General features: G+C 36.0%; 52 protein-coding genes and 1 pseudogene (2 of these 53 cut by a window edge). 7 read left to right on the top strand and 46 right to left on the bottom strand.

Annotation, left to right across the window (positions count from 1 at the left end):
- The 6 genes from EUBHAL_RS02205 to EUBHAL_RS16105 form a co-directional block, all read right to left on the bottom strand.
- Window positions 1-1,590: the 5' portion of a hypothetical protein gene (locus tag EUBHAL_RS02205; RefSeq protein ID WP_005344351.1), read on the bottom strand. The gene continues 669 nt to the left of window position 1, outside the view; 1,590 of the gene's 2,259 nt are visible here — the first part of the coding sequence; the start codon lies at window positions 1,588-1,590; the stop codon falls past the left edge of the window.
- A gap of 241 nt (window positions 1,591-1,831) precedes the next feature.
- A complete protein-coding gene (locus EUBHAL_RS02200) occupies window positions 1,832-2,752 on the bottom strand; it encodes a BsuBI/PstI family type II restriction endonuclease (RefSeq protein WP_005344349.1) in 921 nt (306 codons plus the stop codon).
- On the bottom strand, window positions 2,745-4,232 hold the full coding sequence (locus tag EUBHAL_RS02195; protein WP_044921535.1) for an Eco57I restriction-modification methylase domain-containing protein: 1,488 nt from the start codon (window positions 4,230-4,232) through the stop codon (window positions 2,745-2,747). Before EUBHAL_RS02195 ends, EUBHAL_RS02200 begins: the two co-directional genes overlap by 8 nt.
- A gap of 931 nt (window positions 4,233-5,163) precedes the next feature.
- A complete protein-coding gene (locus tag EUBHAL_RS02190; RefSeq protein ID WP_005344344.1) occupies window positions 5,164-5,409 on the bottom strand; it encodes a PIN domain-containing protein in 246 nt (81 codons plus the stop codon).
- Window positions 5,406-5,540: a hypothetical protein gene (locus tag EUBHAL_RS02185; RefSeq protein ID WP_330360892.1), complete on the bottom strand. Its 135-nt coding sequence runs from the start codon at window positions 5,538-5,540 to the stop codon at window positions 5,406-5,408. The genes EUBHAL_RS02190 and EUBHAL_RS02185 overlap by 4 nt, the downstream gene beginning before the upstream one ends.
- A gap of 474 nt (window positions 5,541-6,014) precedes the next feature.
- The gene (locus EUBHAL_RS16105) at window positions 6,015-6,218 is read right to left on the bottom strand and encodes a hypothetical protein (protein ID WP_005344319.1); all 204 of its coding nucleotides are present in this window, start codon (window positions 6,216-6,218) and stop codon (window positions 6,015-6,017) included.
- A gap of 482 nt (window positions 6,219-6,700) precedes the next feature.
- Between EUBHAL_RS16105 and EUBHAL_RS15145 the strand changes: the two genes are divergently transcribed.
- From EUBHAL_RS15145 to EUBHAL_RS02175, 3 genes are all read left to right on the top strand, one after another.
- Window positions 6,701-6,820, top strand: coding sequence for a helix-turn-helix domain-containing protein (locus tag EUBHAL_RS15145; RefSeq protein ID WP_167534381.1), 120 nt, complete (start codon window positions 6,701-6,703; stop codon window positions 6,818-6,820).
- A 145-nt stretch (window positions 6,821-6,965) separates the two neighbouring features.
- A complete protein-coding gene (locus EUBHAL_RS15835) occupies window positions 6,966-7,121 on the top strand; it encodes a hypothetical protein (RefSeq protein WP_005344315.1) in 156 nt (51 codons plus the stop codon).
- A 144-nt stretch (window positions 7,122-7,265) separates the two neighbouring features.
- Window positions 7,266-8,843, top strand: a complete 1,578-nt coding sequence (locus tag EUBHAL_RS02175; RefSeq protein ID WP_005344314.1) for a P-loop ATPase, Sll1717 family — start codon at window positions 7,266-7,268, stop codon at window positions 8,841-8,843.
- 86 nt (window positions 8,844-8,929) lie between these two features.
- Here the strand turns inward: EUBHAL_RS02175 and EUBHAL_RS02170 are convergent, their stop codons facing one another.
- The 27 genes and pseudogenes from EUBHAL_RS02170 to dinB form a co-directional block, all read right to left on the bottom strand.
- A complete protein-coding gene (locus tag EUBHAL_RS02170) occupies window positions 8,930-10,594 on the bottom strand; it encodes an RNA-binding domain-containing protein (RefSeq protein ID WP_242648725.1) in 1,665 nt (554 codons plus the stop codon).
- 35 nt (window positions 10,595-10,629) lie between these two features.
- Window positions 10,630-12,153, bottom strand: a complete 1,524-nt coding sequence (locus EUBHAL_RS02165; RefSeq protein ID WP_005344312.1) for a caspase family protein — start codon at window positions 12,151-12,153, stop codon at window positions 10,630-10,632.
- A gap of 50 nt (window positions 12,154-12,203) precedes the next feature.
- The gene (locus tag EUBHAL_RS02160) at window positions 12,204-15,275 is read right to left on the bottom strand and encodes a type III restriction-modification system endonuclease (RefSeq protein ID WP_005344311.1); all 3,072 of its coding nucleotides are present in this window, start codon (window positions 15,273-15,275) and stop codon (window positions 12,204-12,206) included.
- A gap of 11 nt (window positions 15,276-15,286) precedes the next feature.
- Window positions 15,287-17,149 carry a site-specific DNA-methyltransferase gene (locus tag EUBHAL_RS02155; RefSeq protein WP_005344310.1) on the bottom strand — a complete coding sequence of 621 codons (1,863 nt, stop codon included), beginning with the start codon at window positions 17,147-17,149 and terminating at the stop codon, window positions 15,287-15,289.
- A 1-nt stretch (window position 17,150) separates the two neighbouring features.
- Window positions 17,151-18,008 carry a toll/interleukin-1 receptor domain-containing protein gene (locus tag EUBHAL_RS02150; RefSeq protein WP_005344309.1) on the bottom strand — a complete coding sequence of 286 codons (858 nt, stop codon included), beginning with the start codon at window positions 18,006-18,008 and terminating at the stop codon, window positions 17,151-17,153.
- A 2-nt stretch (window positions 18,009-18,010) separates the two neighbouring features.
- Window positions 18,011-18,667 carry a DUF4391 domain-containing protein gene (locus EUBHAL_RS02145; protein WP_044921531.1) on the bottom strand — a complete coding sequence of 219 codons (657 nt, stop codon included), beginning with the start codon at window positions 18,665-18,667 and terminating at the stop codon, window positions 18,011-18,013.
- A 17-nt stretch (window positions 18,668-18,684) separates the two neighbouring features.
- On the bottom strand, window positions 18,685-21,921 hold the full coding sequence (locus EUBHAL_RS02140; protein WP_044921528.1) for a helicase-related protein: 3,237 nt from the start codon (window positions 21,919-21,921) through the stop codon (window positions 18,685-18,687).
- Between the two features lie 683 nt (window positions 21,922-22,604).
- Entirely contained in the window at window positions 22,605-22,862 is a 258-nt protein-coding gene (locus EUBHAL_RS02135; RefSeq protein ID WP_167534380.1) for a hypothetical protein, read from the bottom strand.
- A 345-nt stretch (window positions 22,863-23,207) separates the two neighbouring features.
- The gene (locus EUBHAL_RS02130; protein WP_005344303.1) at window positions 23,208-23,585 is read right to left on the bottom strand and encodes a plasmid mobilization protein; all 378 of its coding nucleotides are present in this window, start codon (window positions 23,583-23,585) and stop codon (window positions 23,208-23,210) included.
- Window positions 23,578-23,826: a DUF5348 domain-containing protein gene (locus tag EUBHAL_RS02125; protein ID WP_005344301.1), complete on the bottom strand. Its 249-nt coding sequence runs from the start codon at window positions 23,824-23,826 to the stop codon at window positions 23,578-23,580. The genes EUBHAL_RS02130 and EUBHAL_RS02125 overlap by 8 nt, the downstream gene beginning before the upstream one ends.
- A pseudogene (locus tag EUBHAL_RS02120) lies at window positions 23,819-24,307 on the bottom strand (site-specific integrase); the annotation flags it as partial. The pseudogene EUBHAL_RS02120 and the gene EUBHAL_RS02125, both read right to left, overlap by 8 nt.
- Window positions 24,308-24,394: 87 nt before the next feature.
- Window positions 24,395-25,969 (bottom strand): recombinase family protein, encoded by a 1,575-nt coding sequence (locus EUBHAL_RS02115; RefSeq protein WP_005344297.1) that lies wholly within the window; start codon window positions 25,967-25,969, stop codon window positions 24,395-24,397.
- Window positions 25,960-27,660, bottom strand: a complete 1,701-nt coding sequence (locus tag EUBHAL_RS02110; protein WP_005344296.1) for a recombinase family protein — start codon at window positions 27,658-27,660, stop codon at window positions 25,960-25,962. Before EUBHAL_RS02110 ends, EUBHAL_RS02115 begins: the two co-directional genes overlap by 10 nt.
- Window positions 27,661-29,358 (bottom strand): recombinase family protein, encoded by a 1,698-nt coding sequence (locus EUBHAL_RS02105; protein ID WP_044921524.1) that lies wholly within the window; start codon window positions 29,356-29,358, stop codon window positions 27,661-27,663.
- Between the two features lie 139 nt (window positions 29,359-29,497).
- Window positions 29,498-29,746 carry a DUF6870 family protein gene (locus tag EUBHAL_RS02100; protein ID WP_005344286.1) on the bottom strand — a complete coding sequence of 83 codons (249 nt, stop codon included), beginning with the start codon at window positions 29,744-29,746 and terminating at the stop codon, window positions 29,498-29,500.
- A complete protein-coding gene (locus EUBHAL_RS02095; protein WP_005344285.1) occupies window positions 29,727-30,107 on the bottom strand; it encodes a type II toxin-antitoxin system PemK/MazF family toxin in 381 nt (126 codons plus the stop codon). Before EUBHAL_RS02095 ends, EUBHAL_RS02100 begins: the two co-directional genes overlap by 20 nt.
- 150 nt (window positions 30,108-30,257) lie before the next feature.
- Window positions 30,258-30,440 carry a hypothetical protein gene (locus EUBHAL_RS02090; protein ID WP_005344284.1) on the bottom strand — a complete coding sequence of 61 codons (183 nt, stop codon included), beginning with the start codon at window positions 30,438-30,440 and terminating at the stop codon, window positions 30,258-30,260.
- 244 nt (window positions 30,441-30,684) lie between these two features.
- Window positions 30,685-31,158 carry a sigma factor-like helix-turn-helix DNA-binding protein gene (locus EUBHAL_RS02085; RefSeq protein ID WP_172677211.1) on the bottom strand — a complete coding sequence of 158 codons (474 nt, stop codon included), beginning with the start codon at window positions 31,156-31,158 and terminating at the stop codon, window positions 30,685-30,687.
- 326 nt (window positions 31,159-31,484) lie between these two features.
- A complete protein-coding gene (locus EUBHAL_RS02080) occupies window positions 31,485-31,916 on the bottom strand; it encodes a hypothetical protein (RefSeq protein WP_005344282.1) in 432 nt (143 codons plus the stop codon).
- Window positions 31,913-32,134 (bottom strand): sporulation initiation factor Spo0A C-terminal domain-containing protein, encoded by a 222-nt coding sequence (locus tag EUBHAL_RS02075; RefSeq protein ID WP_005344281.1) that lies wholly within the window; start codon window positions 32,132-32,134, stop codon window positions 31,913-31,915. The genes EUBHAL_RS02080 and EUBHAL_RS02075 overlap by 4 nt, the downstream gene beginning before the upstream one ends.
- A gap of 155 nt (window positions 32,135-32,289) precedes the next feature.
- Window positions 32,290-32,607: a helix-turn-helix domain-containing protein gene (locus EUBHAL_RS02070; RefSeq protein WP_226896994.1), complete on the bottom strand. Its 318-nt coding sequence runs from the start codon at window positions 32,605-32,607 to the stop codon at window positions 32,290-32,292.
- Between the two features lie 186 nt (window positions 32,608-32,793).
- Window positions 32,794-33,633, bottom strand: coding sequence for a PD-(D/E)XK nuclease family transposase (locus tag EUBHAL_RS02065; RefSeq protein ID WP_044921519.1), 840 nt, complete (start codon window positions 33,631-33,633; stop codon window positions 32,794-32,796).
- 103 nt (window positions 33,634-33,736) lie between these two features.
- The gene (locus tag EUBHAL_RS02060) at window positions 33,737-34,108 is read right to left on the bottom strand and encodes a hypothetical protein (protein ID WP_044921552.1); all 372 of its coding nucleotides are present in this window, start codon (window positions 34,106-34,108) and stop codon (window positions 33,737-33,739) included.
- A gap of 9 nt (window positions 34,109-34,117) precedes the next feature.
- Window positions 34,118-34,690, bottom strand: a complete 573-nt coding sequence (locus tag EUBHAL_RS02055; RefSeq protein ID WP_005344273.1) for an ArpU family phage packaging/lysis transcriptional regulator — start codon at window positions 34,688-34,690, stop codon at window positions 34,118-34,120.
- A gap of 250 nt (window positions 34,691-34,940) precedes the next feature.
- Window positions 34,941-35,180 carry a hypothetical protein gene (locus EUBHAL_RS02050; RefSeq protein WP_005344271.1) on the bottom strand — a complete coding sequence of 80 codons (240 nt, stop codon included), beginning with the start codon at window positions 35,178-35,180 and terminating at the stop codon, window positions 34,941-34,943.
- A gap of 12 nt (window positions 35,181-35,192) precedes the next feature.
- The gene (locus EUBHAL_RS02045) at window positions 35,193-35,405 is read right to left on the bottom strand and encodes a LexA family protein (RefSeq protein WP_005344268.1); all 213 of its coding nucleotides are present in this window, start codon (window positions 35,403-35,405) and stop codon (window positions 35,193-35,195) included.
- 14 nt (window positions 35,406-35,419) lie between these two features.
- Complete coding sequence (gene dinB / locus EUBHAL_RS02040) at window positions 35,420-36,667, bottom strand: DNA polymerase IV (RefSeq protein WP_044921517.1); 1,248 nt, start codon at window positions 36,665-36,667, stop codon at window positions 35,420-35,422.
- A 194-nt stretch (window positions 36,668-36,861) separates the two neighbouring features.
- Between dinB and EUBHAL_RS02035 the strand changes: the two genes are divergently transcribed.
- Window positions 36,862-37,593 carry a helix-turn-helix domain-containing protein gene (locus tag EUBHAL_RS02035; protein WP_005344266.1) on the top strand — a complete coding sequence of 244 codons (732 nt, stop codon included), beginning with the start codon at window positions 36,862-36,864 and terminating at the stop codon, window positions 37,591-37,593.
- A 56-nt stretch (window positions 37,594-37,649) separates the two neighbouring features.
- Entirely contained in the window at window positions 37,650-37,850 is a 201-nt protein-coding gene (locus EUBHAL_RS02030) for a helix-turn-helix transcriptional regulator (protein ID WP_005344265.1), read from the top strand.
- Between the two features lie 102 nt (window positions 37,851-37,952).
- On the opposite strand, the gene EUBHAL_RS02025 is transcribed toward EUBHAL_RS02030, so the two are convergent.
- Entirely contained in the window at window positions 37,953-38,327 is a 375-nt protein-coding gene (locus EUBHAL_RS02025) for an MmcQ/YjbR family DNA-binding protein (RefSeq protein WP_005344263.1), read from the bottom strand.
- 249 nt (window positions 38,328-38,576) lie between these two features.
- On the opposite strand from EUBHAL_RS02025, the gene EUBHAL_RS02020 reads away from it, so the two are divergent.
- Both EUBHAL_RS02020 and EUBHAL_RS02015 read left to right on the top strand, forming a co-directional pair.
- Complete coding sequence (locus tag EUBHAL_RS02020) at window positions 38,577-38,900, top strand: MobC family plasmid mobilization relaxosome protein (protein WP_005344262.1); 324 nt, start codon at window positions 38,577-38,579, stop codon at window positions 38,898-38,900.
- A complete protein-coding gene (locus tag EUBHAL_RS02015) occupies window positions 38,867-40,246 on the top strand; it encodes a relaxase/mobilization nuclease domain-containing protein (RefSeq protein ID WP_005344261.1) in 1,380 nt (459 codons plus the stop codon). The genes EUBHAL_RS02020 and EUBHAL_RS02015 overlap by 34 nt, the downstream gene beginning before the upstream one ends.
- Window positions 40,247-40,421: 175 nt before the next feature.
- On the opposite strand, the gene EUBHAL_RS02010 is transcribed toward EUBHAL_RS02015, so the two are convergent.
- The 12 genes from EUBHAL_RS02010 to EUBHAL_RS01955 form a co-directional block, all read right to left on the bottom strand.
- The gene (locus tag EUBHAL_RS02010) at window positions 40,422-42,152 is read right to left on the bottom strand and encodes an ABC transporter ATP-binding protein (RefSeq protein ID WP_005344260.1); all 1,731 of its coding nucleotides are present in this window, start codon (window positions 42,150-42,152) and stop codon (window positions 40,422-40,424) included.
- Between the two features lie 11 nt (window positions 42,153-42,163).
- Window positions 42,164-43,903 carry an ABC transporter ATP-binding protein gene (locus EUBHAL_RS02005; protein WP_044921515.1) on the bottom strand — a complete coding sequence of 580 codons (1,740 nt, stop codon included), beginning with the start codon at window positions 43,901-43,903 and terminating at the stop codon, window positions 42,164-42,166.
- Window positions 43,904-44,034: 131 nt separating this feature from the next.
- Window positions 44,035-45,648, bottom strand: coding sequence for a nickel ABC transporter substrate-binding protein (locus EUBHAL_RS02000; protein WP_005344256.1), 1,614 nt, complete (start codon window positions 45,646-45,648; stop codon window positions 44,035-44,037).
- A gap of 1 nt (window position 45,649) precedes the next feature.
- Window positions 45,650-46,381, bottom strand: coding sequence for an ATP-binding cassette domain-containing protein (locus tag EUBHAL_RS01995; RefSeq protein ID WP_049940617.1), 732 nt, complete (start codon window positions 46,379-46,381; stop codon window positions 45,650-45,652).
- On the bottom strand, window positions 46,366-47,157 hold the full coding sequence (locus tag EUBHAL_RS01990; RefSeq protein ID WP_005344247.1) for an ATP-binding cassette domain-containing protein: 792 nt from the start codon (window positions 47,155-47,157) through the stop codon (window positions 46,366-46,368). Before EUBHAL_RS01990 ends, EUBHAL_RS01995 begins: the two co-directional genes overlap by 16 nt.
- Window positions 47,157-47,957, bottom strand: a complete 801-nt coding sequence (locus EUBHAL_RS01985) for an ABC transporter permease (protein WP_005344245.1) — start codon at window positions 47,955-47,957, stop codon at window positions 47,157-47,159. Before EUBHAL_RS01985 ends, EUBHAL_RS01990 begins: the two co-directional genes overlap by 1 nt.
- On the bottom strand, window positions 47,958-48,899 hold the full coding sequence (locus tag EUBHAL_RS01980; protein ID WP_005344243.1) for an ABC transporter permease: 942 nt from the start codon (window positions 48,897-48,899) through the stop codon (window positions 47,958-47,960).
- Window positions 48,900-49,046: 147 nt separating this feature from the next.
- On the bottom strand, window positions 49,047-50,018 hold the full coding sequence (locus EUBHAL_RS16305) for a helix-turn-helix domain-containing protein (RefSeq protein WP_044921512.1): 972 nt from the start codon (window positions 50,016-50,018) through the stop codon (window positions 49,047-49,049).
- Window positions 50,019-50,202: 184 nt separating this feature from the next.
- The gene (locus EUBHAL_RS16655) at window positions 50,203-50,421 is read right to left on the bottom strand and encodes an IS66 family transposase (RefSeq protein WP_227233629.1); all 219 of its coding nucleotides are present in this window, start codon (window positions 50,419-50,421) and stop codon (window positions 50,203-50,205) included.
- Between the two features lie 124 nt (window positions 50,422-50,545).
- The gene (locus EUBHAL_RS01965; RefSeq protein WP_005344235.1) at window positions 50,546-54,817 is read right to left on the bottom strand and encodes a non-ribosomal peptide synthetase; all 4,272 of its coding nucleotides are present in this window, start codon (window positions 54,815-54,817) and stop codon (window positions 50,546-50,548) included.
- Window positions 54,818-54,823: 6 nt separating this feature from the next.
- Entirely contained in the window at window positions 54,824-57,034 is a 2,211-nt protein-coding gene (locus EUBHAL_RS01960) for a bifunctional Gfo/Idh/MocA family oxidoreductase/class I SAM-dependent methyltransferase (RefSeq protein WP_005344234.1), read from the bottom strand.
- A 124-nt stretch (window positions 57,035-57,158) separates the two neighbouring features.
- A protein-coding gene (locus EUBHAL_RS01955; protein ID WP_005344233.1) for a non-ribosomal peptide synthetase crosses the window boundary here: on the bottom strand, window positions 57,159-57,671 show its final stretch. 4,029 nt of this gene lie beyond the right edge of the window; 513 of the gene's 4,542 nt are visible here — the last part of the coding sequence; the start codon falls outside the window, past its right edge; its stop codon occupies window positions 57,159-57,161.

The raw sequence follows: 57,671 nt of genomic DNA, 5'->3' as shown, positions 1-57,671 counted from the left end.
TATACAATTAGGATCTACATATATTTTTCTTTTCCTATCATTAAGAATAACTTCACAAAACATGATACCTTGAGAATCCTCAACAAGCCGTCTATCCTCCTTTTGTATGGCACGCATTATATAGTCCAACGAATCTCCCGGCGCAAAATATGTTGTAATCTCACTCGGTGCAAAGTCATCATTCATATAAAAGGAATAATTGTTATTACAATACATTTCTATTTGATTCAATTCACTAAGTATACCCGTTTCAAATGTTCGTAAACTATTTTTTGCTTTCAAATATCTTGGTATAAATATGCTTTCTGTTTTTTCATTGATACTAATACACATAAGTTCAAACGGATTAACTCTTAACGGAGGATAAAAATAATCATATTTCTTTATTCCATATGCAATTCCACGCCCAAGTGAATTAATTATAATTATTACAAAAATATCTTCTTTGTTTACACCATATTCAACTATTTTAGAATAATGATAAGCTAATCTTTCAGGCACCATGTCATTAAATTCTTTTTTGTTAACAGGAGAATGCAATGTATACGCATCATAGTTCTTACCATCATCATACAAATACTGGACGATTACTAACTGATTATTCTGTACAGATGCAATATATTCCTTATATCCACTACAGTTAAATAACTCTATTCCCATCTGTGATTCAAGCACTTTTTTGTGTCCAAGATAACGTAAATATTTTTTACACTCATGAAAAATATAACTATTATAATTTTCCATGACATTTTCAAATATTCCATATTTCTTAGCTAAACAAGTAATCCAAAATACAATAGCTGTTGGAAGCAAACCAGCATTTAAGAGGATATACTGATCTTGCTCTTCATTATACAGGAATGGACGAGTATAAAATGATTTATTATCAAAATCATCCTCAAATTCAACTCCAAATTCTATTGTAGTTAAATTAAGTAATTCTGATTTTTCCAAAAATAGTTTTCGAAAATTTGTTCCTTCTATGACGATTAATTCAGCATATTTATTTAAATCTATCGCTGGTGGTATTATTACACCTTTTTCTTCATCTGTGTTATGATCGTTGTTTATATCTGAAATTCCACTTACAATCTTTTCAGATATTGTTAGCATTCCATTAACTAAGATATATGCTTCATTCAAAAAGTCTTTTGGATATTCGATTCCGTTTGTAAACAAAATTGAAATCATGTTTTGAAGATTATATGCTGGTGTCTGATCAATACCATTTAAAACTCTATAATTTCCATAAAACATAATATTCTGCACGAACATATTTTCTGGTGGATCAACTGAATACTTCAAACTAGTATCTGATATCTGAGTAATTATTCTCCGAAATTTTCCCGGACTAATGTTATATTTAGATTGAAATTGATCTTTTTTTTGATGTAATAAACCTTCTATATATGTATCAAGAATGACCGATTTCGTTTGATTTTGATGAAATAAATTCAATGCAGATACTCTTGAAATCAAATTAAAAATCTCATATTTTTTTGCCTCTTCAACTGCAACAGAAACTTCACTTTTTGAATCACCGTTATAAAAAGAATCCCTAAACATCTCTATCTCCGATAAAAACTCCATTACACTTCCTCTTTCCGCACATTCTATCCACTATAACTCTGCTGTAAAATATAAATCAAACAATACTAGCCGAAATGATAAATCCAAATATAGATAGGATTCATACGGTAAACTATACTGGCAGAGAATCTCATTATGACAAAACAACATGACAAATAATTTAAACTTGATGCAGGCCAATGTTACGAAACCTACAAATATCTCCTCGAGCAAGTTGTTTGTAATTAACTTTTTTTTACTATCATCTCGGCCCCATAAACCTATCACCATTCAAATGTATCATATGCTCCGGCATTTCAGCAATCCAGACCTCTGTTTCCCATGCAAGTTCTTCCGCAAATCTCTTATACGTCTTGAAATCCAGAAATGCTGTTACAAATATTTTTCCTGCTGTTACATCTTTCGTCATCTCTGTAATTTCTAATATTCGTTTTGGATCCATCGGACCGACCGATGTTACAGATTCCACAAAATAAATCCAATTCTTATCTGCCCGATACAATACAACATCAGGCATTTTATCATGTAACGTAATTTCAAATCCCAGTTCTTTTAATTTTTCTACATTCTTTACCAAATCTTTTTCTATTGTATCGCCAACGTACAAACATTCAGAATTTGGTGCAAATCTCGGTGAAAATTCCTCGATAATGGCTTTTTGCAGTTCATTATGCTTACCTGTAGAGAATTTAAAACTTTCACCATTTATATTTACCGGCATCATTGTCATCTTCTTTTTAGAAGCATACAAATCAATTAACTTCTCATGGTAGCAAAGAAATCGTTTTATAGATTCCTTCCACTTTGGAGTTCCCATAGTTCTTAGTATTTGCACTGTTTCTTCTGTCAATCTGTACCGATAATTCGGACTGTTAGTTGCTTTTCCATTATCCTCTATCAAAGCAGCGGTACGAAATCTATGCAGAGCCTGTTTTCTAAACGTTTCTCTACTGTTTTCCGCATAACTCATACCATAAAATGTATTAACAAACTGAATAATATCATGAATACGAATCCATTCATTTGTTCCTTCACTCCATGACATATCCGGCTTTATCCCCGCCATAGCCAGTATCACATAGCAGCATATATCCGCTTGCTGTGCTTTTGGCATACCTATTGTTTGCAGAAATTCTCTTGCTTCTTCTATTTTCTTATCCACAGTATCCCTCCAATATCAAATTACAATTTTCCTCCGAATAATCCTTACTTTTAAGCACTTTTCTGCCCATTTCCTGAATGTCCTCTAAATCTGGTACCGGCATTGCATTAATCTCTGTTGAATTAACCTGTGTAGACCCATTTAAAATACGATAATATTCATCATAAAGTGTAGAATTAAATAATACATACAATCCATACACCAGGCATTCTGACATTTCCGTTAATACACCGTCCACAAAATTAATTTTATTCTGTGTACTTATCTTTTGATACTGCGGAAATCTTTTGGCCAAATATACTCCACACTGTAATCTTCGTGGTTCTTCCTTTGCTGTAAATCGCTTTACAAATAGATAGTTCTTGTTATCTTGCATTAATCCCTTTTGTTCTGTCACCACATATTCATGTTCTTTCTGGATTGGAAATTCTACCTTTCCTTGCTTTATATGCTGTGAATAAAATAAAGGTATTGCCCCCTCTTCCGCTTCATCCCTCAAAATATCACGATTACGGAAATCTACGGTCAATCCCGTTTTCATTTTTACTCCTATTGCCGGAAGTGTCTTATCAAATTTATGCAATTTCTTTAATACTTCCACTTCATTTTCATCTGTCACAAGATAAACATAATAATCTGATCCTGCTACAACCAGATCATACGGAACTGTTAATGATGTCAGCTCCCCAAAATCACTATTTGATTTCGATGATGTAATCGTAACGGTTTCTGGCTTTTCACTCGTCTTCCTTACTTTGATAATAATTGTTTCCTGTAACACACTTTCTTTGTCGAAAACCTTATTTCTGCTGACAAAAAGATGAATATGTTCCAATTTCCCCTCTGTCAGAAAATATTCCCGGAAACGTTTAAAATACGCCCCTGATGTCCATGATCTTGGAATGATGTAAACCATCTCTCCATTTTCACATAAATTAAATAATCCCATAGACGCAAAAATGAAATATAAATTCGGTGCACCATAACATACCTCTGGCATTGCTGTAGCTTCTGGCGCATCTTTCGGAATTTTCATATACGGCGGATTTCCAATCACAAAATCATATTTCTTAGGCTCCGCATTTCCTCCCAACATATGATTAAAATCCAAATACTGGCTCAAAATATAATTATCTTCAACGATATTAACTGTAAGTTTTTTTCTTGTCTCTTCTTTACAATATTCCAGATTACGTTTCAACAATGGCAATACATTTTCATCGTTCTCATAGCAGGTAAGCTCAATCTCCTGAATAGAATCTATTGTTTCCATTCGCTCAATAAAAGCACATGATAATATACCTGAACCAGCCCCTGCATCAAGCACACTTACTCTGCCTGTTTTCTCATCCAACTTATATAATCCCGCCATAAAACGGGCAGTTTCCATACTGGTAAAAAACTGTCCATATTTTTTACGTTCTTTTTTCGGCATACTCTCTATATATTCGTTTGTAAGCTCTATAATTTTTTCTAGCATATTCCACCTACCTACAAGCCTTCTATTTCTTGCTATTATACTATAGCACACTCCCTTTTTCAACACTCTTTCACAAACATACATTCTGTTTTTCTATCTTCGTCGTATTACAATCATTATCATCTATGTCTATAACATTGTTGGCATTCTCGCCTTTCACAGAAAAATCTCCTGCCATAAACCACTTGTAAGCACAATCTGATATACCGATACGCTTTCATCCTATTTTAGGGCAAAGTTTTTATCCTTCAGAGTAGTTAAATCATAAAACTCTTCTTCCCAAAATAACAGAAATTGCATCCAGACTTTCTTTTATATTCTTATTGCTTCCGTTTTTAGATGTCCTCATAAAATTAAAATTTTATGTCACTTTCCAGACCTCTAAAATCCCTTAAAATAAGGCTTTTCTCCACTTTTCAAATCCTAGAAAACTGCTGCCAGATAAGAAAAAAGACCCTGACAGTCTGGAAATTCCAGACCATCAAGGTCATTCTTTATTCTAAATTGCATTTCATGTTTTCACATGATTTTTGTCATTTCACTGGCTGAAAGTTTTGCCCTGAAACTGGATAAAACTGTTTGCCCTGAAATATGTTGCTACTCAAACTCTATGTAGTCATCTATATATTGTATTCTCTTGATTTCATTTTTCATATATTTAGTATGCAGATTCCATATATTCCATGATATCTACACTTCTATTGCTGTTTTTGTAGACATTTTATAGATAATTGGGAGCAGGGAATTTGACATTATCATTTTGATAAACGTGATGTTCTATCTACAATTTTTCTGTCTCGAGTGGCTCTCGAGTGAAAACTCGAGTTCCACTCGAAGACCACTCGATTATTTATTTTCATATACAATACGGTTATAGCAGGAACGGTTTCCTTTTCCAACTAAAATAATCAACTTTTCTTTTCTCTTTTTGTCAATTATTGTTCTTAAACGATACATTTAGTCTTTCAGTCTGCTTAACAGCATCTTTTACAGGCTTCACTACGATGAACTTCTTCTGTCTAATCTGGTCGGCTTCCAATTGGAAATGCTCATCAATTGTCAACTCTCCAAATACTGCCTGTGGAATCAGAACATCTCCAAACAATTTTTCCAGCAAATCTATTCGATTGATTTTAAGAAGTGATATCAGCGGTGTTGTATCAGAGATAACAATCATACCATAGTCTCCTTCTTTTTAAGTTCTCTGAATGTATTCAGTTCGTCATCCAAATCATCCATCGTCATATCAAAATAAGAATATCCCCGTTTATCATACAAATCAATTAACTCTGATTTTCTTATTTCCAAAATTTCAGCCGCGTGACCATGAGATAGCGTCTGATTCAATATATATGCTATAAGTGAGTAAATTCAAAAAATTGCACAAAACTATATCGCCAATTTCATAAATGCTTCAAAATCCCTGCTTGCTTTTGCACACTGAAAAATATATCGATATTTTTCCTCGTATATGATGTCACAAATTTGAGTATATCCATTCTCAAAAGAACAGGCTTCATTTGTTCCGATAACACATATATAATATTCTAGTGACATTAATAGCCAATATCTTTAGATGCTTTTGGGTTTCCAAATGCTTTTTCAGGATAGCTTAAAAGAACTATGGCATTTTCAGTTGATTTTTCCCTCATACCGATGCACATAGTATTTTTTGTTTTTCACTGTCACAAGTTGAAAATCAGAATGTGCAGCCAATAAAAGAGTAGCAAACTTATTTAGTTTCTTTTTGATTTCAAAAGGATAAAGCATCCGGTTTGTTTTTTACACACTGATTGTATGAAATCCTTTTACTGCAAAGGTATTGATTATTTTTTCAGAAACATACCAGCAGTCACAAAAAAAGTAGAACATAACTGGAGGAACTGGCAGTTCCTTTGCAATGTTTTGTACAATATCAATCTTGGAAATGGATTTATTGTACATTACAAAAGCATAATTCAGAACAATGCCATTACAGGAAAGCATACAGCAACTACCTGATGCCCGTAATCCTGTTTTCCCTTTAAATGGGATTGGCAAAAATATGCATCTTTAATCGGATACAGAGCCTGTGACAAAAGCTTTGTCTTTGAAGCTATCGTATCATCTACAATACAGAAAACAGGGGGGCCCGATGCGGACTGCTTCTGAATAAAGAATCTCAATGACATATTGTTTTAATACATTTAAAAGTAAGGATTCGTCCCATTTTCCAGAATTGAGGAAATGAGCAATTGTAGTTCTGTGACAGAAACTATTTTTAGAAAAGCCCTTGTATTTCCCATGATATCCTAAGATGAAAATACTAATCAGGATGCTCATGAGGTATTTTATCACTTGATTAGAATAAAATTTGCATAAACTCAAACACTTAAATTGGTTGTATATAAATGAAGAATGATGTATAGTATTTGCAGGAGACACCTTCTTTCATGAATGTTGCAAATGTTGGTTTGCTCACTTTCATTATGCAAATTCGACAAGAACGTAATCTTACCCAAAAACAATTAGGAGAAATGGTTGGTGCAAGTGAAGCCTACATTCGTGCCTACGAAAGTGGTACAAGAAATACCAAACCATCCCCTTAAAAAAATAGCAGACGCTTTATCTGTCAAGCCCGAAGTATTGACAAACTCTGATTTTGATAGTATAAAGGTGATTCACAGACTCTTTCAGATATTCCGGTAATATGACGGACACCTCTTTGAATACACGGATAAAGCTGGAAATGATATGGTTGGAATCAACTTTGGAACATTGTCTTTGATGCGATTATGGTTAGATTGTTATAATGAATATATGATAGAAGTTGAAAAATGCAATAAAATAAAAGATGTTAAGAAACGTGGGGAAGCTTTACTAAAAGTTGAAGCGGAATTTAACCTTTGAATGGATATTTATCCAGAGTCGGAACCTTTGACAGAAATACTTAAAATGCAAAAGAAACATGACAAGATAATGGACCAAATTAGTTTAAATTCTGGATTTTAATTATCATAAAATCAACATTAATATTTATAGAGGAGAATCTATATGCGAAAATTGCAAATTAAGGATATTTATTTTGGAAAAATTGACGGTTATAACGAATTTCTTGAATATGGACAAGACACTTGCAAAGGTCTTTTTTACGAGTTTCCCAATATTAATATCTCACGACTGCTTGATGGATCAACATATTATATATTTGGAAACAAAGGCACTGGTAAAACTATGCTTCTCAAATATCTTGAAAGTATAATTTCCGAAAATCCGTCCCAAAATTTTAGTGAATTTATTCGTTTTAAAAGAGATGTAGATGAAGAAGAACGTAATCAAATAAAACGCTCTGCTCTCCCCAACAATCCTTTCGAAGAGATTATAGACAGTGAAATCCCTAGTGATTTCACATTGAACTGTTCACTTGCATGGCAGGTTTACCTAATTAAAGTAATCGTATCCAGACTTTCAAGGACAGAATATGGTGTATTCAATCGCAACACTGAATCATGGACAAAGTTATGTGCATTACTTAATGCTACCTATGGTAAATTGGGAACAGATAATACTATTAAAAAAATACTTCCCAAAATGAAACGTGGAAACCTTGAAATTGATTTTAACAAAATAGCTAAAACCAATTTAGAATTTGAATGGGTTGATTCAGAAAAAAAGTCTGTATCATTTACATCTTTGGCCAAACAAATTATTAACCTATATTCAGTTTTAACTCCTGTAGAAGATAAAATCTATATTTTTATTGATGAACTTGAATTGGCTTTTAAACAAACAAAAAAATATCAACGTGATGTCACTTTAATTCGGGATTTAATTTTTGCGATAGAATACTTATCCGATATTAATAGAACACATAATTTCAACGTTTTCTTAGTTACCGCAATACGTAGTGAAGTATACAAAAATATAATTTCCAAAGGACTAGAAATAAATAAAACTATTCATGATTTTGGTGTTACTATTTCATGGGAACAAAAAGGAGGAAATATCAGAAATCACCCTTTATTAAAGATGTTGGAAAAAAGAATACATTTTAGCGAAACCAAATTAGGGCTTGAACCATCTCCCGATATTTGGGAAACATATTTTATACCATATGTTGGAAATAAAAAAAAAGAAGTACAAAATTATATACTTGATCAGACATGGTATAAACCAAGAGATATAATAAGACTTTTTACTACTATCCAACGCCTTCATGGAAATAAAAGTATTATTGATCAAGAATGTTTTGATACCTCGCGAAAACCTTATGCCGAAGAATCATGGACTGAATTTGAAGAGTTTTTAACTGTAAAATATAGTGATAAGGAAGTAGAGGGAATAAAAAAATCATTGACAGGAATACTTTTGCCTTTTTCAGTTTCGGATTTCCAGCATCATCTGAATAGCAAAAAAGATTTTTTTGAAGAAGTGAACGAGTTAGTTACTAAACGAAAAACACCAGAAATATTAAAAGATTTATACGATATAGGAATAATTGGTAACTATGGTTCAAATTCTAGATTTATGTTTAAAGGTGATACTGATATTGACCCAATAATGCCAATTACTATCCATTATCCGTTAATTAAATTTTTTCAAGCATCAATTAATTATCATCAAAAAGCATAGATTTTTGGTACTCATGATTTACCGGAGAGTGTGAAAGTTTTTTCTGTCTCAAGTGGTCCTCGAGTGAAAACTCGAGGGCCACTCGATTATTTATTTTCATATACAATACGTTGATAACAGGAACGGTTTCCTTTTCCAACTAAAATAATCAACTTTTCTTTTCTCATTTTGTCAATTGTTGTTCTTGCCTGCTGTTTACTAAAGCCACACAACTCTTGAATCGCTGCATTTGTAATAGATTCATTATGTTCAAGATATTCTAGAATCATTTCTTTTGCTTTAATATAACGAACTCCTTTGTCACGAGTATATTGTAAATCATTTTTAACGGCCTCATAAACTCTTGCTGTTAACATATATTCTTTTCCAACAGATTCGATAAGATGCAGGTTAACTAAGTTAGTTAATGCCTTACGTGTATTTTCTAAAGAAATTTGTGTCAAATCTTTTGCTTCCGATAACTTTATGCGTTTATTCTCTGATAAATAGCGCATAATCATTAGCTCTGCCAATGATAAAAATATTTGATTTTTTTCCTGCTCATTTACAATAAACTTAACAAACGATACGTCTTCCACTGCACTACGAAGTGTCAATGATACTGCATCACTAAACACTTGATATTCGGGATATGGCTTTCCCATAGATATCATTTCCCTGAAAATAATATCTACTCCCTGCCCAGTTCTTTGTACATATTTTAAATGTTGCAAAGTTTCTGCGATTAGTTTATTTCTTGGTGCTGAGGGGTGCGTAATGATATTCCTTTCTGTTATCCCATCTAAAAATCCACCAGGATTCTCTATAACTACTTTATCAGGATAATGCTTTACATATACTGCACCCATACTTTCATAATCCCTATGAGACAATGCATTCAATAAAGCTTCTTGAAATACTTTCTCAGAGAAATCTTCTACTTCTAATCTAAATAATCCCACCTGGATATTAAGAATTTTATTATCATTTTGTATTTTTTCCGTCAAGCGATCTAATACATTTACAATTGGCTGTTGTAAATCTAATCTTAAATCATATTCTTCAAGATTTTCAGCACTATAATGTAGATATATAACCTCTGCCTGCGGCAACAATCTTGAAATAGAATTTTGTTTACCAACAAATAACAAACCAGCTACAGTCAATCTTTCAACATTATCTATTTTTTTAATAAGTCCAAGATCTCTTAGAAAAGCCATATCCTCCAAAGCTGGAAGTGTTGATTTTGGATCTCTAATTTTTAGTTTTTCTTTTAAAGAATATACTTCTAAAAGATTTATATCCTCAAAAGTACTTTCCATCACTATCTTACTTGAAAAATCCGGTATCTGCTCTCTGTAAAAATGATGCGACATTTCATCTGGAAAAAAAGGTTTTGAATTCTTACCCAATCTTTTCAAAAAACGACCATCTGTTGTCCCATAAGTTTTACCATCTGCCTCTACTTTCAATGCCAAAACCATCATACCTTGATAAGGAATTTTTTCTATATCCACAAATAACGATGGTCTTGTTTTATCATATATTGCCTCAATAATACTTTGTGTATCGTATTTTTCACATCCAGTTACTGTACCATCATCCTCTACTCCAAAGTAAACGGTCCCACCCTTTGCATTTGCGAAAGCAACTAGTTCATCAACAGCAAGCTTAATACGTTCTTTCATGTTACCCGCTTTTTTCCATGATTTAAATTCTGTATGCAATGATTCTCCTGAAGAAAGTATTATACTAAATTCTTTTTCGTTCAAAAAAACACCTCTTTTCATGCTTTTTTATATAGATTTTATTCCTTAAGCTTTTTCTCTTCCTGCTTTATCAATTCTATTTCTTGCTGATAATGTTTTATCTTAATTTTCATGAGATCTTTTCTATTTTCTTGACTCCAAGTATTCATTGTCTTATTACTATAAAATAGTGTAAAATCATGAATCGTTGCAGCTATCTGTTGTATTGATTCTGCCCATGAATTGCATTCCAAAGGTACTTTAGGTAAATCTGAAATTTTAAAATATATAGATGCTATTTGTACATTTATATCTTTCACATTATTAACTAATTCACTTTCCGAAATATTACCATTAGAATATTCTCTATATTTACTTATGAATTGATCCGCATACGCTACCATCTCATTTAAATACTTTCTTGCCTCTTTAATAAATTCTTCCGTGGTCACAGTTTGTTGATTTAATATTCGCAATGCATTGTATGATTTCTGCTTATCCACAAGAATTCCATCAAGTATTTTTGAACCATTACTTTCTCTATACCAATTATTCTTGTCCATCGTATCATCAACCCATGTAGTAATCCATTCAAAATTACAATCTGTCATATCCTGCTCATCATTTCCCATATGGCAGCGTATCATATTGGCCGGTAATCCCCTGAATCTACGCTCTTCTATTTCATTTTTATAGACATTTGAATATTTTATTTCATCAATTATTTCTTTTGTAATCTTCACAATATCTATTTCATCAAAATAATATTTCAAAATAACTTTAGCAGTATACCTTTTCTGTCGAGAATGATGAAATGGCAAAACTTCATATATAATATATTCTTCTGTTTCTTTAAATATATTTTGTTTTTGATACGATGTATATTTTTGAACTGGAAAATAAATAGTTCCTGTTATATTAGCTCTAAAAATAGGATGCTGAATTCTGACACCTTTTCTGTTCCATACACTTATCATTCGAAAAATTAATTCATTAATCTCTTCGAGAGACTTTTTTCCCTTTTTTATTATACAGTCCATAGTTAATGCATCACACAAAAAATGTGTATACAAGCTTATTTTATTTCCCGGATAAAAAGTTGAATTCTCATTTGCTCCGCAGGAAGCCATTACAGCATACCCTGCACCTGCAAACTCTTCCACCATTCTATCTATATCCGGTGTTTTAATTTGAGGAATCAAAAAATCACCAGAACGACAACTATCTAATATAATAATTTTATTTCTTGCCTCTATGTTATCTACTAGTTCTATCACTTCCTGTACACCAATCACAGTTTCACTAAGAGCAAGAGTTCCATTATTTCCATGACCTGAAAAGTAAAAAATATATGTATCCTCTGGCTCAACAACTAATGATGCTATTTGTAATTCAGTTTCCAATTCCTTTATATTAACTCTTCCAGAACTTCCCAACAAACGAATATCCTGTGATGAAATACCTAAGCCTTTTATCAATGCTGCCTTTACTTCCACTATATCATTTCTACAAGCATCTATATCTGGAGTTCTAGGATTATCATAATTACTTACTCCAACCAACGTAGCTTTTACATTTCCCATCTTATTTCCTCACAATACCTGAAATTATAACCTACCTTTTTATAATGTCTTTATCTAGTTACAATATCCAATAAAGATTTATAGCTGTCTACCACATCATATACTACTTCACTATTACTAATTGCCTTAAAATGCTCTCTTGCACAATGAATTTTTGATTTTTCAATCAAACGCAGTTGCATAGAGTCCATAGAACCCTTAGTTTCTGCTACAAAATAAATATGTTTTACTGTTCCCTCATAAAATGCAATCGCCCAATCTGGATTGTATCGTCCTACTGGAGTCGAAATATAAAATCCATCTGGCAATTTCACATAAACAGCCACATCTTGGCTTATATCCAACTCTTCTGCAAATTTTTGTTCGTTAGTAGAATCATAGATGATGTGGTCATACAAATGTTTATTTGCTTTCATTGCATTCACACCAAGACGACCTTTAATCGTCGGATCTGCAAACACTTCCGTACCATACCTATCATCCGTCACATTATAAGTAATATGTTCAATAATTGCTGTGGCCTTTTCATCATTAATCAAGGCTGCAGCTTTAATAATAAATTCTTCTGGATTATCCTTAAATTGATTGAATACCGAAGGTTGAATTCCCTGCAGAATACGTACAATTGCTTTTCTAGTCAAATTGGTTTCATCTACTAACTTTCCAATCAAATCATATTTAACTCTAGAACTAACAGACACTGTACGCCCATAATTTTCTGTCTTTTCTTTTAGAAAACCACTTCCATCAGCAAGGATTTCTTTCGACTTAATCTCATTTAAAACACCAGTTTCCACTTTAAAATAAATCTTAGAAACTCTTAACTTTCTATCCAAAGAGTCAATCGCTTTGCATATAAGCTCTTCCGTATCAAAATCAACAACATATGCTGTCTTTGAATTTATTTTTGACCAAAGTGCTTTAAATTCTGGCATTGCAAGTTTATTTTCATCTAGATGTAGTTCTATATTATTACTACGAGCATTTTCAGGACACATAGAACGACTATTATAAACAGAATCTATAATTTGAATTACGGAGTTGACAGAATCAGCAACCTCTTCTGCCACCTTAATTTCTCCATTTGCTTTATCTTCATAATATTTGTCTGTCAAATTACCTTTTCTGTCAACATACCTACTCATTATCAAATCATAATAAATTGCATGTGCCATGTCAGAAGTAATTACCTGCTCATTTCCTTGCTCATCTTCAATCACTTTTCCAATAAATAATTCTGCTGTAACTGCATGTGGTCTATCAGCTACTGCCTCTGCAATTTCACTTTGTAGTCCTTTTGCAAAGCTATCATAACTCTCACTAGCAATAACCGTCAGTACATTAACACTATGTACATCATTTCCAAGTACATTGGTATCCATACGTTCTCCATCCTGGTTTACACAAAGACGAAGTCCACGACCTACTTCCTGGCGCTTTCTTACTTCACTATTACTCTGTTTTAGAGTACAAATTTGAAATACATTTGGATTGTCCCAGCCTTCACGGAGTGCCGAATGTGAAAAAATAAATCGTACAGGTGATTTTTCTGGACTCCTATCTAAAAGAAGTTCCTTATTTTTCATAATAAGGTCATATGCATCTACATCGTCTGTAGTTGTTTTCTTACGTAGAACCTTAGAGTTTATCATTTTGCCTTTTTTATCAATAGAAAAATAACCTGCATGAGTTTTATTAACCGGAATAGAGGATAAATATCTTAAATAATCATCCTCTCCAATCTTTATCTGAAGATTGTTAATAATATCATTATATTCTTCTTCGAATATGTCTGCGTATATTCCATTAATTGGCTGACCTGCATCATCATACTGTTTATACTTAGCTACCTCATCAATAAAAAAGAGGGACAATACTTTAATCCCTTTATAAAATAACTCACGTTCTCTCTGTATATGTGAAAGAATCGTCTCTCTAATCTGAATTCGACGCAGTTGGTCTTCACTTACCTTTCCAATTACGTCCCCAGCATAAATTTTAATACCGTTAATAAACTCCACTGAATCGTCACGTCCATCAATTCTAGAAATCACAAAACCTTCTTTATATTCTTCCATATTTCCGGAATTATCATATAAATTACATCCTTCTCCTACCGTTTTAGTAATCTTTCGAATACTATTGGCACCTTTATAATCAAATTGAATAGTGGCTGTTGGGGCAGCTTTTGAAAGATTGATACTTTCTAAATACACATAGCTTTCTGTAGCCGTTGTACCAGATTCTGAAATGCCTTTTACTACAATTTTTTTAACTAAACGCTTATTATATGCTTCCATGGCATCCAATTGATATACCATATTGTAAATACTATCTCTTTTATGCGTAGCAGAATAACGCAATGTCATAAGTGGATTAAATTGTTTCAAATTTTCTTTTGTTTTCTTACCTTCAACTGACTGTGGCTCATCAATAATCACAATCGGATTCGTCTTTGCAAGAATATCAATCGGTCTCCTAGAACGGAATTCATCCAGTTTCATATAAATACGTCTAGCATCTTTTCCCCTTGCATTGAAAGCCTGAGAATTAATAATCATAACATTAATTGAATTATCCGACGCAAAGCGATCTATTTCTGTCAGCCTTGCAGAATTATAAATAAAAAATCGAATTTTTTTCCCATATTCTTCTGCAAAATGTTCCTGCGTTACCTGAAAAGATTTATAGACCCCTTCGCGAATTGCAATACTTGGTACAACAACAATAAACTTACTCCAACCATATGCACGATTTAATTCGTACATAGTTTTGATATAAGTATATGTTTTTCCCACACCTGTTTCCATTTCAATTGTAAGATTATATCGCCCTTCCAATTTGCCAGATGGCTCTATTTGATTTTCACGCTGAATTTTCTGTATATGCTCCAAAATCAACCTATCATTTAACTCTGGAACAATTTTATGATTACTCCAACCCGTAAAATCCTCTTCATCCATCGTAGACATCTGAGAATATTTCTGTCCTTCCATTGTTTTTCCCTGATAACCTTTATCCATCATATAAGAAGGTGTAAGATATGGCTGACCCGCAAATACATCTACCACCGCCTTTGCCGCATCAGCCTGAAATTTCTGATGTTTAAATCGTAACTTCATTCTTTGCCTCCTTAAATAACTTTCACAGTTGTATCCGGTGCTATTAATTTAAAGATTTCACCAACATTAATTTTAGACGAACTGCTTGCAAAACTACTATCCCGGAACACTGCACGAAGAGGCTCTTTTTTTGCAATTTCTTTAATTACACTGTTAGGAATATTCTCATCAAAGCACGCAATTAAATCACCATCATTATAATTATGGACTGTACATCCCTCAATTTGTTCTGAATAATACGGTAATGAAAGAGGCAATCCCCAATCCAATAGACATCCAAATAACAAATCTAGGTCTGTACGGTCTTCTTTGATATTAGATTCCAATTGATTAAGAAATCCCTGAGAATAGTCATCTGGACTATAATATACTTCATTCATATTAGAATCATCCAATTTTAATACACGGAAACCAATATCTAAATTCTGTGTGACCAATGGAGCTTCTTCTTTTATCTTCTTTCCAGCACGTCGGATACGTTCTTTTCCGATTTCGCAAATATTTTTATAGCCTGTATCTTTCTTTTTATTAGTATTTTCAGCTAATTGTACCATAATATATTTACACTTTAAATTTTTTTCTTTATTAACTTCCATTAAAGCATGTGCTGTTGTTGCTGATCCAGAAAAGAAATCTAATACTATAGAATTTTCCTTTAGATTTGCTAATATCATTAATCTTTTTAATAATCGAGTAGGTTTTGGCCCATCAAAAACTCCCCCATCCATAATTTTTATAAGTTCTTGTGAACCTTCCTGACTATGACCTACTTCTTTGAAAAATAATAATGATGTAGGTGCCATACCTTCAAATTTTAATTCTGATAAAAATCTTTTAATCCTAGGAACTCCATTTCCATCTGCACCAAACCAAATTCTATTATCTTTAAGTCTCTCTAAAAATTTATTTTTAGAGAGACTCCAGCAGCGCCCTGCTGGAGGCTCTACTACCCGCCCAGAGGGCGTAGTAATAGAATAATCTCCAGACGGTGAATACGTTTTTACAGTTAAATTATCAGATTGCCATACACCTCTTGGATCGTTATCCGGATTTGAATATCTCGCATTTGCTTCACTTGTTCTAGGTAATCTTCCTATTACAAAATTGTTAATATTTTTTGCAAACATTAAAATATAATCATGACTATTGGAAATATATTTTGCATCATTTTTAGGTGCGAAAGCCCTTTCCCATATTAATTGTGCAACAAAATTCTTTTCACCAAATATTTCCTCACAACACTTTTTTAAATTGGACTGCTCATTATCATCAATTGAAATAAAAATCACACCATCATCAGACAATAAATTTCTAGCAAGCATAAGGCGAGAATAAATCATTGAACACCAATCTGAATGAAAGCGTCCGTTAGTATCAGTATTTTTAAACATACGATTTCCATCTTCATCTAATTCACTAATTTCTTCCGCATATTCTTCACTTGTCATTTTAAAATCATCATTATAAATAAAATCATTTCCCGTATTATATGGAGGATCAATATAAATCATTTTTACTTTATTTAAATAACTTTCCTGAAGCAATTTTAACACTTCAAGATTATCTCCTTCAATATAGAGATTCTCTGTATTATCCCAATCGACTGATTCCTCCTTACATGGGCGAAGCGTTTTTCGAATCGGTTTATTTGCTTCCACAATAGATGCTTTCTTCCCTACCCAAGTAAATTCGTATGCCTCATCCCCATCAATAACGTCCGATGAAAGCATCTGCTTTAAAAGTTCGAAATTAATCACTTTCTTCCCTTTTCCATTTTCATCAATAGTCTCAGTTATACAATTAGGAAATAGAGAACCAATTTTTTCAATATTCTGAGCAGTCATATCTACTGACTCCATCCGCATTTTATCCATCTTATTTATCCTCCTCAGATGAAAGCATATCTAATAATTCATCTGCTATTTCTTCTGCCGTCATTGTGGCTGTCGTCATTGCTAATTTACTAGCTAAAATAGGACTATAATCCATTACTTGTTTTTTTGTCAAATTATGCCATATAGGAAGTAACGTTTTGCCGTTGATACTCTCCATTTGAAATAAACCATCTAGCTCTGCTTTTGTCCAATATTTTCCCTCAGCTATATAATTAGGCGATAATATAGCAACCCCAAACTTAGATTTACGCAATCCATCATCAATTCTTGCTCTCATAGAATCACCCCATTTTATTTTTGATTTATCATACCAAACCTTAATTTCTCTGTCTTTCAAAGCTTGCACAAAGGCTTCTACAAAATCTGCTTTATCTTCCCAAGCGTGAGAAACAAACACGTCATATTCGGGTTCATCCCCCGAAACTGTTTCCAAAAATTCATTTTTAACTTTAGATAACCGTAATGATTCCAATTCCGAAATACGTTGTTCATATACTCGTTTCATATTTTCAATTGATTTTTCCTGTTTCTTCCGTTCGTTTTGCTCTTCTTTTTGAAGTTTAAGATAGGCATCATTTCTTTTCGTACGTTTATCTGAAATTTTTTTACCATAATCTGCACTCGCTGCTTCAGCTTTTCTTGCTTTTTCCTCATAATTTTCAATTTGTCGCATTTTACTCTTTATCATACTTTCAGAGGCATTTTTGCTAACACTTACTCTTGATGCTTTTTTATGATTGTCCGCTGCCTTTCTATCTTCTTCTGCTTTTTTCTTCTCCAAGTCAGCAATCTCTTTATCTAAAGAGTTTACTTTTCTCTGATACTGTTCAACACCCATGTTTATAAATACTCCTCTAATTCTTTTTTTAATATCTTTAACTCTCTATTTATCTGCATCTGTTTATTCAACTGCTTTTCTTTCCGAATTTGAGCCTTTAAAATATCAATCTTTTTTTGCAATATCTGTCTCTGTTCATCTCTAGTCACAGATTCTTTTAAACTTTCACCATTAGTTTTTATTTGTAATTTATCTCCTGCAATCTGTCTAACATAATTCTCATAAGCTGCATCCATGCTCAGTCCTTCCAGATGTAGAGGTAATTCTTCTTCTTTCATCCATTCTGTATGATAATACCTATTCACCTTAAATACTTTATTTCCAGATGCAGCCTTCTCCTTAAATCCAACCCATGCCTGGTACTCGCCTTGATATTCTAGTAAAAATAAGATATGATACGGTACTACTTTATCTATCTGGTAAAGTAATTTTTCATCTAATTCTGGATTGTTTAAATGAATTTCAAAAACTTCTAATTCTGTTACCTTATTTCCCTCTGCAAGATTTGTAGTTGAAACTGCTATTTTGTTTTTCCAATATATTGTTTTAACCTGTTCTACAAATACTCTTTTTATTGCTGGTGAAATCGTTATATTTTCGTAAAATTTTTGTTTTGGAATTCGTTTATTAAACTCTGTCGTTTTTGGTAATCCTATCATTCTTTCACCAACCTCCTTTATTTTATCACAAGAAAACATATAAGTTCAAAATCATCTAACCCAGATACGGCTGATAAAAGAGCTGATGTACCTCCTTCAGCAAATAAACTATCAATATCACTTTCTTCTTTACAATTAATAATTGAATTAATCGCTTCACTAAGAAGTTCAGACATCTCGCCCATATTCTTCCCATCATCTGTTTCTTCATTAAATTTTTGGTAAAGTTTTTTAATTGGCTGCTTTTTCCCTCTGCACAGCAATCTGATATCATCTAGTAATTTTTTAGGATTCAAATAGTCGCAAATAACTTCTCCATCCATCCCAATATAAACCATATAAAACGGATGAATTCTATTCTGATTATCAATATTTACACTATTATTAATATTCTTCAATACAAATATAACACCTTCTGGTAAATCTTCTCTTGACGGAACTACAGCATGTAAACCTTTCGGTTTTTGTTCTAAATCTGGATGTATTTTTACATAGTCTAACAAATCAAGTCGAAATTCATTTAAGCCCAAGTCCATGATAGAAATACCAGTAGTCATATCCTCAATATCTACTACCTCTTCCTGCAACCGTTTTAACTGTTGTTTACGATATTCCAAATCTCCTTTTTCTTCTGGATTTATAAGATCATCATCACCCGTAGAAGTCATAATAGAAATTTTCATACGTGTTTCCACACGTCCTTTTAAGTTAATATATTCATCCAAATCCATATCCGGCCAAAAATTCACAAGTTGAATATATTCATTCTTACTCCCAATACGATCTATACGTCCAAATCTCTGGATAATACGAACCGGGTTCCAATGGATGTCATAATTAACCAAATAATCACAATCTTGTAAGTTCTGTCCCTCAGAAATACAATCTGTTGCTATCAATATATCTATTTCTGTATTACTTCCAGGCATTAATATATTTCTCCCTTTGGATATAGGAGAAAAACATGTCAAAACATTATTTAAAGTTGCTTTAAAACCTGCAATTGTTGTTTTTCCATCTATGCTTCCTGTAATTACAGCTGTGTTAAGTCCATACTTATTTTTGATATGTTTGCTAACATGTTTATATAAATATTCTGCGGTATCAGAAAACGCAGAAAAAACCAAAACTTTTTTATTATCTGGATTTATCGGATCTTCAATTTTTTCATCTAATAATCGTAACAACTCTTGCAATTTGTAATCATGCTCTGGTGTAATATCAGCTACCATTAATGTCAAAAGCTCTAGTGTCTCCGCATCTTCTATTAATTCTGAACGCCAAGTTTTGTAATCCATATCTGCAAGTTCAATCTTCACTTTTTTTCCAACTGTAAAATATTCTGTATTCCCATCATCAATATCAAAATCTTCGTCTGAAACTTCATACATATTAATGTTTACATTTCCATATTTTTCAAATCGATTAATTGCTGTAATTGTATCTTCAATTAATGCTTTCATCCTCTGTAAAGTTAATTGAAAAGAATTTACGGAACTTTCCAATCTTTTCAAAAGATTGATGCTCATTAATCTCCTAATACCTTCCTCACGTCCTGTCTGTGTAAGGTTCATCCCCTTATTATGTGTTAAATCCAAATACTTCTGCATCTTACTTGGAAATATATAATTAGATGGTGTGTAAACACAAAGACTCAAATGTATCAACTGCTCGTATATCTCATTATAATTAATTGCAGCATTCAAATCCGTAAGTTTCGGTCTAAGTGAAATTGGCTTTTTTCTCTCCGGAAATTTTCCTATTTCAGTAGTATCATAATACTTTTCGATATGCTTTCTAGAACGTGCTATTGTCACACTATCTAGCAGCTCAAAGAAATCGAAATCTAACATTTGAAGCAACGCCTCTGTCGTTCTTTTTGCTACATCTAATTTACTCCAAGAATTAAATGCTTTCTGTGCTTGTTTAAATATTTCATCTATCGTTTTACTTGTACTCAATTTCTTGTTTATGTTTTCTGAATCACCTTCATAGGCAATCGCCAACTGATTTTTTAAATCCACAAATCTATTATTAACCGGCGTTGCTGATAGCATCAATACTTTCGTTTTCACACCGGCACGCATAACTTTATCCATCAATTTCACATAACGATTTTCCTGTGTTTTTGCATGTGTACCTGCACCGTTACGAAAATTGTGAGATTCATCGATTACCACAAGGTCATAGTTTCCCCAATTCAAACGTTCTAAGTCTAATCCATTAGAAAATCCATGTGCACGAGATAAATCAGTATGAAAAAGAACATCATAGTTCAATCGATCTGAAGCAATCGGATTGTTAATATAATTATCCTTATATGTATTCCAGTTTTCTGCTAACTTTTTGGGGCAAAGGACAAGTACACTCCTATTGCGGTTTTCATAATATTTAATGACAGCCAATGCTGTAAATGTCTTACCTAACCCAACACTGTCCGCCAAAATACACCCGTTATAGCGTTCCATTTTATTAATAATAGCTAATACTGCATCTCTTTGGAAGTCATAAAGCATATTCCAAATTTTGCTTTGTTTAAATCCTGTTGCTTCATTTGGTAATTCATCTTCTGATATATCATCCAAAAATTCACTAAATACATGATACAATGTCATGAAATAAATAAACTCTGGAGAATTCTCATTATAGGCTGTAGTAATATTTTCAACCACAACATCTGTGACATCCTGCAATTTTTCCTTGTCCTTCCAAAGATTCTCAAAAAGTTGTATATAAGACATCGAAAATGGGGCATCAAAACGATTAATCATATTATAACTGTTATTACCACGCTCGCATCCAATATCTACCGTAGTAAATCCACTGATAGGCATATATGCAAGTTGATTCATCTTATTTTCTACTGTAATAAATCCACCCATATTTTCACCAGTTGTATTAGACTTAAAACGTGCCTTTCTTTTAATCCATTCTGCACATTCTTTTGCGATTGCACGCTGTGTCATTTCATTACGCAACTTCAATTCAAATTCTGTACCATAGAGACTATTTTCTCGATTAAGACGTGGTATATAAAATTCACGTTTCTGTTTTTCTGCTTTTTCAGTTACAAATGTCGGAGATGTAAAAATAAATCGAAATTCGTCTACAGATTCCAATTGCTTTTTTAACTCTTTATAAGCATACATAGAAAAACAAGCAGCTGCAATAGATACTTTGCTACCTTTTTCTATTGTTGATGCCATATCATCACGAGCAATTTCCGTAATATTATCAAATACCTTTACTTCCATCCTTACCTTCTCCTCAGTACAGAAAAACATTTTATCCAATTACAATAATTAAGCATTAAAGCATTTTTGAAGCTAAATACCCATGATAAAAGTATACCATATTTAAATAAAATATGATATACGTTCATATTACCGAACCTTTTTACACGCCTTAAATATCTTATCATTTTCTCACCCTAATCACCATATACACATAATTTCTCCAGTCACGCTATAATTCTAATTTAAGAATGAAACTTTCTCTTTTATTTTCCAAATATTATTTCCTGATTAGATACTGAAGAAAAAATTTTCTAATCATTAATAAAACAGCAATAAAATCTTCTGTAAATGCAGATGACTTTATTGCTGTAAATATCGTTATGATAAATTTATATAGGATTTCTGCTATGTCCACTTGTTTTTCTCACTTAGAGAGTTTTCTCAAATTATTTTCATAATTTTTCTTAAAGTCTTGAACATTCTTCGCTCTACTTTTACCTCTTTTCCCTGAAATTTCAACCTTCCTTTCTACAGATACAATATTTTCTTTTCTTTCAATATTCGATTAATATTGCTCATCTTTTTTATTTACTGATTCAAATACACTACTTTTTTTCTTTTCCAACCTTTTTCTTTCCGTCAATTTTTAAAGTTCTCTCCTAACTTTTCAATCTGATTTTTCCAATTCATCTTTATCTACCCTACTTTAAATAATCCGGTTTTCCAAATAATTCTTTTCTTTCTACCTTATCTGATACCATATTTTTTCTTACTGCCTTTTCTTCTAGCATCCTTTCAATTCGTTCTAACTTATCTTGTATATCCTCTAATTTTCCAACAATCTTTTCCTGTTCGATTTTCCTTCCAAAATATTGTATTGCTGCATTTACAAATAAATTTTCTTTGGGATATTTTTCTTTATCTCTCTTTTCGATGAATGTTAATGATTCTTCTGTCATTCTATAATGTTTGTCTTTTCCCATTTTTAACATTTCCTTCCTTGTTGTATTTTGTAAAACTTTGTACCAAATACGGGAGCTATGTACATTTTCTCTGTAGAATTATATCCCTTTTCCGGGAAATAAACGTGTCCCACATCAGGGAACTATATCCCAAAAAAGGGACTAATAAGCTGTCAAGCTTATTGCAAGATACGCATTTTGTACACACAAAATGCATCTTGTTAAGGGAGAACCCCTAAAACCCCCTTCACCGAAACAGTGCACCTGCATAAGCCTCTATGTCTATGTAATTGGAATCTTATCTATCTTTTTCCAATCTGCTTTCCCACTCGCCCTTAACATCTACTCCTTTCGAAACAAAGTATTTAAAATTTCAAGAATTATTCTAAGTGACTCCACCTGCTCTGGTTCTAATTCCTCCAAATTAGGATTTTTATTAATCTGTTTTGAAATTTGTTCTATCTGCTTTTTTATCTCTGTAAAAGTTTTAATGTTTCCTTTGACAAGAATCGTCTGATACAGGCAACTCTGTATAAAGAACTTTGACTTTAACATTCCTGTCAATTTAATTCGAGTCTCTATCAGTTCCTTTTCCGTTGGAGAAACACGAAAATTCATAATTACATTTCGCACTCTGTTTTTTTCATTTTTCTTGCTTCTGCTTTTTCTTTTTCCTTTAGACTGTGTAGGCCTTCGATAAATTTTATCTACCTCATACATCCTTATCCTCCTTGAATCTGACACACACATATTCCAGATTGTCAAAGTACGGTGTTCCGACTAAATACCAATGTCCTCCTTTTTCATCCCAGGCCATTTCTATCCGTGTGTGAATCCATTTGTCATCAACTTTTACTTCTAAAGGATCTCCGCAATGGAATCCCTCATATTCCCATAAGTCAGATACTAAAAGTCCATATCTATCATTATTGCAATTATAGCTTAAACGACCTTCAATCATTTTTCTCCTCCTCTTTAAATACTTTATCTAACTTATTTGCCATCTCTTTCTGAACTGAAGGATATAAATGTGCATATCTTTCAGTAATCGTTATACTTTCATGCCCCAGACGTTCTGCAATCTGAATTGGTGAATATCCAAGATTAATAAGTAATGCACAACTGGAATGTCTTAAATCATGAATTCTAATTCTTTTAATTCCTGCTGCCTTACTGCCTCTGTCCATTTCATGGTGAAGATAACTTTTTGTAACTTCAAAAAGTCTGCTATTTTCATTTACTTTATATAGTGATTCGATGTAATCCTGTATTTCCTCGCACAGAAATTCTGGAAGTTCTATTGTCCGATTACTTTTTTCCGTTTTGGGTGAAGTAATCATTGATTTTCCTTTAATAACTTGATAAGTTTTATTGATTCTAAGCTTCTTAGATTCCAAATCAAAATCTGCTTTTGTGAGAGCCAATAGCTCTGCTTTTGTCAATATAAGTCTAAAAAAAATTTGCTTTTAATTCGCAAAAAGCACCACTGTTTTCATCCAGTGATGCTCCTGCGAACAATCTTATTCCGTTTATGCTTTTTCTTCTTTGTAGAAAATGTCATCCATCTTCCAGCTTATCTCCATACGACCTGGTTCATAAATAAAGACTTTCTCAATAATCTTTGACAGCTGTATTTTGTCAAAATCCTGCAATGCTGCAATCTCATTTACTTCCATTTCTTTTTCTGTTGCTTCATCACATTTTTTCTTCGCTACTGCAATCTCATTCTCCAATTCTGCTATCTGCAAAGTGATTTCTGAAATACGGGAAGTCGTTTTTTCCAGTTCTTCCATATACCCTTCCTTGTCCAACACTTCTGAACGATAATCAGAATACAGTTTCATTTTTCTTGACGAGAGTCGCTTTTTTTCACTTTCCAGTGTTGCGATATTTTCTTCTTTCAAAATTGTTTTATGCCATTCACTTTTCTTTTTCTCAAGATTTTCCGAAATGAGTTGTGCCATATTTCTGGCTGCATCCAGTACTGTTTCTTCTGCTTCTTTCCTGTCCATTTTACTTTCCGCACACCCACTAAGACCGCTGATATGTGCCTGCATACAGCGATACCCAGTCTCTCTGCTGGTAAAACCAAGTCTTCTTCCACAGGTCGGACAAAAGAAAATAGGGCAGGCTACTCCTCTTTTTGTAAGAACTCTTTTCTGGTTAGTAAATGCTTTTTCATTTGCTTTCTGGAATAATTCATCGGATATAATTGGTTCATGTGCATTTTCTACAACAATCCACTCTTCTTTATCATTGGAAACCAATTTATTGCTTCCTGTTCTTGCCACTCTCTTTTTATTCCAAATAATTTTTCCAAGATACACTTCATTTTTGAGCATATCTGAGATTGTTGTGACTGACCAGAGTTTCTTTTCTTTTTCGTTTTCTCTGTGCATTTTTATACCTTTTCTGCACATATACTCCCGGCATGTAAGCACATGGGTTTCGTTCAGATGTTTTGCTATCTGTCCTTTTGTTTTCCCATCTGCCGCCATTGTGAATATCAGTTTCACTATTTCAGCCGCTTCTGGGTCTATAACCAGATGATGCTTATCTTCTGGATCTTTAATATATCCATATTTGGGAAAAGCCGGCATATATTCACCGTTTTTAGCATGTGTTTTCATAGCAGAACGAACTTTTCTGGACAAATCTCTGCTGTACATTGCATTCAGCATATTTTTTAACGCTACACTCATTCCTCCAGTAAAACCAGAGGAATTGATACTGTCAAAGCCATCGTTAATTGAGATAATTCGAATACCAAGGACTGGCAGGATTTTTTCCAGATAATTCCCCACTTCCAGATAATCTCTTCCAAATCTTGAAAAGTCCTTTATAACAATACTTTTTATACGTCCTGCTTTTGCATCTTCCACCATCCTCTGAAAGCCAGGACGGTTAAAGTTTGTACCACTGTACCCATCGTCTACATATTCAACTACTGGACAGTTAGTAAATTCGTCCTGTTTTTTGATAAATTCGTTTATCAGCATTCTCTGTGCACTGACACTGTTACTTTCGGCTTTTATACTGCCATCTACATCATTATCCTCCGACGAAAGTCTGATATAAACAGCGATACATTCTGTTACTGGCATAACTCAGCCTCCCGTTCTTTTGCATATTTTCTTAATTCTTCCAACATATCATCATACACCAAACGTACCGTAATAGAACCGCTTTCATGTATTTCGATTTTTTCTACAAAAGCATTGACCATTTCCTTTGTCAGCGTTCTCGTATTGCGGTATTTATTGATCAATGTTTCCCATTCTTCCTCTGTGTGAAAATTTTTTTCATATCCAACCTGATGCTTTAATAAAATTTCCATGTTATTCTGGATCTCTTTTTCTGTTTCCGCATCCTGCTTTGAAAATGTTTCATACTGCTCTGCATCAATAATACGGCACACATAATCCTCAAACAATCTTTCCCGGTGTACTGCCACTTTTTCCAGTTCTTTCCGGCATTTCTTGATTTCTCTGTTAAACACATCATATTTTTTAATGCTTTCCTGTCTTTGATTCAACCGCCGAATCAAATCTACATTTTCAACATATACATTGATATGTGCACGTATCACACGCAGTACATAATCATTCACTTCCAAATCAGTGATAGAATGTGGCGTACACTTCCCGTGGAGCTTATTATTTCCACAGTAAAACCTACGATGATTGCCTTTTGTTTTCCCATATAAATACATGGTTTTTCCACAGTCTGCACATACAATTTTCTGCTTGAAAAAGTTGAAGTCTCTTACATTATTGCCATTTGATTTACGAGCTTCATTAACCCGTTTTACGATATGACCAATCTTTTCCTGTACCTCATCAAAATCCTTTCTGCTCACAAGTGCCTCATGGGTATTTTTGATAATGATCCATTCTTCTTTCTGATTCATTTTCTGTCTCTGTGCTGCCCAGGAATCATTGGTAAACTGATTATGCACACTATCACCGGCATAATATTGATTCTCAAGGATTTTGTGGACTGTTCCTCCACTCCATGTCCATGTCGCTGACTTTTCATTTGCTTTTCCTGCTTTATCCAGCTTGTAGGCTTTCGGGCAGAGATACCCATCCGCATTTAATTTCCGGGCAATCTCTGCATAAGTCATTCCATCAATAAAATACTGAAATATCTTTTTCACCACTGGTGCCGCTACCGGATCTGGAATCAGCTGATGAGGATTATCCTTGTCTTTTTCATAACCATAAGCCATCTGACCGGAAGGAAATTCGCCATTTGCCCAGCTCGTCCGGTATGAACTTCTTATTTTCTTTGCCAAATCTCTGGAATAAAACTCATTATACACGTTTGACATGCTGATCAGCAGGCTTATGTCATCTCTGAACGAATCATAATGATCATTCACCGAAATAAAACGCACATTAAAGAATGGGAACACTCTTTCAATATAGCTTCCTGCCTCTACATAATTTCTTCCAAGTCTAGAAAGATCTTTAACAATAACACAGTCAATATTTCCCTCTTTGATGTCCTGCATCATCTCATTAAAACCATCTCTCTCAAAATTAGTTCCGGTTTTAGATATATCATAATATTCCTTTGCAACCACGATATCTTTCTGTTCTTTTACGAAATTATGAAGCAGAACCATCTGCGTTTCTATCGTATTTCTTTCTCTGTTCTTTTCACTCTCATAGGAAAGCCTTGCATAAAGGGCTGCATGTGAAACTTTTTCACACTGGTTTTCAGCTTCTGTAACCAAATTTTCTTTATTTCCAACATTCACATAATCTACTTTTCTTGATTTTCGAGCCATTTATACGACCTCCCTCTTTTGAATTTCTATTCTTCCGTCCATACCTGTGCTGACATCGCATCCCACCGACTGTATCTGCCGTAACAAAGATTGATAACAATCATCAAAATTAAATCTGACTTCAATATGTTTTTTGTCATATACTAATATCTGGTCAATCAGTTCAACAGCAACAGTTCTTGTAAGTTCCTGTATATTCTGATGCTCGGCAAAATAATCCAGCCAATGATATTTATCACTTTTTGATTCCAGGACTTCACTGATCTGCTGATCAATGCTTCGGACTGCTTCCTCGGCTTTTTTCCGTTTTTCTGTGTACCCGTCATGAAGCTCTTTATAATCTTCTTTTGAAATGATTCCTTCACGGAAATCCTCATATAGATAATCTCTTAACTCCCGGCATCGCACGGCTTCTTTTTCTTTTGCTTCTTTTCTAATTTCCAGTTCTTTTATATCCAATTCTTGAAATGGTACTTCATGGATAAAATCCATGATTTTTTTCATATCAAGGATATTTTCAATATGGATTTTTACCAGTTCCAATACTGTTTCTTCTAGTTTACCCATTGGTATTCTGTGTGCTGCACACGCTTTCGTAGCCGCATGTCTGGAACAGATATAGTAAGCGTATACCTTTCCTCCTGCCGGAACATCCCGTTTGATCATCATTGCCCCACAGTCTCCACAAACCACAAGTCCAGATAATGGATATACCTTTTCCTCGTTCGGAGAAGTCCTTGTATCTATCCCTAATAATCTCTGCACCAGTGCAAATTCTCGTTCTGATACGATAGCCTCATGGTTTTTTTCAATTCTAACCCAATCTGTCTCCGGCTTTTTCATCAATTTTTTTACTTTATGGTTTGGTGTTGTTCTTTTTCCCTGCACCAGAGTTCCAGTGTATACTTCATTTTCAAGGATTCTTTTTACCGACATGGCGCTCCATTCTGCCTGTTCGTGTGTTTTAAAATTATCCTGAATCCTTATTCCAAGACTGTGCTTGTATTCCATTGGTGAAAGAACACCCTGTTTGTTCAATGCATTGGCAATTGCTGTCTGGCTCATACCTGATAATTTCATGCGGTAAATTTCTTTGACGATACCTGCCGCATATGCATCTATCACCAGTTTGTTTTTATTATCTGAATCTTTCTGGTAGCCATACGGTGTAAACGCTCCGATATATTCCCCATTTTTTCTCTTTACTTCCAGGTGGCTTCTTATTTTGATAGAAATGTCACGGCAATATGCATCGTTAATGAGATTCTTGAAGGGAATCACGATTTCGTCTGCCTGACTTTTCCCTTCCAGGCTGTCATAATGATCATTGACCGCAATAAACCGCACGCCAAGTGCCGGAAATAATCTTTCGATATATTTTCCGGCATCAATATACTCACGTCCAAAACGGGAAAGGTCTTTTACAACGACACAATCCACAATTCCTTTTTTGATATCTTCCAGCATCATCTGAAATGCAGGACGTTCAAAATTAGAACCGCTGTAACCGTCATCCACCCGTTCTGATACAACAACTATATCCTTTTTATCTTTTAGGAAATTTTTTATCAGATCTTTCTGATTTGAGATACTGTTGCTTTCACGCTTTCCAGCAGTAGCAACATCGCCATCTTCTTTCGATAAACGAACATAAATGGCTGCATGATAGATTTTCTTTGAATTGTTAATTTGATTCATCTTCATCCTCCTTAGTTTTACCTTTCCATCAACATTGGTAAAACCCAGAGGGTGAGTCGATTTTGTCCTAATAGAAATGAGGAGTCCTGAATTCCTCGCCTCCATATTAACATAACTCTTCAGATTTTACCACCACTTTTTATACAGAAAGCAAAAGTTCCTCAAATGCATCTTCAAAAGATACTCCATTGTTTGCAAACCGTATTTTCACTTTTACATTTCCTATACAGACAAGATAGGGATTTCCCACTTGTCTAAGATATTGAGCTATTCTTTTTTCTTTCGTCTGATTCCGGTCAATCCTTATTTTTCGGATGTCCTTCAATTCCTTCAGATCTACATCATCAAAATCCGTTTCCAGATAGTTTCTATATTCCTCTGCCGTCATGCCCTTCTCCTTCCATTCCCATCTGAATCCGTACTGCTTTCAGTACCCGATCCAGGCTCCACTTATTTACTCTTCCGCATTTCTCAATAATACATTTCGTAGAAATGCTCATAACCTGTTCAGCCAGTGCCAGGCTTCCTTTTCGGATTCCCGTCATATCATATTTGCTGATAAATACATGTGTTGGCAAATACCGCTTCTTATATATTCTTGACGTCAGCGGAACTACTGTAATGACTGAACTGTATGTATTAGCTTTGTTGTTACTTACTACGATCACCGGTCTTACTCCACCCTGAACCGAAGTTGTCGGGAACATACCGAGATCCGCCCATAAGATATCTCCTCTTCGAATCGTCACTTGTCATCTCTCCAATCTTTTTTTATTTGTAAAGCATTCATAGCGCTATATTGGCTCCACAGGAATACGGCAGAGTTCCTTTCCAAGACGGAAAGCTCTGCCGCATAACCTCTATAGCCAATTTGATTATTAAACAGTGCTCGCTCGATTCTATTTATCCTCGATACCCCGAATCGTTACTCCCGCATATGCAGGAAGGGAATAATAACCTGCCCGGATGCATACTCCGGACCACAACCCGGAAACTCTCGTTTCCAGGCTCCAGCAGTTCATAGGTTTACCAGTTACAGACTTCTCAGGATCTGCAAGTGTATCGCATCTCATACATATCATCGCATCACCAGCCTGCCAGCTGGCTTCGGTCAGTGCTTTTTCGCAGCATTACGGACTGAACTAAAAATCTTTGTTTTGTCTTATAATCCTATAGCGGCATCTTCCTCGTGCTCTTTGCATGAAATGTCACGTCAGTTATTATTGGATATTCAGTTATCATGGTTCATTTTAGGAAGTCCTTTAACTTCCTCTAATTACTAAAGTCAAATGACTTTGGCAGATGCAAAAGATTTTGAAAAATTTTTTAAAAAAATTTATTCATATACATTTCACGCATCTTATTAAGAGTGGATTTCAGCTTGTATGACAGCATCTGTCTGGAAATCCCCATAATCTCCGCCATCTGTGTCTGTGTCTTGTTTTCAAAGAAAATGCCATAAATAATCATGCGTTCCTCTGAGTTCAGTTGATTGATCACTGTGTGAATATCCTGCTGTTCCATTTTTGTCAGTACACAGTGCTCCACATCACAGTTCAGATCTGGAAAATCCTCAATCATGAAGCCTTCTCCATCAATGGACTGACCGCTGTAAGGTACTTCTCTCAGCATCTTATCCACAACCTCACCCAGTTCATTCTTAATCTCAACTTTTTTTGCCTTGCTGCTTCTGTAAAAATTATTCATCGCATACGCAACTTCTTTTGTAATCTCGATCATTTCTCCATCAATATTTGCGTAATACTTTCCTTCGTAAAAATATGGGTGTTCAATATACATATCCGTTCCTCCTGAATTTGAAATCTTGTTGCTCGTTTCAAGTCCAGAAGGCGGACCTCTGTTTAGGATCATGCCTGCTCCGCCTTTATCCTGCCGGGATACGCCCGCAGTTATTGGCTGAGAAATTCAGGCACGAAAAAAAGCCCCAGTAGTTTTTTCTTAACTACTGAGGCTTTCGTCTCTTTCTTGTATTCAGTTATCTATGCCTTCTTTCATCAGCATAATCATTGTATCAGGATAAAGTTCACAAAGTATCCGCAATATATTCCCATAAGTTCATATCATTATTGGAATCGTACATATTTCAGTATAAAAAGTTCACCGTGTTATTCTTCTACTTCTTTTCCATCTATATATAGTTGAAATTTATCAGGATGATTGACTACATCATAGTCCTTTCCGTATTCTACAGGTCTATATTCGGCTGTCATTACCGATTCCCCATCTTCAATATCCTCTTTCCATAAATAGATGTTCATATCAAGACTCGTCGCATATCCCCTGTCTGTGGAGAATTTTGTCGAATAAAATGAATCATCCTTGTACATCTGCAAAAGTTCTCTTGCAAAAGCTTCTTTATCCCCGATATGTCCCCGGTTAGCAACCACTGTAATATTTTCATCTCGATTTACGGAAAATGTTCCAACTACATCCGGTTCGCCTTCCTTATGACCAGATTCAGATTTCCCATAAATACTTCCTGCAGCAATTATCAAGATCACTGCTCCTGAGATCACTGCAATTATCTTTTTCTTCATATTTTTATTTTCCTTTTAGTTTTTTTTACTGCGTAATTGATTACTTCTTCCGGTGTAGGTCTTTCTCCTTTAAGTGTCATTTTCTTCCATTCTTCCTGCACGGCCGGATCAGGATTATCAAATCCTGTATCTATGGCTATCTGCATTTCTCTGCGTACTTCTTCTGGTGTCGTATTGTACTTTTCTGCAATCTTCTCATAAATATTTTTTTCTCTCATTTACCCGCCCTCCAGTTTCAAAGAATTATTTATAGTTCTTTAGAACTACTATATCATGATTATCACTATGAAAAAAGATTTTTTCACAAACGAATCCATAAAAAAGAATAAAAAAAAGAAGAGCTTAATGCCCTTCGATTTCAATGCCTATTTCATTAGTCTACCAAAGCTCTGACCGCATTTAAAATTCTTTTCTGCTCGTCCTTTGGCAATTTTTCTATCATATCAGATAATTCATTAGTAACACCTGTGACAGAATGTGTCACAACATCTATCAGTAGCGCATCAGCCGATACATCAAGTGCATTGGCAATTGCTACAAAGGTATCCAACTTTGTTACTTTCAGTCCTCTTTCTATCACACTGACATGTGTTGTACTTAAATTTACCAGCGCCGCCAGTTCTTCCTGTGTAAGATTTTTTGCTTCTCTTGCTGCTTTAATTCGCTGACCAACCGCTTTTAAATCCATCATAGCACCTCCTTCAGAACGATAATTCGGTCTAAAATTAGTATACTGATGGATAATTGAAAGATACAGAATCCGCAAATCAAGTTGTAGTTCTATGGAACTAATTTTCATTTTTTATACATGCAACACACAAAAAAGCCACCAGAAGAATTAGTATCCTCTGGTAGCTCCATTAAAATTTATCATTTGTTAATGTGCAACACTCATGCTCTCATCAATCCATTTCTGCACCATTTGAACACTCACATTAAGATAGTGGGCTATTTTATCAACTTTCATTCCATCCGCAGCCATGGATAATGCTGAGGCTTTTGCTTTTTTCAGCTCACCACTTTCAATACCTTCACTATAAATCTGTTCCATCTCACGGCACATGAATTCCACCCCTTTCTGTGTTTCCTTCAATTCGTATACTCTGTCAGCAAGTATCTTACTGTGCATATCTTCTGCATTCTTACAGTGAAGATCATGCATCAGTCTGCCTAATTCTGTATCCTCTTGTTTCTTAGAATTTACATAGATAATATGAGCTTCATCCTTAAAATTCTCACTGACTTCTTCGATTTTCCTGTCTATATGATAAATCGGAAGTCCGTATCCAAGTGCATCGTCTCTGGTGATAAAAATCACGTAGCTTTCCGGAAGGTCATCAAAATCCTGTCCTGGATTTAATGTGTTCATATCCATCAGACCACTATGATACCTTGCTCTTTTGGGAGATGCCCCTTCGTTGTCCTGTTGGATTTCTACATCCATCTGCTTGCCTTCAGAATCTCTGGCAACACAGTCCAGAATAGCTGAACGCCCCTGCAAATTCTTATAGTCTTTCTGCAGAACTTGATCAATCACTTTCAGATCCTTTTTATTCATAATTACCTGCAGAACATATTCTGTACATTCCCGTTTCTTGAATACATTCCGCATAAACACATCGCTCATGATGGTAAGGTCTTTTAAGATACCCTTGTATCTTTCGTAACGTGTTTCCAATTCTTCTGTTTTCACGATTTCTTCTTTCGCCACGTCCATTCTCGCCTCCATTCTTTGCTATGTCAGGATAGGTTCCTAAATGTCTCCTATCCCAATTTCATCTTAACATCAAAATCAGCTTTTCACAAGCCACTATTTTATCCTACACCACTTGAAAACAATAATTTCCAATCAGTTTCATCCAACTATTATATTTATTCTTTTCACACACCTTTCGGCAAATTTCATTTTCCATCAATACACAGAACATCTTATCATAATCAAATGCCCAGACAGCACCATTCACATGGTTTTCCACTGCTTTCTGATCTATGCTTTTCAAGCGTGTGACCATTTTCTCAATTTCTCCATTTCCCAAGTTACCGATATTTTTGCAGATAAACCGAAAGAAATTCAACGTTGCATATTCGTCATGCCAATGGAACTCTTCTGGATTGTTTTTAATTTTACTGACTCGCTGCTGTTCTTTGATTATCTGAGCAGCTACACCTTTCATCGAATCTTCGTATCTCATATTATTCACCTACTCTTCCTCAACGCCCAGTGACGGTTTAAATCTTTTATCCTTTGCCTGCGGTACCACGATCTCATAAAAATAAAATCCTAAATACCCAAGTGCCTGCTTCTTCATTTTATAAAAAGAAGTCCTGCCTATTCCCAACTCCTGTTGTACTTCCACATCTGTCTTATTATAATGACTGCAAAAACAGGAATGAAGGATTTCACTGAGCATCACACCATTCGGTGCATAGAACTTCACCAAAGTCATTCCCCGATAGATCATGTCCGACAATCCATAAATAATCATCAGATTATTCATCTCCCGGTGCATCTTTGGCACATTCAGCTGGTTGTTATAAATGCTCAGATAACTCAATACATATGCCATATCTTCATTGATTTTCTCCTGGCATTCCATATCCAGTTCTTCTAACACAATCTGATTTTCCAAAATCAATTTCTGATAGCTTGTCATCAATTCTTTAATATCAGTATAATGTCTTTCGATTGTAACTTCCAGATAATCCTGTGCATGACTTGCCATCTGGAAGGTAATTTCTTTCATTGATTTAATTGCATAATCTCTGTCTGTCATCAGTTTCAAAATCTCCTTATCATCATCACACTAACTGGCGGTCTTTCAGACCAGTTCGCTTTCCCCATGATTTTGATGGGAAGCAATTACTTACTACAACTTGCAGAATCGGATATCCAAAAGGCATTGTGGGAGCTGCCTTTGCTGACCGAAATCCATCTTCTTATGTAAAACCTGCAGGAATATAAAGGGAAAGTGACTATCCCTGCCGGTTAATAATCCAAATAATATCGTCTATACCAATCTCTCCTTATGCTGTTTTTCTCTCCATAAACCATTTATCCACTTCGTAAAACAAGTGGCTTTCCTGCCCCTGTATCATACAGGTGTACATCATTCCTACACCGCCTGCCTTTCTGCTGGCGCATCGCTCGATTTTCAAAATTCTGTCAATACTATATTTTCTTCCATCCTCCCATGTAAAAAATATGGGAACCAGCTGTCCGTCTTTACGAAACTCTGCTACTACATCTACATATACTTTGTTCATGCCGACACCTCACTATAAAATCTCAATTGCTCTTGGCGATGCCGGGATTCTGCGGATATATCCATTTAACTCCAACTGCTTGATTCTGGAAAATGCTGATGATGTTGATTTCACCCCGATCAATTTTCCAAATTCCCGTACTGTCGGCGGATATCCATGCTCCTTCGTATAATCCAAAATACACTGATAACTTTCTTTCTGTTTTCTGGTTAATGCTTTTTTCAAATCTATCCCTCCAATTACCCATGAAAATAACTGTGTGGATGGATCGTGTGCGTACCAGCGTCTAAGTGGGATAAGACTTTATCCTGATACATTGCCGCTCGCTGTATACTGAAATAACCAAACCGTCGTCTGATCTCATCTACAGTACGATCCAGCTTCTCTAACTTTTCCTTTTTCTCCTGATTTCCAAATAAATCCAACTGCACGGGAATATCATCTAACACAAGATCCGCAGCTCGGATTCCCAGGCTTCTAATGGGATATTCCCATTTGTAATTATCTTTAAATAGCTGAAATGCTGCAGTTACAATCTCGTTTGTAATATTCGTTGGCTGTCGTAAATGTATCTGTCTGGAAAAACTATACAATCCATTATCTCGAACTGTAATTTCTACTGTTTTGCATTTAAATCCATGTTTCCGCAATCGTGCAGCTACACTTTCTGCCAATGCTATTTGAATGATCCAGACATCCAGATCATTTTCCAGATCTCTCGGTGTTGTAGTGCTATTACCTATCGACTTTACTGGTGCTTCATATCCTTCCTTGCAAACCGGATCTTCATCCCAGCCATTTGCGAAAGCCCATAATACATTTCCTATTTTTCCAAAATGACTCTCTAACAACTTTTCGTCTGATTCCGCAAGTTGCCCGATTGTCCGGATTCCAAGTTTTTGCAATTTCTTATTTGTCTGTCTTCCGACATAAAGCAAATCTGACGCTGGAAGCTGCCATATCCTGTCTTTATAATTTTCTCGATTAAACTCTGTGATTGCATCCGGCTTTTTATAATCCGAGCCAAGTTTCGCATAAATCTTATTCCAGGAAATTCCAATACTTACCGTTACACCCAGTTCGTATTTAATCCGATGGCTGATTTCTCTTGCAATCGTCATTCCGCTTCCTTTCAGATTTCCACTATCTGATACATCCAGCCAGGCTTCATCAATTCCATATGGCTCAATTTTGTCTGTATACTCTGAATAGATTTCTCTTGCCATTTGTGAAAATCGCAAATATAAATCCATCCTTGGTGGTACAAAAATAATTTCCGGGCAAACCTGTTTCGCCTGCCATAATGCCATTCCGGTTTTTACTCCTTGTTTCTTGGCAATATAATTTGCTGTCAACACAATTCCATGCCGGGCTTCCGGATCGCCACCTACTGCCAGAGGCATTCCAGCAAATTCCGGATGATGTAGCATTTCTACACTGGCATAAAAACAGTTCATATCACTATGCAGGATCACACGCTCACTCAAACTTTTCACCTCCCAGCTGTTTCCTTCAACATGATGTCTTATCAATTTCTGTATGTTTAGTATATATCGACATTCCGGAGATAGTCAAGTAACATCTTGGTTGTATTTTCTCCATTTTGGAGATTATTGTTGATTTTATTTCTAACATACGGTATAATGCATATAGAAAATTCAAATAGAAATGAGGCGAACAAATGCGTGATTTCGGGGAAATATTAGCAGAAAATAGAAAAAAGAAAGGATACTCTCAATCAGATCTGGTAGACCTGCTTTCTCAGGAAGGTATTCAGGTCACTACAAAAGCAATCTCCAAATGGGAGACCAATGCACGAGAACCAGCTTTACATGTTTTCCTGACACTTTGCCAGTTACTTGATATCGAAGATATATATGAATCTTTCTTTGGAGAAAATCCATATAACATTATGAGTGGATTGAATGAAGAAGGCAGAAATAAATTGATTGAATTTGCTGATATTTTGAAAGCTTCTAAAAAGTTTTCTCCACTGTCTGCAAAGATTATCCCATTCCATCATCCTGTAGAAATTACCTGGGAACCAGTTTCTGCTGGTACTGGAAATTACCTGGAAGATTCTGTAAAAGAAACTTATGACGTAGGACACCTTGCTCCTGAGCAGACTGACTTTGGTGTACGGATCTCCGGTGACAGTATGGAACCACTTTATCATACAGGCGATGTCGCATGGATTCAGAAAATAGATTCTCTTGCTAATGGTGAAATTGGAATCTTCTATCTCAACGGTAATACTTACATCAAGGAATTACACGATGAGCCAGATGGTGTTTATCTGATTTCTTTAAATCAAAAATATCGTCCTATCCAAGTTTTGGAATCTGACTCTTTTAAGATTTTTGGAAAAGTAATCGGAAAATGCAAAGGTGCAGAAATTCCGGGATTCCATTAGATTTCAACAGCAGGTTCATGATCCTGCTGATAACAATAAGCAAAGGAAGTGATTGAATGGCAATCAATAATACACTAAAAGATATTCGTGAAGAACGGAATCTCATTCAAGCAGATTTGGCTGAAGCCATAGGTTCCTGCAGCCAGACTATAGGCCGCATCGAACGTGGAGAACGTAATCCCTCTCTTGAGATTGCAATCCGGCTGGCACATTACCTGAAAGTGCCTGTAGAAGATATTTTTCAAGTTGAAGACTGAAGCATAACAGCCGAAAAACCGAGGAATAAAATCCCCGGTTTTCCTTTTGCTCAAAAATCAGTGTAATTCCATGATGCACAGATGCATATACGATTGCTTTTCTCATTTGTTTTCCTTTCTGCCTGCTCCATCAATCAGGTCATAACTCATATCTAAAAAGTCCAGTACCTTTGCTTCGCTGACCGAACCATCCAGTAAAATAGTGATCCAGTGCTGCTTATTCATATGATACCCAGGTAAAAATCCATAAGTCTGAATAATCATATTTGTCATGTCCGGATCACACTTTACGTCAATGATATCAAGCAGCTCTCTTCCTTCTAATCCCAGTTTCGATTTTTCAACCGTCATGATCACTGCATACCATTTCCCATTCTTATGTCGAAGTACTGCACTGTCCGGTAGTTTACTCCATAAATATTCCGGAATCGTGCCATACTGTTTCTGCACATATTCAAAAATTTCTTCTTTCTTCACAATCTATTCAACTCCTGATTCTTCTGATATCCTGCCCATAATCATACCACATTTTCGTATCCCGTACTACCTGCCAAATTCTTTTGCATTTTCCCGGTTCTCCTGACTTTAACTAATAGAGAGGTAAAACAGCAAGGACAGGAAGTGAGGATACACTTCCGGGAAATCCCAATTTAGGGAACCCTGCCCTAAATTGAAAAAAGCTGAAAGCAACGATACTACTACCTTCTCAGAAAGGAGAACACGCCAATGGCTGAAAGAAAGAGAAGCAAAGAAATCCATTTCTATGTCACAGAAGAAGAACGGAAGCTTATCCGTAGAAAGATGATTGAATCAAAGACCAAAAACATGGGAGCTTATCTTCGCAAAATGGCAATCGACGGTTACATCGTCAACACAGATACCACTCCACTGAAGAAACAGTATGAGGAAATGCACAAGATTGGTGTAAATATCAACCAGATTGCAAAAAAGGTAAATACCACCGGAGATCTATATCCGGAAGAAATGCAAGAATTGAAAGAGATGGTGAAAGAATTATGGCGTATCTTAAGATCTTCCCCATTAAAGTAACAGACAAGAAAGCTCTGGACTACATCACAAATCCAGATAAAACAGAAGAAAAACTGTTAGTTTCCAGTTTTGGCTGTTCCCCGGAAACTGCAGATCTTGAATTTTCTATGACTAGAGAAATGGCAAAAAAGAATGGAATGGATAAAGGTGATAACCTGGCATTTCATCTGATCCAGTCGTTCAAACCTGGAGAAGTTGATGCCGAAACCGCCCATCGCTTAGGACAGCAATTCGCAGATGAAGTACTAAAAGGAAAATATGAGTATGTGATCAGCACCCACGTTGACAAAAATCATATTCACAATCACATCATCTTCAACGCTGCAAGCTTTGTTGATCATCACAAGTATGTTTCCAATAAGCGGAGCTACCATAAACTCTGCCGGATCAGTAATCGTATCTGCCATGAAAACGGACTTACCACCAGTATGCCAATCGGAGAAAAAGGCAAAAGCTATAAAGAGAACATGGAATATCATCGTGGCACCAGTTGGAAAGCCAAGCTACGTGTTGCGGTTGATAAGGCAATCTGGGCTTCCATCAACTATGAGGAATTTCTGCAAAAGATGCAGTTAGCCGGATATGAAATCCGCCAAGGAAAGCACCTGTCCTTCCGTGCACCAGAGCAGAAAAACTTCACTTATATGAAATCTCTCGGAAGCTATTATTCCGAAGAAAATGTTCGCATCCGCCTGGCAAAAAATCGTAGCAAAGTAAAAGCTCCAAAGCATCTGTCCAGAGAAGCCCGCCTGTATATCAATATCTCCACGTATGTTACAACCGGCAATCGAGAAGGATTTGAACGATGGGCAAAGCTCAATAATTTGAAAGAGGCGGCCCGCACCTTCAACTATCTTTCCGAAAATAACCTACTGAATTATGAAGATTTCCAGCAGCATCTTTCTGATGTTAATGCTTCTGTTAAAGCGGCTGAGCAGAGAATAACGCAAATCAACAGTGAGCTGAGCACACAGAAAATCATTCGGAAACACTGTGATTCTTACCGGCTTTGCCGTAAAGTGATTGAAGATTGCAGATCTGCTAAAAATCCAAAAGCATACCGAACCAAGCATCAGGCAGAATACCAGCTCCACGATTCACTAAAAAAAGAGCTTCAGGATCTCGGTGTTACCAAAATCCCAAGCTCTAATAAAATCCAGAAACGGATTGAAAATCTTGAATCTGAACAGGCAGCTACTGTCCGCGAAAAACAGGAATTACAGAAAAAACAGAAGACACTAGATATCATCCAGCAGAATTTCATTGCTTTGATGTATACTCCAAATGTAAAATCCGATTCACTTCAGACAAAACGAGAATCAGTACCTATCTCGAGAGATGAATGAGGGCACTTTGTGCCCTCATTCATCTTCTTCTGACTCTTCCCAAAGTTCCAATCTCATTTTTTCTTAATGTATAATGTGGCACATAACCAAATGTATAACATTTTCGATCTGTCCCTCCCTGCAATGGTCTATATAGAGAAGCGAACTGTCCGTACTACTCTGGAAGTAGGAGCTCTTATCTCAATTTCCATCCAATCGCTTTCTTACGAATACCAATGAAATCTGCATAAATACCAGGCTGCCTTATCAAATCCTCATGTTTGCCTGTCTGAACAATGTGACCACCTGACAATACAAAAATCTGATCCGCATTTCTGACTGTTTTTAGCCGATGAGCTATCATAATAACCGTTTTATTCTTCGTCAGCTCTGAAATAGCGCCCATCAGAAGATTTTCATTCTCTGGATCAACACTTGATGTAGCTTCGTCTAAAATGATGATAGGAGCGTCTTTCAAGATTGCTCTGGCAATCGAAATCCGTTGTTTTTCACCGCCGGACAATGTAGCGCCTCCCTCACCAATAACGGTGTCGTAGCCATCAGGCAGACTCATAATAAAATCATGGCAGCACGCCTTTTGAGCTGCTTTTACAACTTCGTTATGGGAAGCCGCTGGATTGCCGAATTTGATATTATTTTCTATGGTATCAGCAAAAAGATATACCTTCTGGAATACCTCACTGATATTGGTGAGCAGACTGTCCAGTGTGTAATCTCGAACATCTATACCGCCGATTGTAATTTTTCCATCGTCAACATCCCAGAATCGAGCGATTAGGTTACAAAGCGTACTTTTTCCGGCACCGGACGGACCAACAATAGCCGTTACGGTTTTTTCGGGAATAGAGAGGCTCACATGATCCAGAATCTTGTGTTCTCCATAGGAAAAAGAAACATCATCAAAAACAATATTATAATTTGGGGGATTGATAGGTTTACCATGTTCGTCCATAACGGGCGTGTTATCAATTTCGTTTACCTTGTCAATCGAAACATCCAGTAACCGCAGGAGAGAGGAAGTATTCCCCGCCGACTGAAGCTGACTAAAGAGCATAAATGATGCTACTGTCATAAGCAGGCAAATGGAAAGCGCCATCGTTCCATTCAGGTAAAAGTACAACCCCTCCACTATAACAAGAATACTTGTTCCGTAGAGAATGATTTGTTGCAGCATATTGTAAGGGACGAATGTACGCTCTAATTTCAGATTTTTATCCTTGCTGTCCAGAATTGCCTGTCTCATTTTGCTATTGGAATTTTGACCGAGATTAAAGGATTTTACAATCAGCATCCCTTGAACGTATTCCAGTACATTAGAAACGAGAGTCTCCTGGGCCTGCTGTCTTTGTGGCGAAACCGTTTCCGATTTTTTCTGTAACCGGCCGATGCACCATGTAAAAAGCAGAATCCCGCACAAAATCGTCAGTCCGATCCGCCAGTCGATACAGAGCATAACAATAGTAATAATCGCTGCATGGATATAGCCGCCTAATATGTTGGTTAGCACCATGGACGCATTATTTTCAATATCGCCCATAGTCGTAGTGACGACAGAAGTCAAATTCCCCAAATTGTGATCGTTGAAATACCCCATCGGCATATATTTCATGCGATCTCCAATATGAATCCGTTTCTCCGCGCACATAAAATATCCAATTTGCACCTTGCCGAAATCTGAAATGTAGCTGCAATAAATTTTAAGCAGCATGCTTGCCAGGGTGATTCCAAATATCATCCAGATCATAGACGTAGTAAAACCGTCTGTTAAACCCGAAAAAACCATGGCTAATGCTCCAAAGGACATCATATCAAAAAGGGAGTGCAGGACAGAAAAAAGGATAGCTTTTTTCATTGTCCCCTGCATTTTCCCTGAAAACTGATAAATCTTGCTTAATGTCTTTATCATCTTCGCACCTCCTACGCCACATCTTTTGTGTCCATGTGCGCTTTCCACATTTCCTGATAGAGCGTACAGGAAGTCAATAAGTTTTCATGTGTTCCTTCGTCAATAATCTGCCCATCTTTTATGACAACAATTTTATCTGCATCGGTAATCGTAGAAAGACGGTGCGCAATCATCAGAACGGTTTTCCCGGCAATCACTTTTGCCATTGCCTCTTGAATTAAGGCTTCATTCCCGGCGTCAATGTAAGCGGTTGCCTCGTCAAGAATAACAATCGGCGCATTTTTCAGTACAGCGCGGGCAATCGCAATTCTCTGGCGCTCACCGCCCGACAAGTGACCTCCTGCACCTCCGACAACTGTATGGAATCCATTTTCCAGATTCAGAATGAAATCATAGCAGCCACAATCTCTGGCAGCCTGATATACTTCTTCATCCGTTGCGGATGGTTTTCCCATACGGATATTTTCTAAAACAGTTTCGTCAAAAAGATAGTTGTCCTGTGAAATATAAGCGATGTTATCCATAAGCTGTGACAACGGAATTTTGCGAATATCTGTTCCGTCTAACTTGACAGTTCCGTTTGTTACATCCCAAAATCCCGCAATCAGCTTCGTAATGGTAGACTTGCCGCCGCCACTGGGACCGACAAAAGCGGTAATGCTGTTTTCTGGAATAGAAAGGTTGATATTTTTTAGCAATGGCTTTTCGCTTTCATACGAAAAGCTGACGTTTTCTAACACAATATTGGAAGAATGAATAGACACCGGCGTTTCCGGGCGATCCAGTTCTTTTTCATCCAATACGGCGCACAATTCCCCGACTACTGATTTCATTTGAGAAATGCTGTCCGTAAAGTTCATGGCATTTAAAATTGGTGTGATAATACCCAATGACAGCACGATACAGGTAACAAATGCCGGAACGCTCAGGCTCCCGTTCCGGTACAGGACACAGCCAATAGGAAGAACACACACTAACACACTGGGCCAGATTGTAACAAGCATGGATTTGTAAAGCTGCACGCTTTTCATCCAGTTCACAGCATAGGCCGCATTATCTTCAACGGCATCTGAATATTTCTGGTAAGAATTAGCAGACTGATTAAACGCCTTAATGACTTCTATTCCGCCGATATACTCAACCACAGTGCTGGTCATTTTACGCATGCGCATAATAAGACCCTGGAATTTTTCTTCATATCCATTTGCCATTCCCTTATAGCACAACATACCAATCGGCAGGGTAATCAATGCAGCCAGCGCCATTCTCCAATCCAAAAACAGTAGGTAAATCAGAATACAAATCGGAATACAGAGATTCGCTGTCAGCTCCGGTACTAAATGCGCAAGGGTCGTTTCCATTCCCTCCACACGATCTACCAAGACATTTTTTAATTCTCCCGATGGGGTGTTAATCATATAGCCCATCGGAACCCTGGTAAGTTTATCTGCTAGTTTCAGGCGGATCTCCGCCAGAGTTGCGAAAGTGGCCGTATGGGAAACTAAAGTAGAGAAATTTGCAAAGCATACTTTCCCAAGGAAACCAATTCCCGCAATCAGACACCACTCCATATAGACGGACACAGATGTCTCTCCATCCATCAAGAGAATCACAATTTTTGAAACTGCAAAAAACGGTAGCAATCCGGCGGCAACACCCAGGATTGCCAAAATCACTGAAAGAACATATTCACCCTTATATGGAGCGGCAAGTTCCATCAGTCTGGACATGGGATTATCTTTCTTGTCCATTTCACATACGCTCCTTTTCATAAAAATAGAGATTGGTTAAACACTTCTAACCAACCTCTATTATATCTATTCGGCTATTTTCTGCCACTCTGATAGGGCGTTAAACACTCCATTTAGACATTGGATTATATTTATTCCGCAGGCTGTACGTTATCGATCTCAAAGAACTGTGGCACGCTGGAGAAAGTATATCCGGCGATTTTGGAGGAATTATATACAACCAGATCCTTAGAATAGGAGATCGGAAGGTCAATCACATTGTCGTTGGAAACATTCAGTGCAGTAGCAATCGCACTCTGAACCACTTCGGGATCAGCAGAGGTGGAGAACGCATTTACCGCATCCGAATAGCTCTGGAAATCCTCAAGTGCCTGCAAGGAAATAGCATGAGGATCAGCACCGAGGGATTCCTGCAGGAACTTGTGCGGTTCAGTATAAGACCCTTCTGTATTCCATGTTGTAATGTCATAATTTCCTGCAACGCCTTCGGTCCACCAGGTCATCTGATCCTGGCCGGTAGTGGTTACGTCAATACCAACCTCTGCAAGCTGGGTCTTAATTGCAAGAGCCATGTCCTGTGCAAGAGAAAGATCAGTCCAATAGGTGTAATTCAGGGAAAGCTGCTGTCCATCTTTTTCACGGATACCAGTGCTTTCATTCATCACCCATCCAGCTTCATCCAGAAGTGCATTTGCTTTATCCAGATCATAGCTCCATGTGCTGTTATAAGTAATGTCTGTGTAGGGCGCTCCGGGTGCAAACAGGCTGGTGGCCGGAGTTTCGTATCCATAGGTCAGGCCCTTGGTGATTTCTTCCTTATTGACAGCGTATGCAATCGCCTGGCGAACCTTAAGATCGCTCAAAATTTCGCTGGACGCATTCAGAACCAGGTTCCGGGTCAGGGTATTTCCATCATTGATTGCGCCCTCGATCCCATCCAGAGAAAGAGCCTGATTATAGTCATCATAGCTGAGAAGGTCAGCACCGTAAATCAGGTCAACCTCACCAGTCTGTAATGCCTGAAGTCTGGAAGATGCCTCCGGGATATACTTTATGACAACTTCATCATAGTAAGGAGCTTCGCCCCAATAGTTTTCATTTCTGACAAAACGGGTGCAGTCACCGGAAATCATTTCTTCGCGGATGTATGGACCAGTGCCGACAACATCTGTGAATGTCTGGAAGTTTTCAGCTTCAAACACATTCGGGGACATCATACCAGCAACATTCTGGAAGCAGAAGTCATTGATATAAGAGAAGCAAGGGGCAGCATAATGAACGGCCACCGTGTATTCGTCAACAACCTCTACGCTTTCAATGTTGTAAATGCCCTTGATACCGCTAAAATTAGGGTTGGAACGGTCAAAGTCCAGAATTTCCTTTACGCTTTCCGCATTAAAAGCGGCTCCATCTGTAAAAGCAACATCCTGACGGAGCTTAAAGGTAAGGACAGTATTTGTCTCATCCCATCCCCATTCCTCGGCCAGTTCGGGAACAATTTCCCCGTCCTCATAGGCGACTAAAGTCTCATAGACCAGGCCACAGGCAATATTGTTTTCCTTGTTCATGGTCAGTGTCGTAAGGCTGTCCAATTCCTTAGCCGTGACGATCGTCAGTACCTTCGCTTCGTTTTCACCGCCAGTCTGCGTCTGATCGGAGGTATCATTCTGACCACAGCCGACCATAGACAGAAGCATACTCACGCCCAATACAGCGGCGAGAAGTTTCTTGTAAATCTGTTTCATGTTATCCTTGTCCTTTCTGGTTTGATAATTGATCTATTAGATAGCCTTGCTCGGCGATCCGTCCCTCCCGCATGATGATAATCCGATTTGCAATACGCATTGCGTCCTTTCTGCTATGCGTAATGAAAATGCAGGAGCTGCCGGATAGCTTCACAAAGTTCTCTACTAAAGTAAGTACGGCATCCGCCGAAATCAGGTCAAGCCCGCTGGTCACTTCATCCATGATTAAGTAATCAGGTTCCACGGCAATCGCCCGAAGCAAAGAGAGCCGCCTCTGTTCGCCGCCCGAAAGCTGACGGACAGGCGTTTCCAAAAGCCCATAATCCATGTGTACGGCATCCATCAAATCTAAAATATGTTTTTTTCTTTCGGCTCTTTTCTTATCAGTTAAGTTCACCAGTGCTTCTTCTACATTTGCGTATGCAGACCTGGCAGGATTTAAAGTGCCGGAAGAATCCTGAAAAACAGCCTGTATTTTTTTACGGTGCTGTTTCCATGTTCGATAATTCCAACAGGTTATATCTTCACCATCCAGTAATATTTTGCCAGAAGTTGGTTTCTCAATGCCGATCAGAAGTCTTGCCAGCGTGCTTTTTCCCGATCCGCTTTCTCCCTCAATAGCAAGACTTTCACCTTTACAAAGGTGGAGGTTGATGTCCGAAAGCGCATTAAAATCTCCCTGGTTCACATTATGATATACCTGATTTACATTCTGGATTACAATTTCTCCCATTTCCATTCACCCCGACTTTCCCTATGGCTCAACGCGGAAAATTGTTTCATCCAGTCTGTCTGCGGACTTGACAAGAGTTTATCCATCGTTCCATGCTCAATAATTTTTCCGGCTCCCAGAACATAAACGTTCTGACATAAGTTTTTAAGTGCGGCCACATCATGGGATACAAATAATATGCCTTTGTCCTTCATTTGCTCCTGCATGATGAGAAGCAATAAATCCCTGTTTTCTTCATCCAATGCAGCGGTTGGTTCATCGGCTAAAACATAATCCGGCGACATTCCCAATAAGATTGCCGCAGCTACTCGTTGTAGCATTCCGCCTGATAGTTCAGACGGATACGCACCCAAAATCCGATCCGTGTCTTTTAGATTTACGGAAACCAGTTTCTCTTTCGCCAGGTCAGTTGCTTCACTTGTATTCAAATGCAAACGATTGACAAAGGTTTCCCGCATCTGATAACCGATTTTTAATCGGCTGTCAAAAGCCGTCATAGGGTTCTGGGGGATAAATCCAAGCTTCTTTCCACAAAGCTCACGATGTGACTTGCGGGAAAGATGTGATAAATCTATATCGTCCAACAAAATTTTCCCGGCATCAATATGACAGCTTGTGTGAAGCATCCCCAAAATGCTCCGCAGCAAAGTTGTTTTTCCAGAGCCGCTTTTACCTGTAAGTCCAATCACATGGCCTGCAGGAATTTCCATAGATATGTCTTTCAGAAGGTAGCGGCCTGACCGTTCCTTGACATCTAACTGTTCAATTTTTAACATCACTCTGCCTCCTTCGTTGTCAACTGCCTGCCAATGACGTTAAAGCAGAGTGTCGATAAAATTACCGCCCCTATTGGATAGAGAATCATGGTCGGGTGAAGAACCAAAGCACCCCTTGCGTCTAAAATCATACTTCCCCAATCTACTACATTATCACCAAGCCCTAATCCAATAAAGGAAAATCCGGTAATAGCCAGAATCATATCCGCACAGGAAAGGCACAGAAAGCGAATCATTTCGGCAATCAAATTCGGGAAAATATGAATCAGCATGATTCTGAGCTTTGAAGCGCCGGAAGCGATTGCACACATGACATAAGCTTTTCCCATTTCCATGTCGGTACGGGTACGAACCAGTTTTATGTATCTCAAAATGTAAGACACAGTGAGCGCGACAAGAGTAGTTTTCGCTCCGCTGCCCCAGGCTCCAATAAACACAATTAAATACGCAATCGGGGGAATGGCTGTAACAGCGTTAATCAGGCCATCAATAAGTGCATTTTCTTTCATAATGGCCCGGCTTGTCACCATTCCGATAACAGTGCCAAGCAGAAAAACAATAAGAGAGCCTCCTAATACAATCCCCAGCGTTGTCCAGCCACCATAAAGAATCCGTGACAGAATGCAGTGCCCTAAAGCATCCGTACCAAACGGATATTCTGCGCTGGGATCAGCATATCTCTCCAACAAGTTTGATTTCATTGGATCGTTGGGTGCAAATAAAAATCCGGCAAAAAAGAAAATAATCACAAGGGTTGGAATGAAAATCGCACACCATTTCCGAAAACGCTTCGTTTTCATTTACGCCACCCCCTTTTTACGCCCGATTGCCCACTGCACCAAGTCAGCGGCAATGTTGCAAAGAGCAATCGCCAGCGCCAGAAAAAACACCTCGGCGTGTATCATGGGAGTATCGCGATCAAGCACATGGTTTACAATCAGATAACCAAATCCCGGAATTGAAAAAATGGATTCAATCACCGTTGCGTTAGCCAGTGCCAAACCAATGCTTTGTAAAAAGTTTGGAACTAAACCCATCGCTGCCCGCGGAAAAAAATGGCACAGCAAAAGCCTTTTTTCCGAAAGCCCACGGCAACGGGCATAAAATGCGTAATCCTCGTTGCTTTCATGCTCCAGAGCATCCATCAGAAGCGGCGTATAGAAAGAAGCCCCGAATACGCCAATGCAGATTGCCGGAGATATGTAGCTGAGTAGGGTTGTATTTCCTGCCACAGAAATTAATGACTTTTGAACAGCAAAATAATCCAGATAAACGGTTGCCAAATAGAAAGAGGGTATGGACACACCCAAAATGCACAAAAGCCTGACTGCCTTTTTCGGAAGTTTCCAGGGAAGTAAAAAGGCAATACAACTAACGATTACAATGAAAACAACCTGAAAGATAGATGCCAGAGCTACAATTCCAAGCGTTTTCGGAAAGGCTGTGGCAATATCCGTCCAAACATCATGTCCATTTGCCAAAGAAACGCCTAAATCAAAATGCAGTAAGTCCCATACCCAACGGCCATACTGGACAAGCAATGGTTTATCAAACCCCAACTGAATCCGAATCTTTTCAATCTGTTCCGCTGTGGGGTTTCCGATCATCCTCTTTGCATAAGCTGTGGCTGGATCAACGGATGACAGTCTCATCAGCAAGAAAGACAGTAGAGTTACAAACAATAAAGTAAATATCAGCTCAACCAGTTTCCGTAGGATATATTTTCTCATATCCCGTTTCATAATACCGACTCCTTCGCGGGTTAGAACAATCTAACCTCTATTCAAAAAAAAGAGCGTCTGCACGACGCTCTTAAATCATCTGCTAGTACAGATGATAGTATATTGTATCTGGTATTTTGCCGCCACTCTAAAAAGACCAAACATCCTCTATTTGGACAACTTTTTTCGGAACTCGGAAGGCAGTTCTCCAAATTCCTTTTTGAATACTTCGGAAAATTTACTTGGATTATCGTATCCCATTTTAGCCGCAATTTCTGTTATGCTGTCAGAAGTATCCCGAAGCAAGATCGTGGCAGCCTGCATACGATAGGATTTCATATAAGCATAAATAGAACACCCATAAACGCCCTTGAAGCAAACCTTCATTGAGGTAAGAGGAATTTCAAATTTTTCTGATAACTCCTGCAAAGTATAATGGTTGCGAAGATCAGCTGTCATATATTCCTGCATTTTCTTTATTGTTTGTACTTGATTTCTTGCAAAATATCTTCGTTCTTCCTGGTAATCCTGAAGCGAAACCTGATTCAGAAACATCAGCAATTCCAACACTTTCACTTTTAAATAGTAAGCGATCATCCGAGGCTCCACCCGATAAAGTTCCGAAAAAATATGTTCAATTTCGCTTTGAGTTCTTAATACAATGCAGGTATCATTCTTGCAAAACTTATCTGCAATCGAAAAGACATCTATATTCAGACCTCCAATCACACTTTCTATCCGCTTCATAGTTTGATCTGCCGTAGGCAGATCAATGGTAATAGAAATGCCGTGATAATGCGACAACGGAAAGTAAGTTGATGTAGTTTCGTTTGTCAGGCGGTTAATTGCAAGATCGCCAGCACCGACATACTGATAATCTCCATTAGCAAATTCGCATTCAAAACGTCCCTCCCGGCAATGATTGATTTCAAGTACATCAGAGTGCGGAAGCTTGTTTTGATTCTGTCCATCGCTCATGTGAAAATCATTATAGAATAATTCAATACCCGGAAGAATTTCATAGCGAGTGATAACACCCTCCCCAGTTACATTTTTCATTCTGTAAATGGAGCAGCCATCTTCGCTGACAATTTTTTGAATTTCCGGGTCAAAAAAGTCTGTAAATTGCTGTTCGCTCATTTGTATTTTCTCCCTGATTAGCATAAGTAAACCACAGTTAGTATAGCATATTTTCATGGCCGCAGTCCATGGATGTTTTTTGAATTTTGAAGTATGCGTGTTGTTTATGTTACTGTTCAGGTGCGAACTTGATTAAGAAAAGCCGGTGGTGTAAACTGTAATCAGTCAAAACCACTGGCTCTTCTTAATCCAGAATCCTGGATACTCTATCAAAGAGGTTACTTTCATTTTGTCGCATCACAACCAGCATGCTCATGCTTTTACAGAGATAATCGTGGCTTTGGTTACTCCGGAAGGACACGACCTGCTTTTGCTTTCTTTTATAGTTGCGAAGCTGTCTCTCGGCTTCATTATTACTTGTCGGAACCCTTCTGTCATGCAGGAACATGAGATGGTTTTTCATCAGTTTGTCCATGCGTAGGTACAGGTTGTATCTGGTGTTAGCATATAAGTCCGGACAAGTGGCTCCGAAGAAATCGGAGTAATCATTCTCCTTATTGTATTGATTCACCTAATTATTTCGGATACTATTTCTCTGTAATCATATTTACTAACTTCTGAATATTGTTTACATCAGTAAAACATGTAAGATGATTTCCAGGAATCATAATAACAGTAACATCACCAATGCAATTTTCTCTCCAAAAATTTATAACTTCTTCACTTCGATGGAATACAATTTTCTCTGTATCTTCTGCTATAAATAAACGAATATCACCTAAATATGGTATAGGTTTATATATAGCTCCATTTGTACTTTGTTTGAATATATCAAATAAATAGACAAACATTTGAATTGGCATATTTTTCGATACACTGTTTATATACAGTCTTATTCTTTCCTCTTTCTCAATCTCCCGAAGACCATTTATGTATTCTTCTACTTTATTTTTAGATTTCTGTTCTATTCCTGTATATTTTCCAAATTTCTCATCCATATATTCATATAATTCCCGCTCATTTAATTGATATTCCGCCAACACAGGATACGTTATATTTACCATAGGTAAAAACATTAGTTCCATTACTACCTCATCCTCAATACTATATTTCCCTGGTATACTATCAATCAGAGAGACATCAATAACATCAACTCCCTTATCCATCATATTTTTTGCAACCTCAAAAGCTATCATTCCGCCAACACAATGTCCAATAAGTTGTATTTTATCATAGCCTAAGTCAAGTATAATTTTTGTATATTTATCAGCAACACTCTCATATAAATGCCCTGCATAAAAATCTAAATATTGCTTTACATTATTTAATGCTATACTAACAATAGTCCCCTTTTCTTCATTACATAGACCTTGTATAAATGGTAAAAATTCATCAATCGATCCCAAGCCAGCGTGGAAAATCACAACTAATTTATCTTCTTTCCCTTTTTTATGAATTTTTAGCTTGCCAAGTTCTTCCTCATTTACCTCAGCATCTTCATATCTGCTATTCACTTCTTTTTTTAAAATAATTTGATCTATGTATGAAACTATCTCACTCAAAGTCGGGGAATTAATCGTCTGTTTCAGCAATATATCAAACGGTACATCACATTGACTCCCACTTTCTTTTAAAAAATTTCGTATTTTTCCAACTGCTTGTGCCATAATCAAAGAATCTGCTCCAAAACTACGCAAATCCGAATCTGGTCTAATATCGCTTCTCTGTAGCAATTTACACCATATCTCTTTTATCGGAAAATAAGTAGATGAATCACTATTTATTGTGTTTTTCGTATCTGCCTCTTTTTTGTCCTCTACAATTTCTATATTTTTAAGATATTTTCTGTCAATTTTACCATTAGATGTTAATGGCAATTTCATTACACGTATATTGTATGGAATCATATATGCCGGAAGCATTCGTTTTAACTCATTTAATACATATAGGCTAAAATCTTCCGTAAATTCAGATGGCTGCGGTTCAACATATGCAATTACTCTTTTTTCTCGTCCCTTTTCTCTACACAAAACTGCAGCATATTTAACGGATTTAATTTTTTCTATATTAGCCTCGATTTCTCCTAACTCAACCCTAAATCCATTCAATTTTACTTGAGTATCACGCCGACCTAAAAATTCAATATTTCCATCTTCTAAATATTTTCCTTTATCACCTGTATCATACATTCTTTCTCCATTTACCATAATAAATGCTTTCTCGGTTAGTAGCGGTTCATTTAAATACCCTTTTGCCAATCCTATACCAGAAATGAAAATATCTCCAACAGCACCCAACGGGCATATTTCTTTTTTACTATCCAATACATAAACTTCTTGATTTGGAAGAGCTTTTCCATATGGTATACTTTTCCATTCATCAAAAAGGTATTCATATTCATAATATATTGACCAAATTGCTGCTTCTGTTGCTCCACCTAAACTAATTACCCGTGTTTTTTCCATACAAGCAGAGATTAATCTTTCTGGCAAAGTGAGCGGTATCCAATCACCAGACAGCAATGAGCACCTTATGTTAAACTGTTCCGTTCTTTTTTCATTTTCTCTGTATTCCAGAATCATCTGCATTATGGCTGGAACAGAATTCCATACAGTAATTTTTTGTTTCACTATCGTCTCAAATAAATAAGAAGGATCTGCAATTCTGTTTTCATCAGGTAAGAACAATTTTCCTCCTGCCGACAAAATTCCAAATATGTCATAAACTGATAAGTCAAAACTTAATCGAGATACTCCAAAAACTATATCATTAGTGGAAATATTCAGCATTTTATTTACATAATATATTGTATTCAATGCAGACAAATGAGAAATAGCAACCCCCTTAGGTTTTCCCGTACTCCCAGATGTAAAAATAACATACGCTATGCTGCTATTGGGGACTTGCGGAATTTGTTTTGTAATTATTTCATTGTTTTGTTTGTCTGCATAAATGTACTTAACATCTAAAAACATTAACTCTATCTTGCTACAACTACTTATCAAAACATATTTTATTCCCGCCTGTTCAATAATTTCATTTATGCGTTTCTTAGGTTGTTGAATATCTATCGGTACATATGTGCATCCGTTCATTAAAACGCCAAGAACACTTGCTATTTGATAGTTTGATTTTGGCATAAAAATCCCCACAAGATCTCCTGGAATGCACCCTTCCTGTTGAAGTTTATTTTGAACGAACCAGCTTTTTCTTACTAATTTACTGAAAGACCATATTTCATTTTCATCTTGAACTGCTTCTTTTTCGGGACATAATTCTGCCATTTCCAAAATAGAAGAATACAACAAGCCACTCGGCAAATCATATTTTTTCTTACTAATTTTAATGTTTTTATTTAATATAGCAGTCACCTTTTCTACATTCCAATTTTCTGCGTCAATCAAAAAATTGCAAATTAAATCTTGAAACATTAAAAACATTTCATCTATAACCTCAGGCAAAAAAATTCCTTCTCGCACATCCCAATTTATTAATAACTCATCGTCCTGATCAAACACTTGACAATCAATAAACACCTGTGGAGTTTGAGAAATACCATTTTGATAATATTTACCATGGTAACCTTCTTTCTTAGTATTCCGGATCACTCCAATTCCACTAGTAAATACATATGGCATGATAATATTCTCTTTGCCTTGAGACAATTCACGTAATACTTCAACACCAGAAAAAAACTTATGTTCCATATCTGTTAATAATTGTTGCTGAATTTGTTTCACGTATTCTCTAAAACTCTTCTGAATTGAGAAATCAACTGCCAACAAATTTATTGAAGTAAAATCCCCAACAATATTATTTACTTTGCTTTCATAACTGTTTCTATTTAAAGTCGTTAAATTCATAACAAATTTTTTGTTGGTACTCCATTTTGAAATAACCATAGCGTATGCAGATAAAATAACAGCAGAACTTGTCAATCCCATCTTACTAGAAATCAATTGTATAGTTTTCCACTTGTTTTTTTCAACAACAAATTTGTATCTTTTAAATATAACATTTTTATCAATATTCTCAACAGCATTAATAATAGGGAGATCCGGTTTTTCAGGAAACTCAGCTAAGCGTTCTATCCAATATTCACGATCAGAAAAATATTTTGGTGTATACTTCTTTACTTTTTCACAGTATATATAATCACTAAAATTGTATTCAATTCTAGGTAATGAAGCCGTTGGATTTTGATATAACTTTTCAAATTCGTCTATTAATATCCATATGCTTGCCCAATCCGCTATCATAAAATCGATAGAAATACCCAGAATAGCCTTATTGTGACCAGATACACACCCTATATCAAACATAGGCCATTTTGAAGCATCATATATTTTATGTCCTAATTCAGTTTGCAAAGTTTCTTGCGTATATGTTATGTTGCGATTTGTATACAACGTATACCAAGGAGTATCTCTTAAAATTTTTTGAATTCCTGTATCACTAAAGATTACTCGCAGCATAGGATGTCGATTAATTAGAATATTCCACACTTCCTCTACACGCTGAGAATCCAATTCAGAATACTCAACCTCCATATAAATGTGGCACGCTGCATTTCCATATTGAAAAATATTTTTTCTTCCAATCAAATACGCAGACTGTACATCTGTTAATGGAAAACTGTCTCCTTGCTTTCCTTTCCATAGTTTTTCTGGATGCTCGGTACAATTAATAATTGTCAGAAGTTCATTTTTACATTTTCTTATTTCCTCTATGACTTCATTTGTCATAATTCCTGACGGCGCTCTATATTTTATTTTTCCATCAACATTACTAAGTTTTACTTTCTTATCCTGCAATTTTACAAAAAGTTCAAAAGCCTTTTTTAAATTATTTGCATCCATAGCGTATTATTCCTTCCTTATAATAAATAACTTTTGATTTAATGGTGCTAATGGACTAGTATCACTTGGCACTACCACTAACTCTCTTTCACTTATTCCGCAACCCCAAAAAACTTCTTTCCATTCCTCCATTTTCAAAAAAGTTTCATTACATACTTCCCTTGCATCTGTTGGCCGGCTCATCATAAATGATTGTGATAACATTAACTCATAATTCTCTCCCACTGGCTCAGCAATAAGAGCAATACCGCCATGTACTAAGCTGCATATGATTTGTCTCATAGAATAATCCGTATTGACAGCATTATTCATCATTCCAGCAGCTATGACAATGTCCACACTCTCTTCAGCAATTCCCTGGTCACTTAAGTTAGAATCAATATTTATCACCTTATACTCTAATTCTTCTTTTCCCTGGTACTTTTGAGCAGCAAAATTGAGAAAATATTTTGTAATATCAGAATAAATATATGCTATTTTTTTAGTTGAATTTTCAAGAACCTTTAATATTCTGTCTGTTGTTGCTCCTGTTCCTGCTCCCAATTCTAATATCCTAATTTTATCTTTTTTAGTATGTTCTATAGCGAATGAAAGAATCTTTTCTATACAATATGCAAGATATTTTTCCATTAAATTTTCTCTATAGAAACAATTAGCTAACTCTATTGTTCCTTCCGGAAACAATAATAACGCAGCATTCATTTCTCCTGATAACAAAGCTTCCATTTTTTCAATATGTTTTAAATAATAATTAATGACATGTTCTCCTGATAATTTTCCAACCCACTTATCAGACACAATTTTCCAATTGTCTTTCTCACATATACTTGTATTTTTCTTTTTCCATTTAATTTTCCCAGCATTACATTCTATATATCCATTTTCACTTAAAGCATTAAGCCACCTTTGTAAAATATGCATATTTGAATCTGCCACCTTTAAGCAACTTACAATTTCTGTTATTGATATATTCTCCTTCTCCCCAGTCGCCTCGTACAGTTTGTATGAAATAGACTCCAAACATGCGATATTCATTATATGTTTTGCTTCTTCAACATAACCATATGTAATATCTGGTTCCAAATAAAAGTCAATATTGTTTGCAGTTTTTTTGATTTCTAGTGAATCATTTAAAAAGGTGTTTTTTTCTTCAAAAAAATCTAAAACATAGTTATTTAAATCAACTGCATGATTTGCATTTTGATACAATCTTGGGTAGCCAATCTTTTGAGTTATAAGCCCCCATATACTGGGAATTACAATTTCACTTTGAATTTTCCGACGATATTCCGTCATTTTTTCAAAATAAATATTATCTATAAATTCTTTAATTTCTTTTTTTATAGCATCTATCCATTTTTTGCAAAAAATATCTTTATAGCTCAACTCACTTTCTGACTCATACCAGTACATTTTACTGTCAAATATCCTCTGATCTAATTCATCCCCCTTCTTGATAAATAAGTCATGAGCAGCTCGAAATTGCGGTTTCCAAATAATCGGTCCATTAACATCAACCATGAAAAGCATTCCTTCCGATGTATAAATATTTATCTGTTGTAAATAATAGCAATAACTATCAGAATCGACTGTATTTACAGAATTATATACTTTAATACTCAACGGTATATCGTTAATACTACCTGAAGCAATAAAAAAATCTTGATTTTGTATCCAAAAATTTTCAATCGAAAATCTTGCCTTTTCCCTGAAAATTCTCAAAATATTGTCCAGTAGACTATATATAACTTGATTAGCACAAGCACATTCTATTGACAATATTTCATTTTTCCTCAACAGCCCTTTAGAGCACTCAATGTATTTATGAACAGTGTCCATGTACTTATAAAAATTTGCTACATGAAAAAATACCCCCTTCTCAATTGAACATTTTACACATTTTTTCATCTCGTCTATATGAATAGGCTGTTCAATGAATACATGAATACCTTTAGACAAAAATTTTAATGCCAGTTCACTTCCATCACCTCCCATTACACCCGTTCTGACAGCAATAAATACAATGTCTATATCCTCTGGGATTTTATCTATCGATGTATATAAATTAACATTATATTTTTCAGCACATAGCCTTGATCGTTCACTTCCATTAGAAAAAATGCCTATGAATTCCACGCACTCTTTCATCTTACTAATAGCATCTATATAAAATTGTCCAAACTTACTACCACATACAAGTGACTTTAATTTTCTCATTTTCTCACCTTCTCAATAAAATAGGGACAAGTTACACTCCTCAATATCTAATACTCGTAATTTGCCCCTAAAAATGCGAGCTATTTTTCATTATGAAATATACTAAAAAACAGATTTGACAATGTTAAATTTCTCCACACTCCATCTCGATATCTTCCATAATGACATTTTGTCTTACTAAATCTATCTTTTGAGCCAATAATTTTATCGTAACATTTTCAAAAATATCACTAATCATAATTTTACAGCCAAATTCTTTCTGAATATCTGAAATCAATTTGGTTGCTATTAATGAATCACCACCTAAAACAAAATAATTATCTTCAGTCCCTAAATTTTCATAACCAAACATTCGTTTCCAAATATCCAAAAGTTTTTCTTCTGTCTCCGTTACTGCTTTTGAAAATCTGATAACCGAAGTTTCTTCTTTAAAATCTTCCCGTAATTTTTTCCGGTTAATCTTTCCATTGGACAATGTTGGAAGCTGTGCCATAAAATGATAGTTTTGGGGAACCATATACTCCGGCAGCTTTTCCGACAGATATTCCCTAAGTGCTCCATCATAATAGGACAAGACAGATGCCTGCTGCCTACTGCAGCATATACATCTCCCATATTCTTCTGTTACAACAATGTC

The sequence above is a fragment of the Anaerobutyricum hallii DSM 3353 genome (assembly GCF_000173975.1).
Lineage (GTDB): Bacteria > Bacillota > Clostridia > Lachnospirales > Lachnospiraceae > Anaerobutyricum > Anaerobutyricum hallii.
Note: the sequence above shows the minus strand (reverse complement) of the source record. Positions and strands in the feature narration are given on the sequence as shown.

Excerpts from the sequence above, each read along its gene's own strand:
- EUBHAL_RS02195 (WP_044921535.1), bottom strand. The coding sequence starts at position 4,232 with ATGCTAGAAAAAATTATAGAGCTTACAAACGAATATATAGAGAGTATG.
- EUBHAL_RS02190 (WP_005344344.1), bottom strand. The coding sequence starts at position 5,409 with ATGATTGTTATCTCTGATACAACACCGCTGATATCACTTCTTAAAATC.
- EUBHAL_RS16105 (WP_005344319.1), bottom strand. The coding sequence starts at position 6,218 with ATGCTTTCCTGTAATGGCATTGTTCTGAATTATGCTTTTGTAATGTAC.
- EUBHAL_RS15145 (WP_167534381.1), top strand. The coding sequence starts at position 6,701 with ATGCAAATTCGACAAGAACGTAATCTTACCCAAAAACAATTAGGAGAA.
- EUBHAL_RS15835 (WP_005344315.1), top strand. The coding sequence starts at position 6,966 with ATGGTTGGAATCAACTTTGGAACATTGTCTTTGATGCGATTATGGTTA.
- EUBHAL_RS02175 (WP_005344314.1), top strand. The coding sequence starts at position 7,266 with ATGCGAAAATTGCAAATTAAGGATATTTATTTTGGAAAAATTGACGGT.
- EUBHAL_RS02165 (WP_005344312.1), bottom strand. The coding sequence starts at position 12,153 with ATGGGAAATGTAAAAGCTACGTTGGTTGGAGTAAGTAATTATGATAAT.
- EUBHAL_RS02160 (WP_005344311.1), bottom strand. The coding sequence starts at position 15,275 with ATGAAGTTACGATTTAAACATCAGAAATTTCAGGCTGATGCGGCAAAG.
- EUBHAL_RS02155 (WP_005344310.1), bottom strand. The coding sequence starts at position 17,149 with ATGGATAAAATGCGGATGGAGTCAGTAGATATGACTGCTCAGAATATT.
- EUBHAL_RS02150 (WP_005344309.1), bottom strand. The coding sequence starts at position 18,008 with ATGGGTGTTGAACAGTATCAGAGAAAAGTAAACTCTTTAGATAAAGAG.
- EUBHAL_RS02145 (WP_044921531.1), bottom strand. The coding sequence starts at position 18,667 with ATGATAGGATTACCAAAAACGACAGAGTTTAATAAACGAATTCCAAAA.
- EUBHAL_RS02140 (WP_044921528.1), bottom strand. The coding sequence starts at position 21,921 with ATGGAAGTAAAGGTATTTGATAATATTACGGAAATTGCTCGTGATGAT.
- EUBHAL_RS02135 (WP_167534380.1), bottom strand. The coding sequence starts at position 22,862 with ATGACAGAAGAATCATTAACATTCATCGAAAAGAGAGATAAAGAAAAA.
- EUBHAL_RS02130 (WP_005344303.1), bottom strand. The coding sequence starts at position 23,585 with ATGTATGAGGTAGATAAAATTTATCGAAGGCCTACACAGTCTAAAGGA.
- EUBHAL_RS02125 (WP_005344301.1), bottom strand. The coding sequence starts at position 23,826 with ATGATTGAAGGTCGTTTAAGCTATAATTGCAATAATGATAGATATGGA.
- EUBHAL_RS02115 (WP_005344297.1), bottom strand. The coding sequence starts at position 25,969 with ATGCCAGTAACAGAATGTATCGCTGTTTATATCAGACTTTCGTCGGAG.
- EUBHAL_RS02110 (WP_005344296.1), bottom strand. The coding sequence starts at position 27,660 with ATGGCTCGAAAATCAAGAAAAGTAGATTATGTGAATGTTGGAAATAAA.
- EUBHAL_RS02105 (WP_044921524.1), bottom strand. The coding sequence starts at position 29,358 with ATGAATCAAATTAACAATTCAAAGAAAATCTATCATGCAGCCATTTAT.
- EUBHAL_RS02100 (WP_005344286.1), bottom strand. The coding sequence starts at position 29,746 with ATGACGGCAGAGGAATATAGAAACTATCTGGAAACGGATTTTGATGAT.
- EUBHAL_RS02090 (WP_005344284.1), bottom strand. The coding sequence starts at position 30,440 with ATGATATGTATGAGATGCGATACACTTGCAGATCCTGAGAAGTCTGTA.
- EUBHAL_RS02085 (WP_172677211.1), bottom strand. The coding sequence starts at position 31,158 with ATGTATATTGAACACCCATATTTTTACGAAGGAAAGTATTACGCAAAT.
- EUBHAL_RS02080 (WP_005344282.1), bottom strand. The coding sequence starts at position 31,916 with ATGAAGAAAAAGATAATTGCAGTGATCTCAGGAGCAGTGATCTTGATA.
- EUBHAL_RS02075 (WP_005344281.1), bottom strand. The coding sequence starts at position 32,134 with ATGAGAGAAAAAAATATTTATGAGAAGATTGCAGAAAAGTACAATACG.
- EUBHAL_RS02070 (WP_226896994.1), bottom strand. The coding sequence starts at position 32,607 with ATGATGGATTTAAAAGCGGTTGGTCAGCGAATTAAAGCAGCAAGAGAA.
- EUBHAL_RS02065 (WP_044921519.1), bottom strand. The coding sequence starts at position 33,633 with ATGGACGTGGCGAAAGAAGAAATCGTGAAAACAGAAGAATTGGAAACA.
- EUBHAL_RS02060 (WP_044921552.1), bottom strand. The coding sequence starts at position 34,108 with ATGAGATACGAAGATTCGATGAAAGGTGTAGCTGCTCAGATAATCAAA.
- EUBHAL_RS02055 (WP_005344273.1), bottom strand. The coding sequence starts at position 34,690 with ATGACAGACAGAGATTATGCAATTAAATCAATGAAAGAAATTACCTTC.
- EUBHAL_RS02050 (WP_005344271.1), bottom strand. The coding sequence starts at position 35,180 with ATGAACAAAGTATATGTAGATGTAGTAGCAGAGTTTCGTAAAGACGGA.
- EUBHAL_RS02035 (WP_005344266.1), top strand. The coding sequence starts at position 36,862 with ATGCGTGATTTCGGGGAAATATTAGCAGAAAATAGAAAAAAGAAAGGA.
- EUBHAL_RS02030 (WP_005344265.1), top strand. The coding sequence starts at position 37,650 with ATGGCAATCAATAATACACTAAAAGATATTCGTGAAGAACGGAATCTC.
- EUBHAL_RS02020 (WP_005344262.1), top strand. The coding sequence starts at position 38,577 with ATGGCTGAAAGAAAGAGAAGCAAAGAAATCCATTTCTATGTCACAGAA.
- EUBHAL_RS02015 (WP_005344261.1), top strand. The coding sequence starts at position 38,867 with ATGGCGTATCTTAAGATCTTCCCCATTAAAGTAACAGACAAGAAAGCT.
- EUBHAL_RS02010 (WP_005344260.1), bottom strand. The coding sequence starts at position 42,152 with ATGATAAAGACATTAAGCAAGATTTATCAGTTTTCAGGGAAAATGCAG.
- EUBHAL_RS02005 (WP_044921515.1), bottom strand. The coding sequence starts at position 43,903 with ATGGACAAGAAAGATAATCCCATGTCCAGACTGATGGAACTTGCCGCT.
- EUBHAL_RS02000 (WP_005344256.1), bottom strand. The coding sequence starts at position 45,648 with ATGAAACAGATTTACAAGAAACTTCTCGCCGCTGTATTGGGCGTGAGT.
- EUBHAL_RS01995 (WP_049940617.1), bottom strand. The coding sequence starts at position 46,381 with ATGGGAGAAATTGTAATCCAGAATGTAAATCAGGTATATCATAATGTG.
- EUBHAL_RS01990 (WP_005344247.1), bottom strand. The coding sequence starts at position 47,157 with ATGTTAAAAATTGAACAGTTAGATGTCAAGGAACGGTCAGGCCGCTAC.
- EUBHAL_RS01985 (WP_005344245.1), bottom strand. The coding sequence starts at position 47,957 with ATGAAAACGAAGCGTTTTCGGAAATGGTGTGCGATTTTCATTCCAACC.
- EUBHAL_RS01980 (WP_005344243.1), bottom strand. The coding sequence starts at position 48,899 with ATGAAACGGGATATGAGAAAATATATCCTACGGAAACTGGTTGAGCTG.
- EUBHAL_RS16305 (WP_044921512.1), bottom strand. The coding sequence starts at position 50,018 with ATGAGCGAACAGCAATTTACAGACTTTTTTGACCCGGAAATTCAAAAA.
- EUBHAL_RS16655 (WP_227233629.1), bottom strand. The coding sequence starts at position 50,421 with ATGAAAAACCATCTCATGTTCCTGCATGACAGAAGGGTTCCGACAAGT.
- EUBHAL_RS01965 (WP_005344235.1), bottom strand. The coding sequence starts at position 54,817 with ATGGATGCAAATAATTTAAAAAAGGCTTTTGAACTTTTTGTAAAATTG.
- EUBHAL_RS01960 (WP_005344234.1), bottom strand. The coding sequence starts at position 57,034 with ATGAGAAAATTAAAGTCACTTGTATGTGGTAGTAAGTTTGGACAATTT.